The sequence below is a fragment of the Pseudomonas kairouanensis genome, from assembly GCF_004682055.1.
In the GTDB taxonomy this organism is placed as follows: Bacteria; Pseudomonadota; Gammaproteobacteria; order Pseudomonadales; family Pseudomonadaceae; genus Aquipseudomonas; species Aquipseudomonas kairouanensis.
Window position 1 is genome coordinate 1 of the sequence record NZ_QUZU01000052.1, and the last position, 40786, is coordinate 40786.

Annotated in this window: 27 protein-coding genes and 1 pseudogene; 19 read left to right on the forward strand and 9 right to left on the reverse strand. The window is 61.8% G+C overall.

Annotated features, from left to right (window positions below; all coding sequences use genetic code 11):
- The coding region (locus tag DYL59_RS27290; protein WP_135291936.1) for an acyl-CoA dehydrogenase N-terminal domain-containing protein at positions 1-241 on the reverse strand (241 nt) is incomplete at its 3' end.
- Positions 242-472: 231 nt separating this feature from the next.
- Entirely contained in the window at positions 473-4426 is a 3954-nt protein-coding gene (putA, locus tag DYL59_RS27295) for a trifunctional transcriptional regulator/proline dehydrogenase/L-glutamate gamma-semialdehyde dehydrogenase (protein ID WP_135291937.1), read from the reverse strand.
- 120 nt (positions 4427-4546) lie between these two features.
- Here putA and DYL59_RS31470 point away from each other — a divergent pair, with 120 nt between their 5' ends.
- From DYL59_RS31470 to DYL59_RS27310, 4 genes are all read left to right on the forward strand, one after another.
- A complete protein-coding gene (locus DYL59_RS31470) occupies positions 4547-4765 on the forward strand; it encodes a hypothetical protein (RefSeq protein WP_167496724.1) in 219 nt (72 codons plus the stop codon).
- 121 nt (positions 4766-4886) lie between these two features.
- Complete coding sequence (gene putP / locus DYL59_RS27300; RefSeq protein ID WP_135291938.1) at positions 4887-6371, forward strand: sodium/proline symporter PutP; 1485 nt, start codon at positions 4887-4889, stop codon at positions 6369-6371.
- A 203-nt stretch (positions 6372-6574) separates the two neighbouring features.
- On the forward strand, positions 6575-8404 hold the full coding sequence (locus tag DYL59_RS27305; RefSeq protein WP_135291939.1) for a type VI secretion system Vgr family protein: 1830 nt from the start codon (positions 6575-6577) through the stop codon (positions 8402-8404).
- Between the two features lie 26 nt (positions 8405-8430).
- Positions 8431-9114 (forward strand): DUF4123 domain-containing protein, encoded by a 684-nt coding sequence (locus DYL59_RS27310; protein WP_135291940.1) that lies wholly within the window; start codon positions 8431-8433, stop codon positions 9112-9114.
- Here DYL59_RS27310 and DYL59_RS27315 read toward each other — a convergent pair.
- A complete protein-coding gene (locus DYL59_RS27315; RefSeq protein WP_135291941.1) occupies positions 9100-10377 on the reverse strand; it encodes an O-acetylhomoserine aminocarboxypropyltransferase/cysteine synthase family protein in 1278 nt (425 codons plus the stop codon). The genes DYL59_RS27310 and DYL59_RS27315 overlap by 15 nt on opposite strands.
- A 175-nt stretch (positions 10378-10552) precedes the next feature.
- On the opposite strand from DYL59_RS27315, the gene DYL59_RS27320 reads away from it, so the two are divergent.
- Positions 10553-11389, forward strand: coding sequence for a 23S rRNA (adenine(2030)-N(6))-methyltransferase RlmJ (locus DYL59_RS27320; RefSeq protein WP_016975658.1), 837 nt, complete (start codon positions 10553-10555; stop codon positions 11387-11389).
- A gap of 137 nt (positions 11390-11526) precedes the next feature.
- On the opposite strand, the gene msrA is transcribed toward DYL59_RS27320, so the two are convergent.
- The 4 genes from msrA to aceE all read right to left on the reverse strand — a co-directional run bounded on the left by msrA (position 11527) and on the right by aceE (position 19546).
- Complete coding sequence (gene msrA, locus DYL59_RS27325; protein ID WP_135291942.1) at positions 11527-12174, reverse strand: peptide-methionine (S)-S-oxide reductase MsrA; 648 nt, start codon at positions 12172-12174, stop codon at positions 11527-11529.
- Between the two features lie 72 nt (positions 12175-12246).
- Positions 12247-14940, reverse strand: a complete 2694-nt coding sequence (locus DYL59_RS27330) for a putative bifunctional diguanylate cyclase/phosphodiesterase (RefSeq protein ID WP_135291943.1) — start codon at positions 14938-14940, stop codon at positions 12247-12249.
- Between the two features lie 305 nt (positions 14941-15245).
- Positions 15246-16889: a dihydrolipoyllysine-residue acetyltransferase gene (aceF, locus tag DYL59_RS27335; protein WP_135291944.1), complete on the reverse strand. Its 1644-nt coding sequence runs from the start codon at positions 16887-16889 to the stop codon at positions 15246-15248.
- Positions 16890-16900: 11 nt separating this feature from the next.
- Positions 16901-19546 carry a pyruvate dehydrogenase (acetyl-transferring), homodimeric type gene (aceE, locus tag DYL59_RS27340; RefSeq protein WP_135291945.1) on the reverse strand — a complete coding sequence of 882 codons (2646 nt, stop codon included), beginning with the start codon at positions 19544-19546 and terminating at the stop codon, positions 16901-16903.
- Positions 19547-19929: 383 nt separating this feature from the next.
- On the opposite strand from aceE, the gene glnE reads away from it, so the two are divergent.
- The 12 genes from glnE to DYL59_RS27405 all read left to right on the forward strand — a co-directional run bounded on the left by glnE (position 19930) and on the right by DYL59_RS27405 (position 34773).
- Positions 19930-22869, forward strand: coding sequence for a bifunctional [glutamate--ammonia ligase]-adenylyl-L-tyrosine phosphorylase/[glutamate--ammonia-ligase] adenylyltransferase (gene glnE, locus DYL59_RS27345; RefSeq protein WP_135291946.1), 2940 nt, complete (start codon positions 19930-19932; stop codon positions 22867-22869).
- A 188-nt stretch (positions 22870-23057) separates the two neighbouring features.
- Positions 23058-24092 carry a lipopolysaccharide heptosyltransferase II gene (waaF, locus tag DYL59_RS27355; RefSeq protein ID WP_135291947.1) on the forward strand — a complete coding sequence of 345 codons (1035 nt, stop codon included), beginning with the start codon at positions 23058-23060 and terminating at the stop codon, positions 24090-24092.
- A gap of 1 nt (position 24093) precedes the next feature.
- A complete protein-coding gene (gene waaC / locus DYL59_RS27360) occupies positions 24094-25155 on the forward strand; it encodes a lipopolysaccharide heptosyltransferase I (RefSeq protein WP_135291948.1) in 1062 nt (353 codons plus the stop codon).
- A complete protein-coding gene (locus tag DYL59_RS27365; RefSeq protein ID WP_135291949.1) occupies positions 25155-26279 on the forward strand; it encodes a glycosyltransferase family 4 protein in 1125 nt (374 codons plus the stop codon). Before waaC ends, DYL59_RS27365 begins: the two co-directional genes overlap by 1 nt.
- Positions 26276-27082: a lipopolysaccharide core heptose(I) kinase RfaP gene (rfaP, locus tag DYL59_RS27370; RefSeq protein ID WP_135291950.1), complete on the forward strand. Its 807-nt coding sequence runs from the start codon at positions 26276-26278 to the stop codon at positions 27080-27082. The genes DYL59_RS27365 and rfaP overlap by 4 nt, the downstream gene beginning before the upstream one ends.
- Positions 27082-27816, forward strand: a complete 735-nt coding sequence (locus DYL59_RS27375; protein WP_135291951.1) for a lipopolysaccharide kinase InaA family protein — start codon at positions 27082-27084, stop codon at positions 27814-27816. Before rfaP ends, DYL59_RS27375 begins: the two co-directional genes overlap by 1 nt.
- Positions 27813-28565, forward strand: coding sequence for a lipopolysaccharide kinase InaA family protein (locus DYL59_RS27380; protein ID WP_135291952.1), 753 nt, complete (start codon positions 27813-27815; stop codon positions 28563-28565). Before DYL59_RS27375 ends, DYL59_RS27380 begins: the two co-directional genes overlap by 4 nt.
- Positions 28565-30007, forward strand: a complete 1443-nt coding sequence (locus DYL59_RS27385) for a lipopolysaccharide kinase InaA family protein (protein WP_135291953.1) — start codon at positions 28565-28567, stop codon at positions 30005-30007. The genes DYL59_RS27380 and DYL59_RS27385 overlap by 1 nt, the downstream gene beginning before the upstream one ends.
- Positions 30008-30460: 453 nt before the next feature.
- Entirely contained in the window at positions 30461-31387 is a 927-nt protein-coding gene (locus tag DYL59_RS27390) for a sugar ABC transporter substrate-binding protein (protein ID WP_420359310.1), read from the forward strand.
- Complete coding sequence (locus DYL59_RS27395) at positions 31387-32907, forward strand: sugar ABC transporter ATP-binding protein (protein WP_135291955.1); 1521 nt, start codon at positions 31387-31389, stop codon at positions 32905-32907. Before DYL59_RS27390 ends, DYL59_RS27395 begins: the two co-directional genes overlap by 1 nt.
- Positions 32900-33847 (forward strand): ABC transporter permease, encoded by a 948-nt coding sequence (locus DYL59_RS27400; RefSeq protein ID WP_135291956.1) that lies wholly within the window; start codon positions 32900-32902, stop codon positions 33845-33847. The genes DYL59_RS27395 and DYL59_RS27400 overlap by 8 nt, the downstream gene beginning before the upstream one ends.
- Complete coding sequence (locus DYL59_RS27405) at positions 33847-34773, forward strand: ABC transporter permease (RefSeq protein WP_135291957.1); 927 nt, start codon at positions 33847-33849, stop codon at positions 34771-34773. Before DYL59_RS27400 ends, DYL59_RS27405 begins: the two co-directional genes overlap by 1 nt.
- Before the next feature lie 6 nt (positions 34774-34779).
- Here DYL59_RS27405 and DYL59_RS27410 read toward each other — a convergent pair whose 3' ends face one another.
- Positions 34780-36153, reverse strand: a complete 1374-nt coding sequence (locus DYL59_RS27410; RefSeq protein ID WP_135291958.1) for a hypothetical protein — start codon at positions 36151-36153, stop codon at positions 34780-34782.
- Positions 36154-36209: 56 nt separating this feature from the next.
- Positions 36210-38297, reverse strand: a complete 2088-nt coding sequence (locus DYL59_RS27415) for a TonB-dependent receptor family protein (protein WP_135291959.1) — start codon at positions 38295-38297, stop codon at positions 36210-36212.
- A 256-nt stretch (positions 38298-38553) separates the two neighbouring features.
- Here DYL59_RS27415 and DYL59_RS27420 point away from each other — a divergent pair, with 256 nt between their 5' ends.
- Together DYL59_RS27420 and DYL59_RS27425 are read left to right on the forward strand one after the other, a co-directional pair.
- Positions 38554-40311 (forward strand): carbamoyltransferase family protein, encoded by a 1758-nt coding sequence (locus DYL59_RS27420; protein WP_122485498.1) that lies wholly within the window; start codon positions 38554-38556, stop codon positions 40309-40311.
- Positions 40295-40786 (forward strand): annotated as a pseudogene (locus DYL59_RS27425) (glycosyltransferase); the annotation flags it as partial. The gene DYL59_RS27420 and the pseudogene DYL59_RS27425, both read left to right, overlap by 17 nt.

Here is a 40786-nt window from a genome sequence, read left to right on the forward strand (position 1 = left end):
CCGGTTTAACTTCCGGAATCAGGATGGCCTTGCCGTCCTCGTAGCGCGGTTCGTTTTCGTCGTTCTTGCGGTTATGGGGAGCAAAGTACTTTTCGGCGATGTTGCGTGCCGTGCTGATGGCCGCATCGAAGGTCTCGCGATTGTGCTCGGCAAACCGCTCGCGCTGGGTCAGGCCTTCGGCATCGAGGACTTCGTACAGCTCGAAAGCCAGATTGCGGGAACTGAGCAGCGTCTCGGACATGGCGGCTTACCTATTGAGGAGTTGGCCTGAGTCTAAGTGTGCGAATGGAGGGTGGATAGCAAGATTGATCTGGGTGATAAAGGGGCAAAACGCGGATAGGGGAGAGAAACGCGGTCCAAATGTGGGAGCGGGCTTGCTCGCGAAAGCGGTGGGTCAGTCAACTCATTCGGTGACTGACCCTGTGCATTCGCGAGCAAGCCCGCTCCCACATTTTTGACCGCGTTGTATCAATTAGCCGATGGTCATCAGGCTGGCGTTACCACCCGCCGCAGCAGTGTTAACGCTCAACGCCCGCTCAATCACCAGACGCTCCAGGGCAATTGCTGTTTCGCCTTGGGACAAGCCGTGTACGCCAACAATCGCACCACCACGCTGTGCCACTTGTTGGCACACCGCACGCAATTGGTCGGAATCACCGTGGTGTAGCACTGCGTCGAACACCACTTCGTCCTTGGTCCAGTCAGCCACGCGCTTGATCTTCGCCTGAATCTCTTTAGGCAGGCGTGGGAACAAGGCTTTGGTCAGGTCAGTTTCCGGCCATACCGCTGAACCACCTACGGCCAGTACCGCTGCCAGTTGAGTCAACAGATCGCCTTCTACTTCCGCCAGGCACAACACATGCTCGCGAGGCAGGATGGCGTAGCTGTTGCGCTCGCCGGTCGGGCCCGCCAACTGGCGAGTGATACCGCTTTGCGATTGCGCGGCGAACTGGCTGCACAGGGCGCTCAGGTCGCTGAACTTATTGCTGTCGGCCCAGGTTTTCAGGGCAGTCAGCGGTTGGCTCATGGCGTCACGCAGGCGTACATCTGGTGCCGCCAGGGCATCGCCACGTACGAAGGACTGCTCGATAGCATCCGTAGGACGAGTCGACAGCAAACGGTACAGGTACAGCGGGCCACCGGCTTTCGGCCCAGTACCCGACAGGCCTTCGCCGCCGAACGGTTGCACGCCAACGACTGCGCCGACGATATTACGGTTCACATACACGTTACCGGCATTGACGTTGTCGATCACCTTGGCGATGGTCTCGTCGATGCGGGTGTGCACGCCCAGGGTCAGGCCATAGCCCGATGCGTTGATCTGGCCGATCAGTTGGTCGATTTCTTTGCGCTTGTAGCGCACCACATGCAGCACCGGGCCGAAGATCTCGCGTTGCAGTTCGTCGAAGCTTTCCAGTTCGATCAGGGTGGGCATCACAAAGGTGCCGCGTTTGATCTCTTCGCCGTCGGCAATCGCCACCTGGTACACAGTGCGGCCTTTGTCGCGCATGGCCTGGATGTGCTTCTCGATACCAGCCTTGGCTTCGGCGTCGATCACCGGGCCGATGTCTACCGACAGGCGCTCCGGGTTGCCCAGGCGGCATTCCGCCATGGCACCCTTGAGCATTTCGATCACACGGTCTGCCGAGTCTTCCTGCAAGCACAGTACGCGCAGGGCCGAGCAACGTTGGCCGGCACTGTCGAAGGCCGAGGACACCACATCGATGACCACTTGTTCGGTGAGTGCCGAGGAATCGACGATCATCGCGTTCTGGCCACCGGTTTCGGCGATCAGCGGGATCGGACGGCCCTGGGTATCCAGGCGGCCAGCGACATTGCGTTGCAGCAGGCGCGCCACTTCGGTGGAACCGGTGAACATCACACCTTTGACGCGTTCATCGCCAACAAGACGCGCGCCGACGCTTTCGCCCTGACCCGGCAGCAGTTGCAGCACGCCTTCGGGAATACCGGCTTCCAGCAGGATGCGCACGGCTTGTGCGGCCACCAGCGGGGTTTGCTCGGCAGGCTTGGCCAGTACCGGGTTGCCGGCGGCCAATGCGGCAGCGACTTGGCCGCTGAAAATCGCCAGCGGGAAGTTCCACGGGCTGATGCACACCACCGGGCCCAGTGGGCGGTGGGCGTCGTTGGTGAAGTCGTTGCGTGCCTGCACCGCGTAGTAGCGCAGGAAATCCACGGCTTCACGCACTTCGGCGATGGCGTTGGCGAAGGTCTTGCCGGCTTCGCGGGCCAGCAGGCCCATCAAAGGTTGGATCTCGCTTTCCATCAGGTCGGCGGCGCGCTCCAGGATCGCGGCGCGCTCGGCGGGCGGGGTGGCCTGCCAGATCGGGCCGGCGCTGATGGCGCACTGGATGGCGTTGTCGACGTCTTCGATGGTGGCTTCTTGTACGTGGCCAACCACGTCACGCAGGTCGGACGGGTTCAGCACTGGCGCTGCAGCTTGCTCGCTGGAGGCGCAACCGAGCATCGGCGCGGCTTTCCAGTTGTTATGGGCCGTGGCCAGCAAGGCGCAGGACAGCGACGCCAGGCGGTGTTCGTTGGCCAGGTCGATACCGGCCGAGTTGGCGCGCTCGCTGCCGTACAGGTCACGCGGCAAGGGGATGCGCGGGTGCGGCAGGCCGAAACCGCCTTCCTGGGTGGCCATTTGCTCGATGCTGGCCACTGGATCAGCCACCAGTTCCTGAATGGAAATGGACTGGTCGGCAATACGGTTGACGAACGAAGTGTTCGCGCCGTTTTCCAGCAAGCGACGCACCAGGTAAGCCAGCAGTGTTTCGTGGGTGCCGACCGGCGCGTACACACGGCACGGACGGTTCAGTTTGCCTTCGGAAACCTTGCCTACAACCTGCTCGTACAGCGGTTCACCCATGCCGTGCAGGCACTGGAACTCGTACTGGCCGGGGTAATAGTTCTGACCGGCAATATGGTAGATGGCCGACAGGGTATGGGCGTTGTGGGTAGCGAACTGCGGGTAGATGACTTCCGGCACCGACAGCAGTTTGCGTGCACAGGCGATGTAGGAAACGTCGGTGTACACCTTGCGGGTATACACCGGGTAGCCTTCCAGGCCTTCGACCTGGGCGCGCTTGATCTCGCTGTCCCAGTACGCGCCTTTTACCAGGCGGATCATCAGGCGATGGCGGCTGCGGCGCGCCAGGTCGATGACGTAGTCGATCACATACGGGCAACGCTTCTGGTAAGCCTGGATCACAAAACCGATGCCGTTCCAGCCGGTCAGTTGCGGCTCGAAGCACAGGCGCTCCAGCAGGTCCAGGGACAGCTCCAGGCGGTCGGCTTCTTCGGCATCGATGTTCAGGCCGATGTCGTATTGCTTGGCCAGCAGGGTCAGGGACAGCAGGCGCGGGTACAGCTCGTCCATCACACGCTCGTACTGCGCACGGCTGTAACGCGGGTGCAGTGCCGAGAGCTTGATGGAGATGCCCGGGCCTTCATAGATCCCACGGCCGTGGGAGGCTTTGCCGATGGAATGGATAGCTTGTTCGTACGAGGCCAGGTATTTCTGGGCGTCGTGTTCGGTGAGTGCGGCTTCACCGAGCATGTCGTAGGAATAGCGGAAACCCTTGGCTTCGAACTTGCTGGCGTTGGCCAGGGCTTCGGCGATGGTTTCGCCGGTGACGAACTGCTCGCCCATCAGGCGCATGGCCATGTCGACGCCCTTGCGGATCATCGGCTCGCCGCTCTTGCCGATGATGCGGCTCAGGGAGGAGGTAAGGCCTGCTTCGTTATGGGTGGCGACCAGCTTGCCGGTCAGCAGCAGGCCCCAGGTGGCGGCGTTGACGAACAGCGACGGGCTGTTGCCCAGGTGCGGATGCCAGTTGCCGGTGCTGATCTTGTCGCGGATCAGCGCGTCGCGTGTGCCCTTGTCCGGGATGCGCAGCAGCGCTTCGGCCAGGCACATCAGCGCTACGCCTTCCTGGGACGACAGGGAAAACTCTTGCAACAGGCCCTGAACAATACCGGCACGGCCGCCGGCACTCTTCTGGTTGCGCAGTTTTTCGGCGATGGTGGCGGCCAGCTTGTTGGTGGCTTCGGCCATCGGGGCTGGTAGGCGGGCCTGTTCGATCAGCATTGGCACCACTTCCGGCTCTGGGCGGCGGTAAGCAGCGGTGATCGAAGCTCGCAGTACCGATTGCGGCAGGATGCTCTCGGCGAACTCCAGGAAGCACTGGTGAGCGTGATCGGTCTGGACCTCGCCTGCGTCATCAGCGTCTTTGGTGCTCGAACCGTTCAGCTCGGTAAGGGTTGCACCACCCTCAAGTTTCTCCAGGTAATTGAAAATCGCCTGCTTGATCAGCCAGTGCGGCGTGCGATCAATGGAGGTCGCGGCAGCCTTAAGGCGTTCGCGGGTCGGGTCGTCGAGTTTGACCCCAAGGGTGGTCGTCGCCATTTTCTTATCCTCATGGGTGCCACTACCGAGTGGCATCAGCTGGCGGCAAGATTAGCTTTGCGCTGACAGAGGTGCAACCGGGTGCAACCCTTTTTATGCATGAAATTTTCGAAGGGTTGCATGAAAAAAAAGCACCCTCGACCGAATGCGCTTCAGGGTGGTGCATTTGCTTCTGAGATCGGCTGTTCTTGCTCCGAAAAGGAGCAAAAACGCGGTGTTTTCCGTATTTGGCACCAGGGTGCAACTTATTCTCAAGAAACTGGTTGCACCTTATTTGCTTTGTTGAATAGCATTCGCGGCCAAGGTGCAACCACTTCGAAGGTTTGGTTCATCGGCTGACGGCTTTCCTGGGGAAACGTCAGTCATAAATGCGCGGCACGCAGTAACGTCTACCTACTTTCAGTGGGTGGCCGTCTGACAGACCGCCGCTACATAAAAACAAAGCCAGGGCGTCACTCATATGAGCGTTAGTAATCCAACCCTGATCACGTTCGTGATCTACATCGCAGCAATGGTGCTGATTGGCTTCATGGCCTATCGCTCCACCAACAACCTTTCCGATTACATCCTCGGCGGTCGCAGCCTGGGTAGCGTGGTTACCGCCTTGTCGGCCGGTGCCTCGGATATGAGCGGCTGGTTGCTGATGGGCCTGCCGGGCGCCATCTACATGTCTGGCCTGTCGGAAAGCTGGATCGCCATCGGCCTGATCGTCGGTGCCTACCTCAACTGGCTGTTCGTGGCCGGTCGCCTGCGGGTGCAGACCGAACACAACGGCGACGCCCTGACCCTGCCGGACTACTTCTCCAGCCGCTTCGAAGATAAAAGCGGCTTGCTGCGGATCATCTCTGCGGTGGTGATCCTGGTGTTCTTCACCATCTACTGCGCCTCCGGCATCGTGGCCGGTGCCCGTCTGTTCGAAAGCACCTTCGGCATGTCCTACGAGACTGCGCTGTGGGCCGGTGCTGCCGCGACTATTGCCTACACCTTCGTCGGTGGTTTCCTGGCAGTGAGCTGGACCGATACCGTACAAGCCACCCTGATGATCTTTGCGTTGATCCTTACGCCGATCATCGTGCTGCTGGCTACCGGTGGCGTTGATACCACCTTCCTGGCCATCGAAGCGAAGAACCCCGACAACTTCAACATGCTGAAAAACACCACCTTCATCGGCATCATTTCGCTGATGGGCTGGGGCCTGGGTTACTTCGGCCAACCGCATATCCTGGCGCGCTTCATGGCGGCGGATTCGGTAAAGTCGATTGCCAAGGCACGTCGCATCTCCATGACCTGGATGATCCTGTGCCTGGGCGGCACCGTGGCGGTGGGCTTCTTCGGTATCGCTTACTTCTCGGCGCACCCGGAAGTCGCGGGCCCGGTCAACGAGAACCACGAGCGTGTGTTCATCGAACTGGCCAAGCTGCTGTTCAACCCATGGATCGCTGGCGTACTGCTGTCGGCCATCCTGGCAGCGGTCATGAGCACCTTGAGCTGCCAATTGCTGGTGTGCTCCAGTGCCCTGACCGAAGACTTCTACAAAACCTTCCTGCGCAAGAACGCCTCCCAGGTTGAACTGGTGTGGGTAGGCCGCCTGATGGTGTTGCTGGTCGCGCTGATCGCCATCGCCATGGCCGCCAACCCGGAAAACCGCGTACTGGGCCTGGTGAGCTACGCCTGGGCAGGTTTTGGCGCCGCGTTCGGCCCTGTGGTGCTGATCTCGGTGATCTGGAAAGGCATGACCCGCAACGGCGCCCTTGCCGGCATCCTGGTGGGAGCCATCACCGTGATCGTGTGGAAACACTTCGAACTGCTGGGCCTGTACGAAATCATCCCAGGCTTTATCTTCGCCAGCCTCGCGATCTACTTCGTGAGCAAGATGGGCGCACCGACTGCAGGTATGGTCGAGCGTTTTGATGCGGCGGAGAAGGACTACAACCTCAACAAGTGATTTGTCAGGTGCCTGGCGCCCGATGAATTGAAAGAAAGGCCCGCACCTTATGGATGGCGGGCTTTTTTTACGTGTAATTTGAGCCGCTTGGAAGACCCGCCAGGCGCCTTGGCGTAGGTTTTTACTGATTTACAGGGGGCGTGCACTGCCTGGGCGAGCAGTGATGCAGAATCCCTCGCTCACCCTTCGCAGAGAAACACCGGATGTTCGCTCCTGCCAATCAAAGCGCCTTCAACCTGACCCTGCATGGCGTTGACAACGACCTGAGGGTCCTCGGTTTCAACGGCACCGAAGCGCTCAGCCAACCCTACTGTTTTGATCTTGAATTGGTCAGCGAGCAATCCGGACTCGACCTGGACAGCCTCCTGCACCAGCAAGCCTACCTGGCCTTCGATGATCAGGGGCACGGTGTTCACGGGTTGGTGTACCGAGTCGCGCAGGGGGATTGCGGCCGGCGGTTGACGCGCTATCGGCTCAGCCTTGTACCGCAGCTTGCCTACCTGGAACACAGCAGCCACCAGCGTATTTTCCAGCACCAGACGGTGCCGCAAATCATTGCGCAGGTGCTGGTGGGGCAGGGTATCCAGCGTGATTGTTTCGTGTTCCGGCTCAGCGGCACCTATCCCGAGCGCGAGTATTGCGTGCAGTTTGGCGAGAGTGATCTGGCGTTCATCCAGCGGCTGTGTGCCGAGCTGGGCATTCACTATCACTTCCAGCATTCGACCGAGCAGCACCTGTTGGTATTTGGTGATGATCAAACCGTATTCCCTCAGGCTGACCAGCCTACCCCCTATACCCCTGGCTCCGGGATGGTGGCGGATACGCCGGCGATCAAGCGCTTTGCAGTGCAGGTGGAAACCCGCACGACGGCCGTGAACCTGCGTGATTACGATTTGCGCAAGCCGGGCCTAGCGTTGGAAAGCGCGGTGTCCGGCGAGCAGGCGCCCCACCTCGAAGTGCAGCATTACCCCGGCCACTTCAGCGACAGGGCCCATGGCAAATACCTCGCTCAGCGCAGTTTGGAGCGCCACCGCAGCGGCTACCGCGTCGCGCGGGGCAGCGGCGATGAGCCGGCATTGGCCAGTGGACGTTTCCTCAAGCTGGCCGGCCACTCGCGTGAAGAGTGGAACGATTTGTGGTTGGTGACCCAGGTCACCCACGAGGGCAAGCAACCCCAGGTGTTGGAGGAGGCAGTGACCGAAGTGGCCGCTGGGGATTTTCGCCAGGGCTACCGCAATGAATTTACTGCAACGCCCTGGGATGTGGTTTTTCGTCCGCCCCTGCCTGAGCCACGCTCGAACATGGCGGGCTATCAGAACGCCGTGGTCACCGGCCCTGCCGACAGTGAAATCCACTGCGACGAATTCGGGCGGGTCAAGGTGCAACTGGCCTGGGACCGCAGTGGCGAGCACAACGAGCATTCCAGTTGCTGGCTGCGGGTCGCCAGCGGCTGGGCCCATGACCGTTATGGCGTGGTGCTGATCCCGCGAGTCGGTATGGAGGTGCTGGTGGGCTTCGTCAATGGTGATAGGGACATGCCCGTGGTGGTGGGCTGCCTGCCCAACGCCTCTACGCCCGTACCCCTCGACCTTCCGGCAGACAAGACCCGCAGTGTTTTTCGCAGCCAAAGCAGCCCCGGTGGCGGTGGCTACAACGAACTGCGTATCGAAGACCGCAAGGGCGCCGAGGAAATCTACCTGCATGCCCAGCGCGACTGGACCCAGCATGTGTTGAACGACCAGAAGGTGACGGTAGGCCGAGCCATTCAGATTGGCGCCGGGCAAAGCGTGGTGATCGATGCGGGCGCCAGCGTGATGATCCAGGCCGGTGGGCACTCTATTTCCATTTCGGCCGCCGGGATTTTCAGCAGCGTGCCGATCGAGCTCGGCGGTGCGCCTGCGCCCTTGATACCCGGTTTGACCGAGACGTTGCTGGCCCCCCTGAGCCGCTTGCAAGTGGCCACCTTCAAGCGCAGCGCGCCGTTTTGCGAAGAGTGTGAACGCTGCAAGAACGGCCTTTGCAAGATCGCCTGATTGTCACTTTAAAAGGACTTACGTCGATGCTTGAACCCTTGTTGGCTGGTGAGAAGATCTTTGTTGTCCTGGGGGCTGCCAGCGACGCCAAGCCATTGGACGCTTGGAGAGCCCATGCCGCTGGGGCGCCGCTGCAACCTGTCTGGGCCGGCACGGCCTATGGGGAATGGGATGAGGTGATGCCCTACGTTGGCATCGTCGAGCCGGGCAGTGCTTTCCTCGATTGGGCCGCTTCCACCCAAGCGACGGATTGGGGGTGGCTGGCCGTATCGTCCTGCCCACTGGAAACCGTGATCGGGCACCTGCAAGGCTTGACCAAGGTCTACCTGCCCGACGGTCAGGATGTGTTTTTGCGCTTCTGGGACGGGATGCAGTTTTTGCCGATCATTGAGCAAACAGGGGGAGAGGTGCTGCCGGTGTTCCTGCGCTACCTGATCAATGGCCAGTCGCTGAGCGTCACAACAGGCCCCATCACCGCCGCGAAAACCAGCCCTTGGTGGCGGGTACCTGCGCCGTTGCTCCAGCAACTGGCTGGGCACTCCCCTCAGACCCTGATCGACAACCTGCTGCAATGGCTCGAAGAGCAGCGCCCCGACCTCTATAGCGCCTTCACGCCGACGACCTTGCAGCACAAGGTCGCCTACTTCGCGCGCGGCCCGGCCATCAGCGTTGAGGCGTTGGCCGACTACCTGGCCTCAGAGCTGAGTTGAACCCAGGGCCTGCTGCAAGTCCTCGATCAGGTCTTCAATCGCCTCGATGCCCACCGACAGGCGGATCATCTCCGGCTTCACCCCCGCCTTGGCTTGCTCTAGCTCGTTCATCTGCCGGTGGGTGGTGGATGCCGGGTGGCAAGCCAGGGACTTGGCGTCGCCGATGTTCACCAGACGCTTGAAAATTTGCAGCGCGTCATAAAAACGCACGCCCGCCTGGTAGCCGCCTTTCAAGCCGAAGGACAGGATTGCCGAGGGTTTGCCTTGCAGGTACTTGAGGGCCAATTCGTGGTGGGGATGATCCGGCAGGCCGGCGTAGCTCACCCACTGCACTTGCGCATGGCCTTGCAGGAACTGCGCGACCTTCAGGGCATTTTCGGTATGACGCTCCATGCGCAAGGCCAGGGTTTCCAGGCCTTGCAGCAGCAAAAAGGCGTTCATCGGCGCCAGCGCCGCGCCGGTATTGCGCAGTGGCACCGTACGGGCGCGGGCGATAAAGGCTGCCGGGCCGAATTTTTCGGTGTAGACCACGCCGTGATAGGCCGGCTCGGGGTTGTTGAGGCCGGGGAATTTCTCCGGGTAGTCGGTCCAGGGGAAGGTGCCGCTGTCGACAATCACGCCACCCAGGGAGTTGCCGTGGCCGCCGATGTATTTGGTCACCGAATGCACCACGATATCGGCGCCGAACTGGATCGGCTTGCACAGGATCGGCGTGGCCACGGTGTTGTCCACCATCAGCGGCACGCCGCGGGCATGGGCCACCTTGGCCAAGGCCTCCAGGTCGACGATATTGCCTGCCGGGTTGCCGATGCTTTCGCAGTACACCAGCTTGGTGTTGTCATCGATAAGCTCGGCAATAGCCTGGGCCGAGTCATCGCGGGCGAAGCGTACATCCACGCCGAAGCTGGGCAGCAAGTGCGCGAACAGGGTGTAGGTGCCGCCGTAAAGCTGCGGCGTGGTGACGATATTGTCGCCCGCCCGGGTGAGGGTCTGGATCGCGTAGTGGATCGCCGCGCTGCCGGCCGACACGGCCAGGGCTGCAATACCGCCTTCCAGCGCTGCGATGCGCTGCTCCAGCACATCGTTGGTGGGGTTCATGATGCGCGTGTAGATATTGCCCGGCACGTCCAGGTTGAACAGGTCGGCACCGTGCTGGGCGTTATCGAATTCGAAGGCGACGTTCTGGTAGATCGGCACGGCCACGGCCTTGGTGGTCGGGTCCGACTTGAAGCCGTGGTGCAGTGCGATGGTGGCGTCTTTCATGATTGTTATTGGCCTTCCCTGGAGAGTGGATCGCCACAATAAATCTGCTCCAACCCAGGCATTTAGATTTTTTTCAGGGTGTGGCCGGCATTTTGGGCATAAGCACCGCCCGGCACGCCGCACTGCACCAAAGCCTGCGTAAAAGGTAAACTTCGCCCCCTGCGCAGGAGCAACCATGAATTATCGTCACGCCTTTCACGCCGGCAACCACGCCGATGTCTTCAAACACCTGACCTTGACCCGCCTCATTGCCTTGATGTCGCGCAAGGAACAGCCGTTCGCCTACCTCGACACCCACGCCGGCATCGGTCTGTATGACCTGCAAGGCGACCAGGCCAACCGCACCGGTGAATACCTGGAAGGCATCGCGCGCCTGTGGGGCGAGAGCGACCTGCCGCCGCTGACCGCCGATTACATGCGCGTGCTGCACGAGATGAACCCGGACGGCCAGTTGCGCTACTACCCAGGCTCCCCGGAGCTGGCGCGCCGCCTTACCCGGCCCCAGGACCGTGTACTGCTCAACGAAAAGCACCCGGAAGACGGCGTGCTGCTCAAGGACAACATGAAGGGTGATCGCCGCGTCAAAGTGCACCTGGGCGAAGGCTGGCATGTGCCTCGCGCCTTGCTGCCGGTGCCGGAGAAGCGCGCACTGATGCTGATCGACCCGCCGTTCGAGAAGCTCGACGAGATGCAACGCTGCGCCGCCTCCCTCAAGGAAGCCGTGAGCCGCATGCGCCAGACCGTCGCCGCTATCTGGTACCCGGTGAAAGACCAGCGCATGTTGCGCCGTTTCTACCAGGACCTGGCCGGCACCGGTGCGCCGAAGCTGCTGCGCGTGGAGTTGCTGGTGCATCCGCTGGACACGCCGAACACCCTGACCGGCTCGGGCCTGGCGATTGCCAACCCGCCGTGGGGTTTGGAGGAGGAGTTGCGTGAGCTGCTGCCGTGGTTGTCCAAGAAACTTGGGCAAACCCAGGGTGGGTGGCAGATGGATTGGCTTATCGCGGAATAACCAACTCTAAAGCCGAACATAGAACCAAATGTGGGAGGGGGCTTGCCCCCGATAGCGGTGTGTCAGTCAGTACATCTGTAACTGATACATCGCCATCGGGGGCAAGCCCCCTCCCACATTTGTAACTGTGCCTGGCGTCAGATCGGGCAAGTCACGCCTGTACCACCAATGCCGCAATAGCCCTGCGGGTTCTTCGCCAGGTACTGCTGGTGATACGCCTCGGCAAAGTACACAGTCGGCGCTTCTTCGATTTCGGTGGTAATTGCACCCAAGCCGGCCTTGGTCAATTCGCCTTGATAGGCTTCGCCACTGGCCTGCGCCGCCGCCAATTGTTCCGGCGTGGTGGCATAGATCACCGAGCGATACTGGCTGCCAATGTCATTGCCCTGGCGCATGCCCTGGGTGGGGTTGTGCAGTTCCCAGAACATCTTCAGCAGGTCTTCGTATTTCACCTTGGCCTGGTCGTATACCACCAGCACCACTTCGCTGTGGCCGGTCAGGCCCGAGCAGACTTCTTCATAGGTCGGGTTCGGCGTAAAGCCGCCGGCATAGCCGACCACGGTGCTGACCACGCCGTCGCGCTGCCAGAACTTGCGCTCGGCGCCCCAGAAGCAGCCCAGGCCAAAGATCGCAAAGCCGACGTCATCCAGGAACGGGCCCAGCAGCGGGTTGCCGTTGACGAAGTGAGTCTCCGGCAGCGCCATCGGGGTTTCACGGCCAGGCAAAGCTTGTTCTGCAGTAGGAAGCACGTTTTTGTTCACCAGAATTTCCGAGCGTAAGACCATGATCAGTCCTCTCAGTCAGATTGAGTAATGTAAGAAGTCAGACCGCCAGTGTGCCCGAGTGTTACCGCACTGTCAGGCAATTGGCCCGCGCGGGTAGCGCTTGAGCATCTCCAGCAGCTCTGCGCCGGGGATAGGGCGGTCGAACAGGTAGCCCTGGCCCACGTCGCAACGGTGCCGGCGCAGGAACGCCAGTTGTTCGGCGGTCTCGATGCCTTCGGCCACCACCTTGAGCTTAAGGTTGTGGGCCATGGCGATCACCGCCGAGGTGATTTCCATGTCGTCCTGGTTATCCGGGATTTCGTGGATGAAGCTGCGATCGATCTTAATGATGTCGATGGGGAATTTTTTCAAGTAGCTCAGCGACGAATAACCGGTGCCGAAGTCGTCCATGGCCAGGGTCAGGCCAAAGCTCTTCAGCTGATCCAGCTGCAGGCGCGTGTCTTCAGTGGCTTCCAGCAGCAAGCCTTCGGTCAGCTCCAACTCCAGCAGGTTGGCCGGCAGGTCTTCTTCCTTGAGGATGGTGGCAATCGAGGCCACCAGGTCTGGGTCCGAGAACTGCTTGGGCGACAGGTTGATCGCCACCTGCAAATTGCCCATGCCGGCGGCGCTCAGTTGCTTGCTCATGCGGCAAGCCTGGCGCGCGATCCATTTGCCGATGGGGATGATCAAGCCGGTTTCTTCGGCCACGCTGATGAACTGGTCGGGGCGGATCATGCCCTTTTCCGGGTGGTTCCAGCGCAGCAGTGCTTCCATGCCCAGCAAACGACCGCTGCGCAGGCACAGCTTGGGCTGGTAGAACACGTCCAGCTCGTTTTGGGTGAGGGCGCGGCGCAGGTTGTTTTCCACGAACAGCTTGTAGCTGGCCTCGGCGTTCAGGGCCTCGGTGAATACCTGCACCTGATGTTTGCCGTTGGCCTTGGCCTTGTGCAGGGCCAGCCCGGCGTTACGCATCAGGGTCTGCGGGTCGCGGCCATGCAGCGGCGCGCAGGCCAGGCCCACGGAACCGGTAACGCTGATCAATTGGTTGTCGACGAACATCGGCTTGTCGAGGGTCGCCAACAGCTGGCAGGCGACTTGCTGGCCGGTCTCCAGGTCGGTGTCGTCCAGCAGCACGGCAAATTCGTTACTGGCAAACCGCGCCAGGCTGCCGCCGGTACTCAGGCTGTTGCGCAGGCGCCGAGCCAGGCTGATCAGCAGCTTGTCGCCGGTCTGGTGGCCGAGGCTGTCGTTGATGCGCTTGAAGTTGTCGATGTCCACCAGCAAAAGGCTGATGGGGCTGTCGCTGTCGCGGGCAAAGCGCTCGTCAAGGTTGCGGATGAACGCCGGGCGGTTGCCCAGGTTGGTCAGGTTGTCGGTGTACGCCAGGCGTTCGATGCGCTGCTGGGCCAGCTTGGTTTGGGTGATGTCTTCGTAGATACCGATGTAGTGGGTCAACTCACGGTTGTCGCCATACACCTTGGAAATCGACAACTGGCCCCAGTAGGGTTCCAGGTTTTTGCGCCGGCTCTTGAATTCGCCCTGCCAGCTGTTGCTCTTGGCCAGGCTGGACGGCGCGTCGAACAGCAACTCGCTGAGGTTTTCCAGCGCCGGCAGTTGGGCCAGGCGGTGGCCGTGGACTTCCTCAGCGGTGTACTGGGTGATCGCGGTAAAGCTTGGGTTGACGTACTCCACCACGCCGTCGCAATTGACCAGCAGAAAGGCGTTGGCGCTTTGTTCCACGGCGCGTTGGAACAGGTGCAGGGCGCTGGTGGCGGTGCGGCGGTTGTGGTTGTTGATCACTTGCGCGAACTGGTCCGCCAGCTCACCGGCAAAGGCAATCTCGTCGGCCTGCCACAGCCGCGTGGTGCCGATTTGCTCCAGGCAGAGTACGCCGACTACCTGGCCGTCGACGCGGATGCTGGCGTCGAGCAGGGCGTGAATATCCTTGCTGCGCAGTTCGTCAGCCAGCTCGCGGGTGCGCGGGTCGCGCAGCGCATTGGTGGCATCGATGGCGCGGCTGCTGTGCAGGGCTTCCAGGTAATCCGGAAACTCACTGGCGTCGATGGGCTCGGGCAGGTAGTGCTGCTGGTCGGCGCGGGTGTACGCGGCAATCGGCACCAGGCGTTGCTCTTCGAGGTGCCAGATGCGGGCGCTGTCGACCTGGTAGATATCGCAGGCGCTGCGGGTGATCAGCTCGGCGGCTTCCTGAAGCGAGTTGGGGGTGGTGTAGCGCTGGCGGGCCAGCAACAGGATCAACTCCTGCTGGGCGCGTACGCGTTCCAGGTGCTGCAGTTGTTCCTGCTGCGCGCGCTGGTTGAGCTCCAGGGCGATCTGCAGGCGGCTGTTCTGGCTCTCGAGGTCTGCCGTGGGGGCAGGGGGGGAGACTTCGCTGAACAGGCCGTCTACCACCATCAGGTAGCCGCGCAGGAGGTGGCGATTGTGTTGCTTATACGCCTCGCCGGTTTCCAGCACGCTCAGGGGGGCGTCGCCGGTATGCAGGGTGTAGCGCACTTGGTAGTGCGGGCTCTGGGTCAGCTGCTGTTGGATGGTGTCGTGCAGTTGATAGCGCGCCTGGGGCTCCATCAGGCTGGCGTAGGGCGTGCCGAGCAGGGCGCACAGCTCGACCGCCGGCAGGCCGAATTGGCGTTCGCAATTGGGGTCGAGGTACAGCAAGGCCCAGCTTGCCTCATTAAGCCGCTCGAAACGCAGCATACCGAGGCGCGAAGGCACCGGTAACTGCGTCACTACCTCGGCCGCCATACGGGCGACATCGGGTTGGCTTTTCATGGGGGAGACTCACTTGAAAGAACGCGCACGGCGCCGGGCTCACGCCCTCTTTTCTGCTGCCTGGCGCAAGGTTGCATCATGCGGCGCGGGCTGACAAGAGAGGATGAAGGCTAAGTGCTATAAGGGGGTTATCGGCCGCGCGAGGGGTTTCTTCAATCGGGGTGATGGAAGGTGTACAAGCCTGTTTTTCTTGTCCAATAAACAGGCAAAAAAAGCCCCGCCAAGTGGCGGGGTTGAGGTACGAGCGTGGCGCTCGGAAATCGGTACAACCAGGCCACCCCGGTGAAAGGGCGGCCCGTTGAGGTTTACAGCAAGATGGTACGGATGTCGTTGAGCAGTTGGCTCAGGCGCTGCGTGAAGCGTGCAGCGGCGGCGCCGTTGATCACACGGTGATCGTAGGACAGCGACAGTGGCAGCATCAGCTTCGGCTGGAACGCTTTACCGTCCCAGACCGGCTGGATAGTGGCCTTGGACACACCCAGGATCGCCACTTCCGGCGCGTTGACGATTGGCGTGAAGCCCGTACCGCCAATGTGACCGAGGCTGGAGATGGTGAAGCACGCGCCCTGCATGTCGTCCGGGGTGAGCTTCTTGTCGCGGGCCTTGGCAGCCAGTGCAGCGGCCTCAGCGGCCAGTTGCAGCAGGCTCTTCTGGTCGACGTTCTTGATGACCGGTACCAGCAGGCCATCTGGGGTGTCTACCGCGAAGCCGACGTTCACGTACTTCTTGCGAATGATCGCCTTGCCGCTTGGTGCCAGCGAACTGTTGAAGTCCGGCAGCTCCTTGAGCAAGTGTGCGCAGGCCTTGAGCAGCAGCGGCAGCACGGTCAGTTTCACGCCGGCCTTCTCGGCCACGGCTTTCTGCGCAACGCGGAAAGCTTCCAGGTCGGTGATGTCGGCCTGGTCGAACTGAGTGACGTGCGGGATGTTCAGCCAGCTGGCGTGCAGACCTGCCGCGCCGATTTGCATCAGGCGGGTCATCGGCACTTCTTCGGTTTCGCCGAAGCGGCTGAAGTCCACGGTGCGGATCGGCGGAATGCCCGAACCACCGGTAGCGCCGCCGGCAGCCGGCGCTTCCTTGGCCTTTTGCATCATGTTCTTGACGTAGACCTGCACGTCTTCTTTCAGCACGCGACCGTGAGGGCCGCTGGCCGCAACGGCGCTCAGCTCGACGCCGAACTCGCGGGCCAGCTGACGCACTGCCGGGCCTGCATGAACCTTGGCGCCGCTTGGCGCAGGTGCAGCAGCCACTGGCGCCGGAGCGGCCTCAGCTTTTGCAGCAGGTGCAGGGGCGGCGGCAGCGGGTGCAGCTTCAGCCTTGGCAGCAGGAGCCGCAGCAGGTGCAGGAGCAGCAGCCGGCGCAGCGCCTTGTACTTTGAGCTTGAGGATGAAGTCACCGGTGCCGACTTCGTCTTCGAGCTTGACCGCAATGCTTTCCACCACGCCGGCAGCCGGCGAAGGGATTTCCATGGAGGCCTTGTCGGACTCCAGGGTGATCAGCGACTGGTCGGCTTCGACGGTATCGCCGACTTTAACCAGCAGCTCAATGATCTTGGCCTTGCCCGACGAACCGATATCCGGGACGTGAATGTCCTGAACAGAGGCCGCAGCAGGAGCCGCAGCCGGGGCCGCTGGGGCCTCGGCTGGCTTCTCGGCAGGCGCCGGTGCAGCAGCGGCAGCCGGAGCGGCCGCTGGCGCAGGGGCCGCATCAGCGGCACCTTCGATTTCCAGTTCCAGCAGTTCGTCGCCTTCTTTCAGGCGGTCGCCCAGCTTCACTTTCAGGCTCTTGACCACACCGGCCTTGGGAGCAGGGATTTCCATGCTCGCCTTGTCCGATTCCAGGGTCAGGATGCTCTGGTCGGCTTCGACGGTGTCGCCGACCTTCACAAATAGCTCGATTACTTCACCTTCACCGCTGCCGATGTCAGGTACGCGAATGAGTTCGCTCACAAAAAATCTCCTCAGCAGTCCAGTGGGTTGCGTTTTTCCGGGTTGATCCCGAACTTGACGATAGCGTCAGCCACCACCTTAGGTTCGATCTCACCACGGTCAGCCAAGGCTTCCAGGGCTGCCAACACCACGAAGTGACGGTCGACTTCGAAGAAGTGACGCAGCTTCTTGCGGCTGTCACTGCGGCCGAAACCGTCGGTGCCCAGGACTTTGAATTCCTTGGACGGGACCCACTGGCGAATTTGTTCGGCGAACAGCTTCATGTAGTCGGTGGAGGCAATGACTGGACCCTTACGGCCGGCCAGGCACTCTTCGACGTAGCTCTTCGCTGGCTTTTGACCAGGCTTGAGGCGGTTGCTGCGCTCTACGGCCAGGCCGTCGCGACGCAGTTCGTTGAAGCTGGTGACGCTCCACACGTCGGCGCCGACGTTGAACTCTTCACGCAGGATCTTCGCCGCTTCACGCACTTCGCGCAGGATGGTGCCGGAGCCCATCAGCTGTACGTGGTGCGCTGCTTCCTTGGTGTCTTCTTCGAGCAGGTACATGCCCTTGATGATGCCTTCTTCCACGCCAGCCGGCATTGCAGGCTGCTGGTAGGACTCGTTCATCACGGTGATGTAGTAGAAAACGTCCTGCTGCTCTTCGGTCATCTTCTTCATGCCGTCCTGGATGATCACCGCCAGCTCATAGCCGTAGGTTGGATCAAAGGTGCGGCAGTTCGGGATGGTGGCAGCCAGGATGTGGCTGTGACCGTCTTCGTGTTGCAGGCCTTCGCCGTTCAGCGTAGTCCGGCCGGCGGTACCGCCGATCAGGAAGCCACGGGTACGGCTGTCGCCTGCTGCCCACGCCAGGTCGCCAATGCGCTGGAAGCCGAACATCGAGTAGAAGATGTAGAACGGCAGCATCGGCTGGTTGTGGCTGGAGTACGAAGTACCGGCAGCGATGAAGGAGCTCATGGCGCCCGCTTCGTTGATGCCTTCTTCGAGGATCTGGCCTTTCTTGTCTTCCTTGTAGAACATCACCTGGTCTTTATCGACTGGCTCGTAGAGCTGGCCGACGGAGGAGTAGATGCCCAACTGACGGAACATGCCTTCCATACCGAAGGTACGGGCTTCGTCCGGGATGATCGGGACGATGCGCGGGCCGATGTCCTTGTCCTTGACCAGCTGCGCCAAAATACGCACGAAGGCCATGGTGGTGGAGATTTCGCGGTCGCCCGAACCATCCAGGATGGCCTTGAGGGTGCTCAAGTCTGGGGTCGGCACGCTGAAGCTGTTGGCGCGGCGCTGTGGCACGAAACCGCCCAGTGCAGTGCGACGCTCGCTCAGGTAGCGGGCTTCGGCGCTGTTTGGCTCTGGCTTGAAGAACGGCAGGTCTTCCAGCTCTTCGTCTTTTACCGGGATGTCGAAGCGGTCACGGAACAACTTCAGGCTTTCAACATCAACCTTCTTGGTGTTGTGCGCAGTGTTCTTCGCTTCGCCGGCACCGGTGCCATAACCCTTGATGGTCTTGGCCAGGATGACGGTCGGTTGTTCTTTGTGGTTGACCGCTTCGTGGTACGCCGCGTAGACCTTGTACGGGTCGTGGCCGCCACGGTTGAGTTTCCAGATCTCGTCGTCGGACAGGTCCGCAACCATCGCCTTGAGTTCAGGCGTGTTGAAGAAGTGTTCACGTACGAACGCGCCGTCTTTGGCCTTGTAGTTCTGGTACTCGCCGTCGATGACTTCGTCCATGCGACGTTGCAGGATACCGTCGACGTCCTTGGCCAGCAGTGGGTCCCAGAAACGGCCCCAGATGACTTTGGTCACGTTCCACTGGGCACCACGGAACACGCCTTCGAGTTCCTGGATGATCTTGCCGTTGCCGCGAACCGGGCCGTCAAGGCGCTGCAGGTTGCAGTTGATGACGAAGATCAGGTTGTCCAGCTTCTCACGGCCAGCCAGGGAGATGGCACCCAGGGATTCCGGCTCGTCACACTCGCCGTCGCCCAGGAAGCACCAGACTTTCTGCTTGCCTTCAGGGATGAAGCCACGGGCTTCCAGGTACTTCATAAAGCGTGCCTGGTAGATCGCCTGGATCGGGCCCAAGCCCATCGATACAGTCGGGAACTGCCAGAAATCAGGCATCAGCCAAGGGTGCGGGTAGGACGACAGGCCCTGACCGTCCACTTCCTGGCGGAAGTTGTTCATTTGTTCTTCGCTGATGCGACCTTCCATGAACGCACGGGCGTAGACGCCTGGCGAGGTGTGGCCCTGGAAGTAGATCAGGTCGCCGCCGTGCTCGTCGGTCGGGGCCTGGAAGAAGTAGTTGAAGCCGATGTCATACAGGGTTGCGCTGGAAGCGAAGCTGGAGATGTGACCGCCCAGGTCCGAATCTTTCAAGTTCGTGCGCATTACCATCGCCATGGCGTTCCAACGTACCAGCGAGCGAATGCGGCGTTCCATGAACAGGTCGCCAGGCATGCGTGCTTCGTGGGTAACGGGGATGGTGTTGCGGTATGGCGTAGTGATGGCGTAAGGCAATTGCGAACCGCTGCGGGTTGCGAGTTCGCCCATACGGGTCATCAGGTAGTGAGCACGGTCTTCGCCTTCTTTGTCGAGAACCGATTCCAGGGCGTCCAGCCATTCCTGGGTTTCGACGGGATCGAGGTCTTGCATGGCTTGCTCCAGGGCGGAAAGGCTACCAGAATCGGTTGCCTGAAGTTTGCGACTGGCCTTGTGGGCAGACGACATAAATTCTTGGATGGCCGAAGGTTGCTTCGGCGTCCTGTAGTTTTACTACAAATCGTCGGCCATTTCAGCCTTTCGAATGTATATACGAGTAGTAAAACTACACAAGACTGAGCGTATGGCTCGGTCTGGCTGGTGAGCATAATCGTTATTGTTGATCTTTTGCGAACAAGAAAAGGTGAAAGCTTGATGTTTGCTGCCAAAATGAAATTAATTTCAGCTATTTCTAACCTTTGTTCGACAGTCCTTCACCGAGCGTGGTTCTGGCGTTCACAACAAGTAGCCAATTACGCGCCGATCAAGGATAGACCATGAGCATTCCAACGCTGGCCCAATTGCCGGCCATTCTCCTGCCAAAAGCCCAGCGCGCCGAGCAGTCATTCCGTGACGCGGTGGCCACGCTGGACGACGATCATGGACTTTCTGCGTGGACGCCGCAACGGTGGGCCGATTTCGTCCGCGTGTGCGCCGCCAGTGATTTTGTGATTGAACAGAGTGTTCGTGACCCTTTGATGTTGCTGGAACTGGTGGCCTGGGGTGAACTGGACCGAGGCTTTGCCCCCGGCGAGCTGTGCGGGCAAATCGCAGGCGCCGTGCAACAGGCGCAAACCGAAGATGAACTGGGCCGCGTCCTGCGTCGCCAGCGCACGCGTCAGCAAGTGCGCATCATCTGGCGCGACCTGACCCGCCAGGCCGACCTGGTGCAAACCTGTCGCGACCTCTCCGACATGGCCGACGCCAGCATCGACCAGGCCTACCAATGGCTGTACCAGCGCCATTGCGTGCAGTTCGGCACGCCCACCGGGCGACGCAGCGGCGAGCCGCAGCAGATGGTCATCCTCGGCATGGGCAAGCTCGGCGCGGTGGAATTGAACCTGTCGTCGGACATCGACCTGATCTTCGCCTACCCCGAAGGTGGCGAAACCGTGGGTGTGAAGCGCGCCTTGGACAACCAGGAGTTTTTCATCCGTCTTGGTCAAAAACTGATCAAGGCCCTCGACCCAATGACCGTCGATGGCTTCGTATTCCGCGTGGATATGCGCCTGCGGCCTTACGGCTCTGCCGGTGCGCTGGTGCTCAGCTTCAACGCGCTGGAGCAGTACTACCAGGACCAGGGCCGCGACTGGGAACGCTACGCCATGATCAAGGCGCGGGTGGTGGCCGGTGATCAGGTGGCCGGTGCGCAACTGCTGGAAATGCTCCGCCCTTTCGTTTACCGGCGCTACCTGGACTTTTCCGCCATCGAAGCGCTGCGCACCATGAAGCAGTTGATCCAGCAGGAAGTGCGGCGCAAGGGCATGGCCGACAACATCAAACTGGGCGCGGGCGGCATCCGCGAGGTGGAGTTTATCGCCCAGGCGTTCCAACTGATCCACGGCGGTCGCGACCTCAGCCTGCAGCAGCGCCCCCTGCTTAAAGTGCTGGGCACCCTGGAGGGCCAGGGCTACCTGCCACCGGCGGTGATCAGCGAACTGCGCGATGGCTATGAATTCCTGCGTTACACCGAACATGCGATCCAGGCGATTGCCGACCGCCAGACCCAGATGCTCCCGGACAGCCCCGAAGACCAGGCGCGCATTGCCTTTATGCTGGGCTTTGACGACTGGGCCGCGTTCCATGAGCGCCTGATGTACTGGCGTGGTCGGGTGGACTGGCACTTCCGCCAGGTCATCGCCGACCCGGATGAAGAAGAGGGCGAAGAAAGCGAATTGGTCGTAGGTGGTGAGTGGCTGCCGCTGTGGGAAGAATCCCAAGATGAAGAGGCGGCCTGCCGTCAATTGGCCGAAGGTGGTTTCAGCGACGCGACCAAGGCCCTCAAGGCCCTGGCCGGCCTGCGCAACAGCCCGCAATTGCGCGCCATGCAGCGTCTCGGTCGTGAGCGCCTGGATGCGTTTATCCCGCGCTTGTTGGCCCAGGCGGTCGAGCACGCCAACCCGGACCTGGTGCTGGAGCGTGTATTGCCGCTGGTGGAAGCCGTGGCGCGGCGTTCTGCCTACCTGGTGCTGCTCACGGAAAACCCCGACGCCCTGCGCCGCCTGCTGACCCTGTGCGCCGCCAGCCCGTGGATTGCCGAGCAGATCACCCGCTTCCCGCTGCTGCTGGACGAATTGCTCAACGAAGGCCGCCTGTTCAAGCCACCGTTGGCGCCGGAACTGGCTGCCGAGTTGCGCGAGCGGCTCACGCGCATCCCCGAGGATGACCTTGAGCAGCAAATGGAAGCCCTGCGCCACTTCAAGCTGGCTCACCGCCTGCGCGTAGCCGCTTCGGAAATCGCCGGCAGCCTGGCGTTGATGAAAGTCAGCGATTACCTCACCTGGCTCGCCGAAGCCATCCTCGAACAAGTGCTGGCCCTGGCCTGGCGCCAGACCGTGGCGCGCCACGGCTCGCCGCAGCGGTTGGACGGCACCCTGTGCGACCCAGGGTTCATCATTGTCGGGTACGGCAAGGTCGGCGGCATCGAACTGGGGCATGGTTCGGACCTGGACCTGGTGTTTATCCACGATGGCGACCCGCAAGCCGAAACCGATGGCGCCAAGCCGATCGACGGCGCGCAGTTCTTCACGCGCCTGGGCCAGCGCATCATTCACCTGCTGACCACCCAGACCAACTCCGGCCAGTTGTACGAAGTGGATATGCGCCTGCGACCCTCCGGCGCATCGGGGCTTTTGGTCAGTTCCCTCGGCGCATTTGACCGCTATCAGCAAAATGAAGCCTGGACCTGGGAGCATCAGGCCCTGATCCGCGCGCGGGTGCTGGTGGGCAGCCCGGATGTGGGCCTGGCGTTCGAGCAGGTACGGGCCAAGGTGTTGGGGCGCGAGCGCGACCTGGACACCCTGCGCCAGGAGGTCAGCGAGATGCGCGCCAAGATGCGCGACAACCTGGGCACCAAGGCGACCCTGGCCGGTACCGGCACGAATGCCTTCGAGGCCACGGCGCTGTTCGACCTCAAGCAGGACGCCGGAGGTATCGTCGATATTGAATTTATGGTGCAATACGCGGCTTTGGCGTGGTCTGCGCAACATCCGTCGTTGCTGCGCTATACCGACAATATCCGCATTCTGGAAGGCTTGGAGCAGGTGGGGTTGATGCCCGCCGCCGATGCCCATCTGCTGCGCGAGGTGTATAAGGCCTACCGTTCCGCCGCGCACCGCCAGGCCTTGCAAAACGAGGCCGGTACGGTCGCCGGGGATCAGTTCGCCGACGAACGGCGCCAAGTGATGCGAATCTGGAAAGAACTGGGGTTAAGCTGAAACTCGATTAATTGTGGGAGCGGGCTTGCTCGCGAAAGCGGTATATCAGTCAATCTTTTCAGTGACTGACACTGCGTTTTCGCGAGCAAGCCCGCTCCCACACACAGCTAGTACCGGGCTAACCATGACCTACAGTAATTATCGAGGCGGGGAGGCATAAGCCTCCCCGCATCGTTTGTGGAAACTACATGAATATTCTGATCGTTGGGCCCAGCTGGGTCGGTGACATGGTGATGGCGCAGACACTGTTCCAGTGCCTGAAACAACGTCATCCCGACTGCCAGATCGACGTGCTCGCCCCCGAGTGGAGCCGCCCGATCCTTGAACGCATGCCCGAGGTGCGCGCGGCCTTGAGCTTCCCGCTCGGCCATGGCGCCCTGGAGCTGGCGACCCGTCGGCGCATCGGTAAATCCCTGGCTGGCCAGTATGACCAGGCGATCCTGCTGCCCAACTCGCTCAAGTCGGCGCTGGTGCCGTATTTTGCCGGCATCCCCAAGCGCACCGGCTGGCGCGGCGAATTCCGCTACGTGCTGCTCAACGACGTACGCACCCTGGACAAAGCCCGCTACCCGCTGATGATCGAGCGCTTCATGGCCCTGGCCTATGCGCCGGGGGCCGAATTGCCCAAGCCTTATCCACGCCCGAGCCTGCAGATTGATCCGGTGAGCCGCGACGCGGCCCTGGCCAAGTTCGGCCTGAGCCTGGACCGCCCGGTGTTGGCCCTGTGCCCCGGCGCTGAGTTTGGCGAGTCCAAGCGCTGGCCGTCGGAGCATTACGCCAAGGTCGCCGAGGCCAAGATCCGTGAAGGCTGGCAGGTGTGGCTGTTTGGTTCGAAGAAGGACCATCCGGTGGGCGAAGACATTCGCCAGCGCCTGATCCCCGGCCTGCGTGAGGAGTCGGTCAACCTCAGTGGCGAAACGTCCCTGGCCGAAGCCATCGACCTGCTTTCTTGCGCCGACTCGGTGGTGTCCAACGACTCCGGGCTGATGCATGTGGCCGCTGCCCTGAACCGCCCCTTGGTGGCGGTGTACGGCTCCACCTCGCCGGGCTTCACCCCGCCGTTGGCCGACAAGGTCGAAGTGGTGCGCCTGGGCCTGGACTGCAGCCCATGCTTTGAGCGCACCTGCCGTTTTGGCCACTACAACTGCATGCGCCAACTGCTGCCGCAGCCGGTGAACGAAGCCTTGCAGCGCCTGCAGAGCCCTACGGACGAGGTCCGCTAGTTTGCGCGTATTGGTAGTCAAGACCTCATCCCTGGGCGACGTGATCCACGCCTTGCCGGCACTGACCGACGCCGCGCGGGCGATCCCCGGCATTCGCTTTGACTGGGTGGTGGAAGAAGGCTTCGCCGAGATCCCCACCTGGCACCCGGCGGTGGACAAGGTGATCCCGGTGGCGATTCGTCGCTGGCGCAAGAACCTCTGGCAGACCATCAAGAGCGGCGAATGGCGGCGCTTCAAGCAGCAGGTCCAGTCGACCAAATATGATTTGGTGATCGACGCCCAGGGCCTGTTCAAGAGCGCCTGGCTGACCCGCTACGTGCGCGCCCCGGTGGCGGGCTTCGATAAAGATTCCGCCCGCGAACCCATCGCTGCGCGTTTCTACTCGCGGCGCCTGGCCGTGGCCCGTGGGCAGCACGCGGTGGAACGGCTGCGCCAGCTGTTCGCGGTGGCCCTGGGTTATGACTTGCCCAAGGCCCTGGGTGACTACGGCTTGAGCACTGAGAAGCTGCTCGGCCTGCCGCCGAAAAAGCCCTTCGTGCTGCTGCTGCACGGCACCACCTGGGACACCAAACACTGGCCTGAAGCCTACTGGCGCGAGCTGGCCGAACGCATGGGCCGCCTGGGTGTGGACGTAAAACTGCCCTGGGGCAACGCCGCCGAAAAAGCCCGCGCCGAACGCCTGGCCCAAGGCCTGAGCAACGCCGAAGTGCTGCCCAAGCTGAACCTGGCCGGCGTGGCCCGTGTACTGGCCGGCGCCCGCGCCTGCGTGGCGGTAGACACCGGCCTCGGCCACCTGGCCGCCGCGCTGGACGTGCCGACCATCTCGCTGTTCGGCCCCACCAACCCAGGGTTGACCGGTGCCTACGGCAAGGGTCAGATCCATCTGGGTAGCGACTTCCCCTGTGCGCCGTGCCTGCAAAAAACCTGTACCTATCAACCGACGGCCGACGATCTGCGTCGGTTCGACGTCAAGCGCGAGTCGCCCCTGTGCTTCACGCGCCTGAACCCTGAACGTGTGGCCAGCCGACTGAGCACGTTGTTATTGGCTGAGGAGCTGCACTGATGCAACTGGCTTTTGTTCTGTACAAATACTTCCCCTTCGGTGGCTTGCAGCGCGATTTCATGCGCATCGCCCTGGAGTGCCAGCAGCGCGGCCACAGCATTCGCGTGTACACGCTGATCTGGGAGGGCGACATCCCGCCCGGTTTCGAAGTGCTGGTGGCACCGGTCAAGGCGTTCTTCAACCATCGGCGCAACGAGAAGCTCAGTGCGTGGATGGAAGCCGACCTGGCCAAGCGCCCGGTGGATCGCTTGATCGGCTTCAACAAAATGCCCGGCCTGGACGTGTACTACGCCGCCGACGGCTGCTTTGAAGACAAGGCGCAAAACCTGCGTCACGGGCTATACCGTTATTTTGGCCGCTATAAGCACTTTGCCGAGTACGAGCGCGCGGTGTTCGCCAAGGACGCCAAGACCGAAGTGCTGATGATCTCCGAAGTGCAGCAGCCACTGTTCATCAAGCACTACGACACGCCGCTGGAGCGCTTCCACCTGCTGCCGCCGGGCATTGCCCAGGACCGCCGCGCACCGCCCAATGCCGCTGAAATTCGCGAGGGTTTCCGCAAGGAGTTCAACCTGGGCGATGACGATCTGCTGCTGGTGCAGATCGGCTCGGGCTTCAAGACCAAGGGCGTCGACCGTAGCCTCAAGGCCGTGGCGGCGTTGCCCTCGGCGTTGAAAAAACGCACGCGCCTGTTTGTAATCGGCCAGGACGACCCCAAGGTATTCCAACTGCAAAGCGCGACGCTGGGCCTGGGGGATAACGTGCAGTTCCTCAAGGGCCGCAGCGATATCCCGCGTTTTCTGCTGGGCGCCGACCTGTTGATTCACCCTGCATACAACGAAAACACCGGTACCGTGTTGCTCGAAGCCCTGGTGGCCGGGCTGCCGGTGCTGGTCTCGGCGGTGTGTGGGTATGCCCATTACATCAGCGAGGCCGATAGCGGGTTGGTGCTGGACGAGCCGTTCGACCAGAGCCAGCTCAACCAATACCTGGCGCATATGCTCACCGACACTGCACAGCGCGCGGCCTGGGGCCGCAATGGGTTGGCCTTCGCCGAGACGGCCGACCTCTACAGCATGCCGCAGCACGCTGCGGATGTGATTCTGGCGGAGCCTAAACGATGAAGTTGATTCTTGCCGAACCGTTCAAGACCTTATGGGCCGGGCTTGATGCCTTTGCCGAGGTCGAGAAACTGCAAGGCGAAGTATTCCGCGAACTGGCGGCGCGCCGCACGTTGCGCACCGTGGTGGAAGGCCGCCCGTATTTCGTGAAGATCCACCGTGGCATCGGCTGGGGTGAGATCTTCAAGAACCTGATCACCGCCAAGCTGCCTGTATTGGGTGCGGGCCTTGAGTGGGCGGCGATCCATCGCCTGCAGGACCTCGGCGTACCCACCATGACCGGCGTGGCCTTTGGCGAAAAAGGCAGCAACCCGGCCGACCAGCACTCGTTCATCATCACCGAAGAACTGGCGCCGACCCTGAGCCTGGAAGACGTGACCCTCAACTGGGTGGCCGAACCGCCGGCCCCTGCGTTGCGTCATGCCCTTACCTTCGAGCTGGCGCGTATGGTCGGCGACATGCACCGGGGCGGCGTCAACCACCGCGACTGTTACCTGTGCCATTTCCTGCTCGACACCTCCAAACCCATCGACGCCCGCGACATCAAGCTCTCGGTGATCGACCTGCACCGCGCCCAACTGCGTGCCCATCTGCCGCTGCGCTGGCGCGACAAGGACCTCTCGGCGCTGTACTACTCGGCGCTCGATATCGGCCTGACCCGGCGCGACAAACTGCGCTTTCTCAAAAGCTACTTCCGCCAGCCGTTGCGCCAGGTCCTGGCCGAACAGTCGGCGTCGTTGAGCCTGATGCAGCGCAAGGCCGACAAGCTCTATGCACGTAAGCTGCGTTACGGGGATGCGATCTGATGGCGGGTTGGAACCTGGAACCTGCTTACGCCAACCTGGCGGATGACTTTGGCAGCCTCGAAGCGGTCTTCGCCCTGCAAGGCGAGCGGCTGACCCGTGACCCGTTGTCGGAAGTGATCCGCGTGGAGCGTGGTGGGGTCAACTACTACGTCAAGCGCTACACCGGCGCCGGCAAGGGCTTGCGGCGCTACCTGGGCAAGCCGCGGGTGAAGTCCGAATGGCAGAACCTCAAGCGCTTCGCCAAGTGGGGGATTCCCACCGCCGACGTGGTGGCCTGGGGTTTGGAGCGCAAGGGCCTGGCTTACGATCGGGGGGCGATGATCACCCGTGAGTTGCCTCGTACCGAAGACCTGTCGGTGCTGGCCGACCGCAATGATGCGCGTCTGCGCGACCCCAAATGGGTCGATGCGGTGAGCCGCCAGCTCGCCGAATACACGCGCACCATGCACGATCACCGCTTTACCCATAACGATTTGAAGTGGCGCAACCTGCTGATCGACGATCAGTCGACCCTGTACCTGATCGATTGCCCCAACGGCGATTTCTGGCGCGGGTTCTGGCTCAAGTACCGCATCACCAAGGACTTGGCCTGCCTGGACAAGGTGGCCAAGTATCACCTGTCGGCCACCCAGCGCCTGCGTTTCTACATGCAGTACCGCCAGCGCCGACACCTGAGTGCTTCGGACAAACAGCGTATTCGCCATGTGGTGAAGTTTTTTGAGGGACGCGAATGAGTGATTTCCTGGCGGCTGAAGACCGTGCTCTGTTGGAGCGCCATGGCCTCGCCACGTTCGATGCGCTGTGGGCCAAGCAATTGGATGCAGTGGACGAACCCAACACCAGCCGAGGCGGCTGGAGCAGCGTGTTTCGCCTGGAGCTGGACGGCCATGGTTATTACCTTAAGCGTCAGAGCAACTACCTGACGCGCAGCCTGCACCGACCGTTTGGCGAGCCGAGTTTCTCCCGCGAGTTTCGCAATATCAGCCGTTACCGCAAACTCGGTATTCCGGCGTTGCAGGCCGCGTTCTATGGCGAGCGCAAGGTGGCGGGCGAGCACCGCGCCATGCTGCTGACCCGCGCCCTGGACGGCTGGAATGACCTGGATTCGTTGCTGGGCGAGTGGTCGCAACTGAGCGACGCCCAACACCGTGCGATCCTGCTGGCCTGCGGTCAGCTGGCTCGCCAGTTGCACAGTGTTGGCCAAGTGCACGGCTGTTTTTACCCCAAGCATATTTTTCTGCGGGCCACGGGCGACGGGTATGCCGCGCAGTTGATCGACCTTGAAAAAACCCGCCCACTGCTGTTCGGCTGGCGGGACCGGGTCAAGGACCTGGAACCGTTGTTGCGTCGCGCACCACAATGGTCGGATGCACAGGTGCGCCAACTGTTGGCGGCTTACCTCGATCAGCCGGACAAAAGCGCGCTGGTTGCTACCTGGTACCAGCGCCTGAGTGCCCGCCGTAGCCACAAGGAAAACCGTTGATGCGTTTGTCCGAGCTGAAAACCGCCGGCCGTACCCCATCTCTGCCGCTGACGATCGAGCTGGCCGATGCAGCGGGCCCTGGCCAACTGCAACTGTTGAGCCTGCTGCGGGTTCTGCCCGGTGAGCGTTACGTGGGCGCGGCGGTGTGGCGCGGCCGACCGGTACTGGCCAAATTGTTGGTGGGCAGCAAGGCGGCGCGGCATTTTCAGCGTGAGCTGGCGGGCGTGCGCCTGCTGGCCGAGCAAGGCCTGACCACGCCACCACTGCTGGCCGACGGTTTGCAGGACGGCGAGGGCGGCTGGCTGCTCTTCGAGTTTCTCGACGGCGCCGAAAGCCTGGCCGATGCCTGGCAGGCGGTGGAAAACCTGGCGCCGTTGGCCGACGAGCAAACCACCGTGCTGGCCGAAGCGTTGGGCGCGATTGCGCACATGCACACCCAGGGCCTGTGGCAGGAAGACCTGCACCTGGACAACCTGCTGCGCCACGACGGCAAACTGTATTTGATCGATGGCGCCGGCATTCGCGCCGAAGAAGCCGGCAAGCCACTGTCACGCAACCGCGTGCTGGAAAACCTCGGTGTGTTCTTCGCCCAGTTGCCAAAAAGCCTCGAACCCTTTACCGAAGAGCTGCTGGTGTATTACCTGTTGAGCAACGGTGAGCACGCCTTGCCGTTGGAAGCCCTGGAAAAGCAGGTGCGCAAGGTCAGCGCCTGGCGGTTGAAGGATTTGCTCAACAAAGTCGGCCGCGAGTGCACCTTGTTCAGCGTATTGCGCGGGCCATTCGCCCTACGCGCAATCCGTCGCGAAGAAGAGGCCGCGTTGCTGCCGGTGCTGGAACAGGCCGACACCCTGCTGGGCCAAGGCCACCTGTACAAGACCGGTGGCGCCGCTACGGTCGCCCGCGTTGAAGCGGCAGGTCGCCCGTTGGTGATCAAGCGCTACAACATCAAAGGGGTTGCCCACTGGCTCAAGCGCTTCTGGCGCCCCAGCCGTGCCTGGCATTCCTGGCGCGAGGGCAACCGCCTGACCTTCCTGGGCATCGCCACGCCCAAGCCGCTGGCCGTGCTGGAAAAGCGCTTTTTCTGGCTGCGCAGCCGGGCGTACCTGATAACCGAGCACCTGGCGGGGCCGGACATCATCGAGCGCTTTGCGCCCTATGTTGAGAACGGCGATGCCCCGGAAGATGAATTGCTGGCCCTGGATCATCTGTTCGCCGAACTGATCCGCGAGCGCATCAGCCATGGCGACTTCAAGGGGCATAACCTGTTTTGGGACAAGGACCGCTGGTCGCTGATCGACCTGGATGCCATGCGCCAACACACCTCCGTCGCCAGCTTCGCTGCGGCCTATGCCAAGGACCGTTCGCGGTTCATGCGCAACTGGTCGCCGGAGAGTGCGCTGTACAAGCTGATTGATCAGCGTTTGCCCAAGCAGGTGCACTGAACATCCAGGCAGGGCCAGGCTTGTGTGGGAGATTCTATGTTGCAGGGCAAGCCTGCCCTCAGCATCTGAATCTGCGCCAAGCTCGAAATACAGGCACACCGCCAATCTCCTGTGGGAGCGGGCTTGCTCGCGAAGGCGGTGGTTCAGGCGCAGGATATCTGCCAGCAGTACCACCGCCTTCGCAGCCTCGCTAAAGCTCGACAGCTCCCACATTTGACCGAGTTGGGCCAGATAACAAAGGTGTTGGCTGAGCAACAGCAATCGGACAGTTGGTGGGCAATCGCGACAGGCTGCTTTTGCTAAATCTAGCTATCTAACTGATATATAGGCATAAAAATCCTGGCACGGGCTCTGCAATGCCTTCCGGTGAACCCTTTCACCGGTCTTGCAGCGGAGCCCTGTATGCCTTCCAGCCTTTCCTCGCTTTCCCGTTTGATCTGCCTTGGCGCCGCGATGCTGCTGAGCTGCGCAGCCCACGCCGCCGACGACGCCGACGTGCCGTCCCTGGCGGGCAAGCGCATCGCGGTGAGCATGACCGGCACCAGTCACTATTTTGATATCAAGGCGTTCCAGGCCCAGGTCGATGAGATCAAGCGCCTGGGGGGCACGCCCATCACCCTGGACGCGGGGCGCAACGACAAGAATCTGGTGACCCAGCTGCAAACCGTGGTCACCCAGAAGCCCGATGCGGTGATCCAGACCCTCGGCACCCTCAGTGTCATCGACCCCTGGCTCAAGCGCATCAGCAAGGCCGGAATTGCGCTGTTCACCATCGACGCGCCGTCGCAGTACAGCCTGAACAACACCACCTCCGATAACGTCGCCACCGGCAAGGCCCTGGCCGATCAATTGATCAAGGACAGCGGCGGCAAGGGCAAGATCCTGGTGTTCAACGGCTTCTACGGCGTGCCGGTGTGTGCGATCCGTTATGACCAGTTGAAGCTGGCGCTCAAGGATTACCCGCAACTTGAAATTATTCAGCCTGAACTGCGTGATGTGATCCCCAACACCGTGCAGGACGCCTATTCCCAGGTGTCGGCGCTGCTCAACAAATACCCGGCGGGCAGTGTCTCGGCGATCTGGTCGGCGTGGGATATCCCGCAACTCGGCGCGAGCAAGGCGTTGATCGATGCCAAGCGCACCGAGATCAAAACCTACGGCGTCGATGGCACCCCCGAAGTGCTGGCGCTGCTTGGCCAGGCCAATTCGCCAGTGGGCGCGGTGGTGGCGCAGCAACCGGCGCTGATCGGCAAGACCGCCGTACAGAATGTGGCGCGTTACCTGGCTGGGCAACGTGACCTGCCCAAGGAAACCCACGTGCCGACGCTGCTGACCACTGCGGGCAACCTGGCGCAGGTCCAGCAACTGCGGGGTGACTGATGACGGCGTTGCACCTGCACAACCTGCACAAGCGCTTCGGCGCTACCCTGGCGCTGGATGGCGCGAGCCTCAAGGTGGAGCGCGGCACCATCCATGGCCTGGTGGGCGAGAACGGTGCCGGCAAGTCCACGTTGATCAAGGTGCTGGCTGGCATCCACAAGGCCGACGCGGGGCAGGTGAGCATCGACGGCCGGGCGTACGCGGCGCTGTCGCCGCGCCAGGTCGATCAATTGGGCGTGCAGTTCATCCACCAGGAGCGGCTGCTGCCTGCCAGTTTTACCGTGGGCGAGGCGCTGTTTTTCGGGCATGAATTGCGCTGGGGGCCGTTCGTGGATCGGCGTCGCCAGCAGCGCGAAGCGGACCGATTGCTGGCGCAGTATTTTGATCTGCAATTGCCGGCCGGTGCGCGGGTGGGCGAGTTGAGCAGCGCCGAGCGCCAAGTGCTGCAAATCACTCGGGCGTTGATTCGCCAGCCAAAGATCCTGGTGTTCGATGAGCCCAGCGTGGCACTGGTCAAGCGTGAGGTCGACCAGTTGCTGCGTATCGTCAAGCGCCTGCGTGATCAGGGCTTGTCCATCTTGTATATCTCCCATTACCTGCAAGAGATCGACAGCCTGTGCGACGAGGTGACGGTGCTGCGCAATGGTCGCGATGTGGCGGTGGTAGCGCCCCGGCATACGTCCAGTGCCGAGATCGCGCGGCTGATGGTCAACCGCGAAGTGCAAGAGATGTACCCCAAGGCGACGGTCGAATTGGGCGAGCCTTTATTGCAGGTGCGGGGGCTGAGCCTGGCGCGGCGTTATCGGCAGATCGACCTGGAGGTGCGTCGCGGTGAAATTGTGGGGCTCACCGGGTTGGTGGGCTCGGGCGCCAAGGAACTGTTCAAGACCCTGTTTGGTGTGGAGCGCGCGGACAGCGGCAGCATCCACCTGGGCGGGCGCCTGCTGCGCCTGCGGTCACCGGGCGAGGCGATTGCCGAGGGCATCGCGCTGGTGCCGGAAGAACGCCGCAGCCAGGGCATCGCGCCGGAGTTGTCGGTACTGGAGAACCTGACGCTGGCCGGGCTTGGGCGGTTTACCCGTTGGGGCTTGCTGAGTCGTCGCCGGGAGCAGGCCGAGAGCCTGCGCTTGATCGATGAACTGGCAATCAAGGCGCCTGGCCCGCAGGCCGCTGTCAGCCAATTGAGCGGGGGCAACCAGCAGAAAGTCGCCTTAGGCAAATGGCTGAGCCGCCGCTCGGCGGTGTACTTGCTGGACGAGCCTTGTGTGGGCGTGGATGTGGGCGCCAAGGTGGAGATTTATCGTTTGATCGGGCGGCTGGTGGAAGAGGGGGCGGCAGTGCTGGTGTTGTCGTCGGACTTGCCTGAACTGCTGGGAATCAGCGATCGGATCCTGGTGTTGCATCGCGGCGAGATCGCTGGCGAGTTCCGGGCGGGGGAGGCAGACAGCGATCAGTTGCTGGCCTGCGCCACTGGAGCCGTGCCTGCTGCTGCACCTGTGCGAGAGGTCGAACATGCTTGAGGCGATTCTGCGGCGCGGTTCGGTGGGGGTGTTCCTGGCGATCCTGGTGGGGTTCGCCGTGGCTGCGCCGAACTTCTTGTCGGTGGGCAATGTGGCCAATGTGTTCAGCCAGTCGGCAATTCTTGGCGTGCTGGCATTCGGGCTCACCTGCGTGATCATCGGCGGGGGTTCGAATGTGGTGGCCGGTGGGCTGGACTTGTCGCTCGCGGCCAACCTGGGGTTGTGTGCGGCGGTGTTCAGTCGCCTCAACAATGCCGGGTTGGACCTGTGGCAGTCCCTGCCGCTGACCTTGGCCTGTGGCCTGGCGGTCGGCCTGCTCAATGGCTTGGCGGTGGTGGTGCTGCGCTTGCCGCCGCTGTTGGCGACCCTGGCGAGCATGAACGTGTTGGCCGGGTTGGAACTGGTGCTGACGGAAAACACCGTGGTGTCCACCGATTCGCCGCTGCTGGATCTGCTCAGCGGCGGCACCTGGCTGGGCGTGCCGGCCCTGGCCTGGGTGTTGCTGCTCACGGCGGGTGTGTTGACGCTGTTGATCCAGCATTCGGCCTACGGACTGCGCTTGCATGCGGTGGGTGAATACCCCCAGGCCGCGCAAGCTGCAGGCATTCGGGTGCCGGGCTACGTGCTGTCCAGCTACGCGCTGTCGGGGCTGTGTGCGGCGCTGGCGGCGTTGTGCTCGGCGGCGTTTTTCAGCGGCAGCACCACAGGCTCCGGCGACATGCTGCTGTCGGTGGTGGCGATTGCCTTCCTTGGCGTGGTGTTTTCCCGAAGGCTGGTGGCGAGCATTCCGGGCACCTTGCTCGCGGCGTTGCTGATCGGCTTTTTGATCAATGGTTTTCAACTGCTCAATGTGTCGAGCTTCTGGGTCAATGGCGTGCAGGGCGTGTTGATCTTGTTGGTGGTGGCTGCGTCCAGTGCGTTGAATCGAGGAGCCCGCTGATGAATCTGCGTGCGTTGTTACCGCTGACCTTGCCGCTGGTGTTTGCGCTGATCGTCGTGGTGTTTGCCCTACAGGCGCCAGGCTTCTTGAGCGGCGGTAACTTGAAAAGCCTGGTGCTGAATAATTTCGTGCTGCTGGCGATTGTGGCCATCGGCATGACGTACGCCGTGGCAGCCGGGGGCATCGACCTGTCGGTGGGCACGGCGCTGGATTTCGCCAGTTTCAGTTTTGTGGTGTTGCTCAATGGTGGGCATGGCTGGGCATTTGCCGCGACCGGCGCTTTGCTTGCCGCATTGCTGGTGGGCGGGGTGAATGCAGGCCTGATTGCTGGGCTGCGGATCAGTCCGTTCCTCGCCACCTTGGGCACTTTGTTTATCGGCACCAGCGCTCAGCAACTGCTTTCGGATGGCGGCCAGCCGATCTACATCACCCAAGGTTTAAAGCCTGAACTGACAGGGCTCACGCCGCTGTTGATCGTCTTGGGCCTGGCATTGTTTTACGGCTTGGCGTTGGCCCGTGGTCGCCTGGGCCGTGAGCTGCTGGCCCAGGGCACCCAGCCGTTGCTGGCGTATTACTCGGGGCTGTCGGTGCGGCGTATCGTCACCGTGGTGGCCTTGGCGACCGCACTGGCGTGCGGGGTGGCGGGGGTGCTGCTCAGCACGACGGTCAGCGCCTACGTGCCACTGTCTGGCAACGCGTTTTTGCTCAACGCCATCGGCGCGGTATTTATCGGCACCACCTTGAGCCGACAGGGCCGGGCGAATATTCCCGGGACCCTGCTGGGGGTGTTGTTTATCAACGTGATTGCCAACGGCTTGCTGTTGATCGGCTGGAATTTCTACTGGCAACAGGTGGCGACCGGCGTGCTGATTTTTGCGGTGTTGACCTTCAGCTTTGCCAGTCGTCGCGTGCTGGAGCGTCACTGAAGCGGGTTATTCAGCCTTCACCAGGGTGGAACGCATTTTGAGGCTCGCGCTGTCGTTCTGGCTGGTGAAGAAATACCCATAATCCTGCAAGTAGAACTCGGTGCTGGTACCGCTGTATTTCTCACCGGTGATGGTGCAATTGAGCTCCTTGGCCGTACCGCTAAGGTCGCTGTTGATTTTGCTGGCGGGCAACTCGCGTTTCACCACGCAGCGGGTATTACGGATCAGCTCGCGATCATCCTGGGTGGTGGTGCGGTTCATTTCGACGGTGCTGTAGCCCAGGGTGGCGCCCACCGGCATCTGCTGCCAGTCGCCGATAAAACTCAGTTGCTGCAGGTGGCTGGCGGACGAGACATTGATCCCATCCATCTTGTATTGGCTCTGGAACGTGAGGTTGAACAGGCCGCGCCAGGTGGTGGTGGCGTAGGTTGAATACTCGGTGACGTTGCGGATGTTGAGTTGACCGCTTTGTGCCTTGGGTTCGAGGTAGAGGTCCATTTTCATGGGGCCGTAGCCCATGTCGCGCTTCTGCGTCAGATGACGGAGTGTCTTGCTGGGGGCGGGCATGCCCAGTGCGTTGATCGCCTGTTCAATGTCTGGCGAGATTGGGGCGGGGGTCAGTACGTATTCGGACTTGGTGCGCGCCGTGGCGTTGGGCAGTTGCGCGAGTGTTGGTGAGCACGCGGCCTTGAGCAGCGTTTGGGCGTCGGTCTCTGCGCTGCTGAATGGCTGGTCCTTCGGCGAGGTTTCGATGTTGCCGAAGGTCACTACGTTGTTTTCGTTCAGGCCGAACGTGGCCAGGGTGCGATAGACCTGGCGCCCGCAGCTGACCTGCCAGTGCAGGCGGGTCTGGGTGTAGGGCATCTTCTTGAGCTTGTTGGTGAGGATGAACGGCTCATCAATCGCAGCCCACACCTGCACGCTGTCACCCACGGTCTTGAGGCTGGCGCGGTCGATCAGCAACTGGCGCTCGGTGGCTGCGCCGCTGACAACCCGCCAGTCGGGGCGTGGTGTGGTGGCGCAGGCTTCGATGAATGCAGTGTTCTGCTTGAGATAACCCACCGCTTCTGGCGCGAAGGTGCGCATGACCGTAAAGCGCACGGGCTGACCGTTCGGCGCCAGGCTGCCTGGGGATTCCAGAAACAGCAGGCTCGCCTCTGGGGTGGCGCAGGAGGCCCGGACCTGGGCGATATCCGGTACGTTGGAGCCTTTGCTGGGCGTCACATGGACCTGGTAGCTCAGTACGTCACCGTCGCGCAGCACCGAATTTGCCAGGGGTGGCAGCTTGAGCAACTCGCCGAATTCGGGGCCGTTCTTGGCGGGTTTAAGGCTACAGCCAGTGAGCAGGCCGAGGGCGACGATAACGGCGAGGGGTTTCATGTGCGTTCCTTGCTGAAAAATGGATGGCTGTCCAACTCGGTCAAAATGTGGTGGCTTTAGAAGGTGTATTCGGCGCCAGCTCCTGCATACCACGAGCGGCCTGGGGCGGCTTCGTAGTAGCGGCTGTTGCTGTCGCCAACGATCACCGAGCCTACGTACTGGCGGTCCAGCAGGTTATCCAGGCGCAGGGTCTGGTGGAAGGTCCAGTGTTCGACTTTCTGTTCGAAGCGCGCACGCCAGTTGAACACGCTGTAGGCCGGGGCGGCGCGTTGGCTGTTGGTGTCTTCGACGTAGACCTTGCTGCGGTACATGCCTTCGATGGCGGTGCTGACCCAGTCGCGGGGCTTCCAGTTGAGTTCAGCGAACAGGGTGGTTTGTGGCACGCCGGGGAGGTAGTTGCCTTTGTCGACGGTATTGGCGCCGCTGACGAAGTCGCTGTCGTAGGTGGCTTGCAGGCGGGTGTAGGCGAGGTTGGTGCTCCACTGTTCGCTGAGTTGGCTTTCGATGCCCAGTTCGAAGCCGCGGCGCAGGGTACGGCCGGCGTTTTGGTAGCTGGTACGGCCTTGAAGGGATTGGCTGACCACCAGTTCATCTTCCGTGGTGATCTGGAACACCGCCGCGTTGATTCGCGTGTTGTTCACCTGAGCTTTGAGGCCCATTTCGTATTGAGTGCTTTCAGACGGTTTAAGGCCGAAGTTGAAACCTTCGACATTGCCCGGCGCGTAGGCCAATTCAGCCTGGGTCGGGGTTTCGAAACCTTTGCCCGCACTGACGTAACCGTGCAGCTCGGGCGTGAAGGCATACATCACGCTCATTGACGGGGTGTTTTTCTGGTAGGTCTTGCTACCGCTGGAGTCACCGTTGCTCAGGTATTGGTCGTCAACGTCCAGTTCCATGGTGCTATGGCGTACACCGGCTTGCAGGGTCCAGTTGCCCAAGGCCCAGTTGGCCTGAACGTAAGGGTCGAGGCTACGTGCGGTGTCGATCTCATCACGACGCAGCGCGCCTTTCACGCCCAAGGTGGTGCCGCTGTAGTTTTGATAGCCGTGGCGGCTGTCTTCGCTTTGGTCGAAGTCCAGGCCGGTGATGATCATCAGTTCGCCCGGCGCACTGTCGATGGGCTGCATCCAACGCACGCTGCCGCCGTAGAACTTACGGTCGAATTGCACCACGCCGCCACCGCGCTCGTTGGCCGGTGTGCCCTTGGGAATCGACAAGTACTGAATCACACTCCGCCGCCCCGTATACGCATTCACCTGCAACGTCGCATCGCCAAAATACCGCTCGTAATTGGTACCCAATTGCTGATGATCGATGCTTTTACGCGTGTTGTAGCTCAGCGCGCCGGCCGCCACCGAACGCGGGTCAGCCTTGTAGTCTTCCCACTTCTGCCCCAGCGGGTCTTGCGTGCCGTTCTGCTCCAGGCTGCTGTAGATCAGCGCCAGCTTGCTGTCGTCATCGGGCTGGAAGTTGAGCTTGGCGAAGGTCTGGTCGCGGCGGGCGCTGCTGTGGTCGCGGTAGCCGTCGGTGTCCATGCGTGATGCATCGAGCACAAAGCCTGCGCCGTTGGCGGCGCCTTCGGCGGTGAGGTGGTTCTTGCTCATGCCGTCACTGCCCACCAGGGTTTCGGCACCGATACGCGGCGGGCCTTCGCCGTCGCGGGAGAACATCTGGATCACACCGCCCGCGTTGCTGCCATACAGGGTGGCGGCCGGGCCGCGCAGCACTTCGATGCGCTCGGCGGTGTCGAGGTTGAAGGTGGCTGCCTGGCCCTGGCCATCCGGTGTACTGGCGGGAATGCCGTCGGCAATCAGCTTGAGGCCGCGTACGCCAAACGCCGAGCGGGCGCCAAAGCCGCGGGAGGAAATCTGCAGGTCCTGGGCATAGTTCTGGCGGTTCTGCACCACCAGGCCGGGCACGCGGGACAGGGCTTCGGAAGCGTTGATGCCAAGCTGGCCGTCGCTGATCTGCTCGCGGCTGATGCTGTCGACCGAGTAGGGCAGGTCGAACGTCGGGCTGGCGCTGCGCGAGCCGGTGACCACGCTGGGGTCGAGCACCAGCGGCGTGTCATCGCCCATCGCGGCGCTGCAAAAACCGAGCATGCCGGCGATAAGAGTGAAGTGAGCAGGACCAGCTTTTTTCATCAGGAAACCAGGTTGGGTGGGGCAAACGCGGGAGTCTAGCGATTGTTTCACGGTTTAACGAATCCTGAGGCCGCTACTTTAGAACCATCCCACCTGGCTTTGGGCCCATCCCTGTTCGGCTTGGTGCTTGCCGCTAACAGCTTCCCACCGCTTTTACGCTATAATCCCGCCCTTTAGCTGTTTCCTGCCCAGGCGGGAAGCACACTTTTTTCAGGCGCAACCCGCCTGCATGCAGACTAAAAGAGGCTAGACCCCTGTGGCATTGACGATTCTTGGCCTGTCCGGCGCCCTTAGCCATGATCCTTCCGCAGCCTTGTATATCGACGGCAAGCTGATCGCGGCCGCCGAAGAAGAGCGCTTCGTACGCGACAAGCATGCAAAGAACCGCATGCCCTACGAGTCGGCGAAGTTCTGCCTGGAACAAGCCGGTATCAAGCCTTCCGACGTTGACGTGGTCGCGATCCCTTTCGCGCCGATCAGCTTGTTCGGCGAGGCCCGCTGGCACTATGCCAAGCGTTACTGGTACGCCCCGGACCGCGCCCTCGACGCGATCCTGATGGGCAACCGTCGCTACAAGCGCTACCGCAACAAGATCGTCTGGTGCCTGGAGCAACTGGGCTTCGATCCAAAGAAAATCAAGATCGAACCGGTTGAACACCACCTGGCCCACGCCTCCAGCGCCTACCATTGCTCGGGCTTCCAGGAAAAAACCGCGATCCTCGGCATCGACGGTAAAGGTGAGTACGCCACCACGTTCTTCGGCTACGGCGAGAACGGCAAGATCCACAAGATCAAGGAATTCTACGACCCGGACTCCCTGGGCGGCCTGTACGGTGCGATCACCGAGTTCCTCGGTTTCGAGATGCTCGACGGCGAGTTCAAGGTGATGGGCATGGCGCCGTACGGCGACGCCAGCAAATACGACTTCTCGCGCCTGGCCTCCTTTGAGAACGGCGAGTTGGTGATCAACACCGACTACGCCAACGTCATCGGCCTGCGTCGTTATAAAGAGAAGGGCAAGGGGTTCTACTTCTCGCCAAAACTGATCGAGTGGCTGGGCCCGAAACGCGAAGGTGACATCGCCGACGAGCCGTACATCCACTACGCGGCCAGCATGCAAGCGCTGTTCGAGAAGCTGGCGCTGCAGATGATCGACCACTACCTGGGCGACATCCTCAAAGACACCGGCAAACTCGCCTTCGCTGGCGGTTGCGCGCTGAACGTGAAGCTGAACCAGAAGATCATTGCCCGCGACGACGTCAAGGAGTTGTTCGTGCAGCCGGCGTCTGGCGATGCCGGTACCGCGGTGGGCGCGGCGGCCTACGTGTCCCACGCCCGTGGTGTACCGGTGGAGAAGATGGAACACGTCTACCTCGGCCCGTCCTACAGCAACGAAGACGTGATCGCTGCGTGCGCCAAGCACGAGAGCAAGCCTGTGTGGCGCAAGATCGAGAACATGCCCCAGCGCATCGCCAAGATCATGGTCGACGGCAACCCGGTGGCCTGGTTCCAGGGCCGCATGGAGTTTGGCCCGCGTGCGTTGGGCGGTCGTTCGATCATCGGTTGCCCAAGTGCTACCGGCGTGGCAGACCGTATCAACCACCAGATCAAGTTCCGCGAGCGCTGGAGGCCTTTCTGCCCGTCGATGCTCGACACCGTGGCCCCACAGATGATCAAGGTCGATCACCCGGCGCCGTTCATGACCTTCACCTTTGAAGTGTCGGAAGAATGGAAAACCCGCGTACCGGAAGTGGTGCATGAAGATGGCACCTCCCGCGCCCAGGTGCTCAAGCGCGAATACAACCCGCGCTACTACGACATGATGAAAGAGCTGGAAGTACTCACCGGCAACGGCGTGTCCCTGAACACCTCGCTCAACCGTCGTGGCGAAGCGATGATCTGCTCGCCCAAAGACGCGCTGGACATGTTCTTCGGCTCCGACCTGCAGTACCTGATCATGGAAGACATTCTGGTGGTCAAGGACGGCGTGGACCCTTATGACACGCTCGGCTGATCGCCACGTCCTGCAGTTCTGCCACGGCTATGACGGGCCGTTCCTCGATTGCGCCCGTCAGTACGCCAGCCTGTTCGCAGGCTCGGGCTACAAGGTGACCACGGTGTTTCTCACCGGGGTCGCCGACCCTGAGGTGGCGGCTGGGTGTGCCTCGGATGAAGTGTTGTTCATGGAATACAGCTCCAAGGCCATTCGTGGCCTGAAGCTGAGCGCCATTGCCGAGATGCGCAAGATTGCCGCATCGCGCAATTTCAGCTTTTGCATCGCGCACCGGGCCAAGCCGATCTATGTCGCCTTGCTCGCGACAAAATTGCAGGTGATTGGCGTGCACCACGCCTTTGGTGATTACCAGCGCCGTGGCCGTCGCCTGTTTGCCTCTATCTTTCGCAAGCGCCTGAGCCTGTTGGGCGTGTCCGACGCTGTGCGCGATGACATTCGTCGCTGCTTGCCGAGCTGGCCGGCGGCGCGCATCCAG

Bases quoted from the DNA above. Each gene is read 5' to 3' on its own strand.
- putA (WP_135291937.1), bottom strand. From the start codon at position 4,426: ATGGCGACGACCACCCTTGGGGTCAAACTCGACGACCCGACCCGCGAA.
- DYL59_RS31470 (WP_167496724.1), top strand. From the start codon at position 4,547: ATGAAAAAAAAGCACCCTCGACCGAATGCGCTTCAGGGTGGTGCATTT.
- putP (WP_135291938.1), top strand. From the start codon at position 4,887: ATGAGCGTTAGTAATCCAACCCTGATCACGTTCGTGATCTACATCGCA.
- DYL59_RS27305 (WP_135291939.1), top strand. From the start codon at position 6,575: ATGTTCGCTCCTGCCAATCAAAGCGCCTTCAACCTGACCCTGCATGGC.
- DYL59_RS27310 (WP_135291940.1), top strand. From the start codon at position 8,431: ATGCTTGAACCCTTGTTGGCTGGTGAGAAGATCTTTGTTGTCCTGGGG.
- DYL59_RS27315 (WP_135291941.1), bottom strand. From the start codon at position 10,377: ATGAAAGACGCCACCATCGCACTGCACCACGGCTTCAAGTCGGACCCG.
- DYL59_RS27320 (WP_016975658.1), top strand. From the start codon at position 10,553: ATGAATTATCGTCACGCCTTTCACGCCGGCAACCACGCCGATGTCTTC.
- msrA (WP_135291942.1), bottom strand. From the start codon at position 12,174: ATGGTCTTACGCTCGGAAATTCTGGTGAACAAAAACGTGCTTCCTACT.
- DYL59_RS27330 (WP_135291943.1), bottom strand. From the start codon at position 14,940: ATGAAAAGCCAACCCGATGTCGCCCGTATGGCGGCCGAGGTAGTGACG.
- aceE (WP_135291945.1), bottom strand. From the start codon at position 19,546: ATGCAAGACCTCGATCCCGTCGAAACCCAGGAATGGCTGGACGCCCTG.
- glnE (WP_135291946.1), top strand. From the start codon at position 19,930: ATGAGCATTCCAACGCTGGCCCAATTGCCGGCCATTCTCCTGCCAAAA.
- waaF (WP_135291947.1), top strand. From the start codon at position 23,058: ATGAATATTCTGATCGTTGGGCCCAGCTGGGTCGGTGACATGGTGATG.
- DYL59_RS27365 (WP_135291949.1), top strand. From the start codon at position 25,155: ATGCAACTGGCTTTTGTTCTGTACAAATACTTCCCCTTCGGTGGCTTG.
- rfaP (WP_135291950.1), top strand. From the start codon at position 26,276: ATGAAGTTGATTCTTGCCGAACCGTTCAAGACCTTATGGGCCGGGCTT.
- DYL59_RS27375 (WP_135291951.1), top strand. From the start codon at position 27,082: ATGGCGGGTTGGAACCTGGAACCTGCTTACGCCAACCTGGCGGATGAC.
- DYL59_RS27380 (WP_135291952.1), top strand. From the start codon at position 27,813: ATGAGTGATTTCCTGGCGGCTGAAGACCGTGCTCTGTTGGAGCGCCAT.
- DYL59_RS27385 (WP_135291953.1), top strand. From the start codon at position 28,565: ATGCGTTTGTCCGAGCTGAAAACCGCCGGCCGTACCCCATCTCTGCCG.
- DYL59_RS27390 (WP_420359310.1), top strand. From the start codon at position 30,461: ATGCTGCTGAGCTGCGCAGCCCACGCCGCCGACGACGCCGACGTGCCG.
- DYL59_RS27395 (WP_135291955.1), top strand. From the start codon at position 31,387: ATGACGGCGTTGCACCTGCACAACCTGCACAAGCGCTTCGGCGCTACC.
- DYL59_RS27400 (WP_135291956.1), top strand. From the start codon at position 32,900: ATGCTTGAGGCGATTCTGCGGCGCGGTTCGGTGGGGGTGTTCCTGGCG.
- DYL59_RS27405 (WP_135291957.1), top strand. From the start codon at position 33,847: ATGAATCTGCGTGCGTTGTTACCGCTGACCTTGCCGCTGGTGTTTGCG.
- DYL59_RS27410 (WP_135291958.1), bottom strand. From the start codon at position 36,153: ATGAAACCCCTCGCCGTTATCGTCGCCCTCGGCCTGCTCACTGGCTGT.
- DYL59_RS27415 (WP_135291959.1), bottom strand. From the start codon at position 38,297: ATGAAAAAAGCTGGTCCTGCTCACTTCACTCTTATCGCCGGCATGCTC.